Here is a 57,416-nt window from a genome sequence, read left to right as displayed (position 1 = left end):
AAAAAACCAGGCTACCGGGTACTCCCCGATCGCCTGGTTTTATTATTTATGCTTTTTCTGTCACAAGCTCTGGTTTCTGTTCTAATTCTGGATCTTCTTCCTGAGAAGTTCTTCCTCGCTTGATAAAGAAAGAAAGAACCAGCGCAATCGCTGCGAATACTGTTGATACCATAAAAGCATCGTTAATGCCTTGAACCTGCGCTAGATTAGTTGCATGAAGCATTTCTTGTTTATTCGTTGGGTCAAAACCGTTAGAAATAATAATATCTTTTATACTATCTTTTGCTTGATTTGTCATTACCGTCACAAGGAAAGCTGTACCAATGGCCCCAGCTACGGCTCTGACTGTATTGACCATAGCAGTACCATGCGGATGCAATCGTTGTGGCAACTGATTAAGTCCGGCAGTCATAATTGGCATCATAATCATGGACATCCCAAACATACGGATCGTGTAAATGATAACCAAATACATGTATCCAGTGGAATCTGTCAATTGTGTAAACAAATATGTCGTAACAACAGTGATTGCCAATCCAAAAATTGCTAAAGGCCGTGCACCAACTTTATCAAATATTTTACCTGTTATTGGTGACATAATTCCCATTACAATCGCCCCTGGCATAAGCATTAGGCCAGAATCCATCGGGCTGACGTCAAGAATGTTTTGTAAATAAATAGGAATAAGCAGCATTGGAGCAAACATAGCTACTGTTAACATAATATTAATAACCGTGGTTAACGAGAAAATTCCACTTTTAAATACACGAAAGTCTAACATAGGTGTTTCCACACGCAATTCGCGCAATACAAACAAGAGCAATCCGATAAAACCAATAATCAATCCGGTGATGACGGAGGCACTAGTCCATCCGTTCGTACCCGCCGTACTAAAGCCATACAAAATACCGCCAAATCCAAGTGTGGACAAAATAATTGCGACCACATCAATATCCGGAAATGTTTGCTTAGTAACGTTTTTCAAGAAAATACTTGCTAGAATAATCGTTAGTACAGCAATCGGGAAAATAATATAAAATAGTACTCTCCATGAATAATTTTGCACAACGAATCCTGATAATGTCGGTCCAACAGCTGGTGCGAATATAATAGCGATACCAATGACACCCATTGCTCCCCCACGTTTTTCAACAGGGAAAAGGGCCAATACCACTGTTGTTAGAAGTGGCATGATAATACCTGCACCAACAGCTTGAATAACTCTTCCTGCCATCAAGATAACAAACCCTGGAGCTATTCCACAAATCAGTGTACCTAAGGCAAAAAGGCTTATCGCGGTTAAAAATAATTGTCTTGTTGAGAATTTCTCCATTAAAAAAGCAGTGATCGGGATAAGTACACCATTAACCAGCATAAAGCCTGTAGTTATCCACTGGGCGGTACTTTCCTCTATTTTTAAATCCTCCATAATGGAGGGTAGGGCGACGTTCATTAATGTTTGATTAAGTAGCGATACAAATGCACCCAAAATGATAACAGCTAAAATCGGCCCTTTCTTTACATTCATTGTTGTTGACTCAGTCATTCTTTATTTCATCTCCTATATTTTTGGAAAAACTTGTAATTTACCTCGTTTAAGCGGGGGCTGAAGTTTATCCTATACTTCTAAAAAGTATTACACTTATTTAAATTACTCGCTGTGTTCTCCCTTTTACTGTGTTACGTTATCCTCAAAATTAGCTAGAAGTTTATTAGCAATGGTTTTAAACTGTACCAATTCCTCTTTAGATATATTATTGGTAAGCTTCTTAATGAACGCTTTTCTGGAGGCATACATCGATTCTAAAATTTCCTTGCCGCTACTGGTAATTGATAAATACACAACCCTACGATCCTTTTCATCTCGTTGCCTTACAATATAATCACCGTTGACAAGCTTATCAGTAATACCCGTCAATCCTCCTGTAGTAATGGAAAGAATATCAGCTAACTCAGAAGCTCGTTGCTGCCCGTCAGAATTTAGTTTATAAAGCAGAAGAACTTCATTTCTTGAAAACCCCAATTTCGTATGTTCCCGCCAAGCACCAGGAAACTTTTTCATGATTTTTCTAAAGGTATCTTCTAACTCAAGAAAATCATCTTCAAACATATTGCCTATCACTCCCTGTGAATAGTAAAGGAAAACTGATTAGTGGTTTTATGCTCAATAAACAGTTTCAAATAATCCATTCACTAAATATCTTATCACTAAGACTTTTAATAACAAGACGATATTATACCCTTGTGGTATACAACTGTCAATACTTTTTTAAGTGGATATTAACTAAAAACTAAAGGCTTTCCGGCTATATGTGATTAATTATTCTGTCTATTAACGCTATTTAGAGTTATAAATAACTTTTCAATTTGCTTATAATCTTGTATAATTATATTTGTCAAACAGGGAGGCAACAATATGACATCAAATAATCAAAATATTCAAGATGTTCCGCAAAAAGGGTTTTTTGGACATCCAAAAGGGTTATTTACACTCTTTTTCACAGAATTTTGGGAGCGCTTTTCTTACTACGGAATGCGTGCCATTCTATTATTTTATATGTACTATGAATTATCAAAAGGTGGACTAGGAATTGACCAGGGTACTGCCGCATCGATTATGGCTGTATACGGTTCGCTTGTTTACATGTCAGGTATCATCGGTGGGTGGATTTCTGACCGTTTACTAGGAAGTACACGTACTACCTTTTATGGCGGAATTTTAATCATGTTCGGTCACATTGTTCTATCCTTTCCAGGAAGCTTAACATTTTTATTCATTTCAATGGCGTTAATCGTTCTTGGAACTGGCTTGCTGAAACCGAATGTATCGAATATCGTCGGTGACTTGTATAGTAAAGAAGATAATCGCCGGGATTCTGGTTTTAGTATCTTCTATATGGGAATAAACTTGGGAGCACTTATTGCACCATTAATTGTCGGAACAATTGGACAAGAGTACAATTTCCACCTTGGATTCAGTTTAGCGGCGATCGGGATGTTTGTCGGTCTAATTATTTTCATCTTCACAAAAGGAAAATATCTTGGCCCAGCAGGTTCGACTGTTCCAAATCCACTTTCAGGGTCAGAGAAAAAAACCGTATTTAAACGGTTTGGTATTGGTGCAATCATCGTTATTCTATTGGGAGCAATCACTATCCCGACCGGTATCTTAACAATTAACGGTTTCACAATGATTGTAAGTTTACTAGGGATTGTAATTCCTACGTGCTATTTCATCGTTATGTATCGCAGCAAGAAAACAACAGAAGTGGAGCGATCTCGTTTACTTGCGTATATACCAATGTTTATCGCAGCTATTATGTTCTGGGCAATTCAAGAGCAAGGTTCAATTATTTTGGCACGTTTTGCTGACCAGCGAACCGATCTAAGTTTGGCAGGCTTTGAGCTTCAATCTTCTTGGTTTCAGTCATTGAATCCTTTATTTATTGTACTTTTAGCGCCTGTATTTGCTTGGCTTTGGATTCGCTTAGGAAAAAGCCAACCATCAACACCGAAGAAGTTTTCACTTGGGCTATTTTTCGCTGGACTATCTTTTCTCGTGATGATTGTACCAGCTATCATTAATGGAACAGACACACTTGTCAATCCGTTATGGTTAGTATTAAGTTTCTTCTTAGTTGTTATTGGGGAATTATGTTTATCACCAGTTGGTTTATCAGCAACTACGAAACTTGCACCAGCTGCATTTTCAGCGCAAACGATGAGTCTATGGTTCCTATCCAATGCCTCAGCACAGGCTATCAATGCACAAATTGTAAAACTATATTCGCCTGATACAGAAATTTTATATTTCGGCATCATTGGTGGAATATCCATCTTACTTGGTTTCATTCTATTTGCCGCATCAAAGAAAATTCACGTGTTTATGCGGGGAATTGATTAACTGAAAAAGGGCCGCTTCAAACTTTTGGTTTTGGAGCGGCCCTTCTTTCTTTAAGAATTGTTGAGAGAAAAATATTTGTTATAGACTGGTGACAAATGGAAAGACCTCTGTTAAGATAAGAATCAACAAGCAAATTATAATAGTTCAACTACTAGGGGTGCCCAAAATCGTGGGCTGAGAGGAAGGCCGAACTGCTTTCCGACTCTTATGGACCTGATCTGGTTAACACCAGCGGAGGGAAGTAGTGAGTGGCATTATGTCCATAAACTAATCCCACCAGCTAGGTCCCTTTATCAGGATCTAGCTTTTTTATTTTATTTGAAAGGGGGAATCAGATGAATCGAACGCGTTTACTAACAACAATGGCAGTTTTTGTAGCTATTGGAACGATTGGGGCACAAATTCTATGGTTTCCAGCAGGCGTTGCCAAAGCCTACCCTGTACAACATGCGGTCAATGTCATGGCAGCAATCATGCTCGGTCCAACTCCAGCTGTTATGGTCGCATTTATGATTGGGTTACTCCGTAATTTGCTTGGACTTGGTACGCTATTGGCATTTCCTGGCGGGATGATTGGTGCTTTTCTAGCAGGTTATCTCTACAAAAAATTTGGCAAAAAGTTATGGGCTACACTTGGAGAATTCATTGGCACCGGAATTATTGGTTCCTTGTTTGCCGTACCATTTGCCAACCTTTTAATGGGAAGTTCAGTTGGTGCATTGTTCTTCTTCCCATCATTTCTAGTGAGCAGCGGAACAGGCGCATTGATGGGCTGGATGATAGCTGTTCGCTTGAAGCAACAAGTACCACAAAATATTTAGTATAACGGAAAACTACTAGGGGCGCTGTAACGGCTGAGAATAGGAATATTCCTTAGTCCCTTGGAACCTGATCTGGTTAATACCAGCGGAGGGAAGTAGTCGAGCGAGAATAATATGTACTCTCCTCTATTTATCTACTTTTCTACTCCCCTAGTAGCTTCCTTAAAAATTCAAGGAGGCATGACAATGACTTTTTCACAAAATCTTAGAGAAGAAAATAAAGATATTTTTCAAGCAATCTTTAACCATCCATTTGTACAGGGAATTGGCAAAGAAAACGTCCCTAAAGAAGCATTAGCACATTATATTAAAGCAGACTTTGAATATTTAAATGCATTTATCAACATTTACGGAATCGCGATTTCCAAATCAAACAATCGTAAAGATATGTCCTTTTTTAATGAACAAATCCAGTTTGTACTGCATAGCGAAACCCATCCTCACCATAATTTTTGCGAGGTAATCGGGGTAGGGTATGACGAACTTCAGGGGCATCCATTACCACCTACTGCTGATCATTACATGAAGCATATGATGTATCATGCACAAATGGGCAGTTTGCCAGAAATAATCTGTGCATTACTTCCTTGCCCATGGACATATCTCGAAATCGGGAAGGAATTGATGAAAACATATAAACCGTCTAAAAATCATGCGTTTTATCCATGGATCAGCTTTTATGCTGAGGATAGCATGGAAAAAACCACAACGGAAATGCGAACCCGTTTAGATGAATTGGCAAATGAGTCTTCAAACAAAGACATCTCACGAATGAAAGAAGCATTCCGCAAAAGCTGTCAATTGGAATTAGCTTTTTGGGACATGGCATACACTTGTGAGGAATGGCCTGGAGAAAGATTGGTGACACAGCAATGACTCAAATACCTTGTGTACTTACCATTGCTGGTACCGATCCAAGTGGCGGCGCCGGCATTCAGGCTGATTTAAAAACATTCCAGGAATTTACATGCTACGGTATGTCTGTGATTACATCTGTTGTTGCGCAAAACACAACTGGCGTTCAGGAGGTTCACCATATCCCTATAAAAATGATTGAACAACAACTTGATTCTGTTATTTCGGATATCCCATTTCAAGCATTTAAAACGGGAATGATTGCGAATATCGACATAATGGATGCAATAGCCAAGAAAATTTCGCATTTATCCGTCCCTTTTGTCATGGACCCTGTAATGGTTGCTACCAGTGGTGATCCATTAATCACAGCAGATGCCCGAGACTATTTGCGTGACCAGCTTCTACCCATGACAACGTTAGTTACACCAAATGTTCCAGAAGCAGAATATATTATCGGAGAAACCATTAAAACGATCGATGATTTACAACAGGCTGCTGAACAAATCGTATTTAAACATGGTGCCGGAGCTGCCCTTGTTAAAGGGGGCCATTTAGATGGTGAAGCAATTGATTTTTTATATGACGGAAGAGAAATGTACCATTTTTCTTCTGAACGAATTGAAACGAAAAATACACATGGAACAGGTTGTACCTATTCTGCTGCAATAACGGCATTATTGAGCAAAGGCTTTTCTTTACCAGAATCCGTAAAAAGAGCAAAAGATTATGTAACTGCTGCAATCCGCCATTCATTTTCAATCGGACATGGCAGTGGGCCAACAAATCACTGGGCAACACCTTTAGAGGAGGTTAACAAGCCATGAACAGTAACAACATTAAAAATGTCAGGGAAAAACGTCCGCTTATTCACCATTTAACGAACCAGGTTGTCATGAACTTTACGGCTAATGGTTTATTATCCTTTGGTGCAACACCAGCTATGGCTAAAGCGGAAGAAGAAGCAGGCGACATGGCATCGATAGCGGATGGAGTACTGATTAACATTGGCACCATTACACCATCTGAGGTTTCCGCCATGATTCAAGCTGGAAAAGCTGCCAATGAAAAAGGAATACCAGTAGTATTTGATCCAGTTGGTGTCGCCTCAACGCCATTTCGAGATGATGCTGTAAAACGAATACTACGTGAAGTCAAGCCTACAGTTATTAAAGGTAATGCGGGTGAAATGGCCCATCTCGTCCAAATACCCTGGGAAACAAAAGGACCTGATTCCGTTGGTGAGGGAAATACTGCAGAAGTCGCTGCCAAAGTGACCGAAATTTATCAGACCGCAGCTGTTGTTACCGGAGAGACGGATATTATTTGTACGGGGAACCATTTAAAACAAAACCAGACTGGTCACCCATTTCTTACTAAGGTTACAGGAGCAGGATGTTTGCTCGGTTCCATTTTAGCGGCATGCCTTACAACAGATGACCCAATCGAACAACAAGCCTTAACTGCCGTAGAATTTTACGGATTAGCTGCTGAATATGCTGTCAATAGCCCTGAAGTTGCTGGACCCGGAACATTTCTACCTCATTTCATTGATGCTCTTTCACTTGAGAGCGATGAATTAGGGGGGCTAAAATAAATGAAACAAACATTTAGCCAAAGTTTGAGAAAGTATTTTATTATGGGTAGCCAAAATTGCGACAGTGATCCTGTGGAAGTACTTCAATCAGCAATTTCAGCTGGAATAACTGCCTTTCAATTTCGCGAAAAAGGTGAAGGGGCATTAAAAGGAAATGAAAAATTGACGTTAGGACATAAGCTTCGTGAAGTTTGCAGCAATTGCGACATCCCATTTATTGTTAATGATGATTTAGAGCTTGTAGAAACCCTTGAAGCAGACGGAGTTCATGTTGGGCAAGAAGACAAGTCAGTTGAGGAATTACGTCAATTTTTTCCTAATAAGATAATTGGACTTTCCGTATCAAATTTGCGTGAGGTTTCAAAGAGCCCCATTCAAATGGTTGACTATTTAGGTGCTGGACCGGTTTTTAATACTACTTCAAAGGCAGATGCCAAACTAGCTGTAGGCTTAGATTGGATTACAACATTAAGAGATCGCTTTCCCGACTTACCCATCTGTGGAATTGGTGGCATCACAACACAAAATTCCAAATCTGTTATCGATGCGGGTGCTAATGGTGTCGCTGTTATATCAGCTATAGCGAAAGCAAAAGATATAGAAGAAGCAGTGGAAAGTTTATAGACTCAATAGATTACTTTCCAGACAGGTAAAAAACACAGTGCCCCTCCCTAAAAGGCACTGTGTTTTTACGTCACTTTCTCAGTGAAAAGTTATTTCTTATTTCGATCTGCGTAAACTGCCATCGCATCACGCATAAACTCGGCTAGGCCTTCACCAAACTGATCAATGTTTTTTCTAAAACGATCATCATCAACATACATCTGACCAAGTCCTTTGAAAGCATCCAACGAATAGGTACCAACCTTATTCAAATAGTCAAACCATACCTTAATATTTTCTTGTGCTATATCTGACTCTGGTGGCTCATGTCGAATCTCGGCTAGCTTTTTATATAGTACATTAAAATCATCTTCTAAAGCTTTCTGTTCACCCTTAGACATGTTATCCACTTTTGCATTTGACTCATCCACAGCTTTATCTCCCCAGCGATCACGGGCCTCTTGCTCATATGGGTTATGGCTGAAATCAAAGCCTTCAAATTTTTCTTTAGCTGACATATTAATTTCTCCCTTCGAGTGTTGAATGGTTTTATCAATTGTCGAAATCATCTTGTCAAGGCGACTTCGTTTTTCGATTAGCATTTTACGATGTAACTCCAAAGCCTCTTTCCGATCAAATGATGGACTACTGATAATTCCTTTTATTTTTTTTAAAGGGAAGCCAATTTCCTTAAAAAACAAAATCTGTTGTAATGTTTCCAGATCGTTATCGGAGTACAGACGATAGCCAGATTCCGTTGTACTTGCTGGAGTTAGTAATCCAATTTCATCATAATGATGTAGTGTGCGCACACTAATTCCAACTAAATCCGCAACCTCTTTCACTTTCATTGTAACTGGTAACCTCCCTTTAATGATTACTATAAAGTATGACGTAACGTGAGAGTCAACACAAAAAGAGAAATTTTTAATTCCTTTAACTTTCCCTCACATAATACTAATTCAACATTCGCGACCAAAACTTCAATTATTTATTAGGATTAATAGCCAGATTATGTAAGTGCCCATGAAAAACTACAATCTTCATCGTTCAAAAAGTTCAATTGTCTTATAAGTGCCTATACCACCCTAGACGATTATCCATATTGTAAAGGGAGAGACTTTTATGATTTTGTCAAAAAGTCACCAAATGATAAGCAGCGAACGAACGATATTTCATTGGCAACTTTTTGAGCACACACTTTAAGGGAGGAAATGAATCATAATGAATTATTATCAGCAACCATATAATCAAGATGTTGAAAGGCAGCAATTTAATATTCCTGGACTTTTTGATTTTTTCACTGGAGGTGGAAATCAATCAGGTTTTCCTGGTGTAGGCCCAGGGGGAAGTCCAGGATTCCCAGGTGGAGGAAACTTTCCTGGAGGACAGCATGGTCCTGGTTTCCCTGGTGGCGGACAATCCGGAGCTCCTGGTTGGGGGCAACCTAGTTTTCCTGGAGGCCAAGGATTTCCTGGGGGTGGCCAATCCGCCAGTGCTCCTACCACTCCTCCACCATCTTTTACTCCAGAAAAGCCGCAATTCCAAACATTTGCAGTAGATCCAGGTGCGATCCGCGGGTGTCTTTACCGCTTCACATATATCTGGTTAAATCGGAGTTCTTTTTGGTTTTTCCCGATCTATGTAGGCAGAAATTCAGTTGCAGGTTTTAGATGGTATGGCAATAGATGGTCCTACTTCGGGGTGGATCTAGACAGAGTTCAGTCATTTCAATGCTTTTAACCTTGTAAACTAAACCAACCTCGGGGACTAGACAAACGGCCATCCAAACGTAATCCCTCTTTTCCACATAGTCTAAAGGGAAGGAGGGATTACCAATGTATCAATTAGCTTTACTGTATTTAGCTTGTGTTTTAGCCGGGTTCGGACTAGCTAACCTTCCAACTTCAGCTGTTATAACCCCTGAAATAGCTAATTTTTTCGAGGTGATTGGCGGAATATCCATGGCTGTATTTGCCATAGCCGTATTATATCTCGGAGTCAAAGCCTTATTTCGAAAATAAATCGGGTGATGAGGCCTATGATTACAGCCTCACTTCCCTTGCTTTATCGATGATTTTCCAAGTCTATTAATTCCCATGCAAGAAGCCGCTATTTTGATGAACAGCGGCTTCTCCTTATTCATTCTTTATTTCTTCAACAATCGTTTCTACTTCATTACGGGAAATTTTTTCTCTGCCACCTTGTAATGCCTTCACCGTTCTTTTCGCTAGTGCCAGCGGAATCCTACAAAACAATAAAATATTCCGAGTTGAAATATCCTCCATATACGCATCCGCATAAGCAAGGTTTTTTTCCGTATATTGGAATAAATCGGCTCTTGTCCAACCATCTGGAACAAAATGCACCCCGCGTTCACTATCTTCTTCCTGGTTCCGCAAGATATTAACGGCTTGCAAACCCCTTCCGTACCCAATAGCTAGTTCACGGTCTGTCGTTGTTCCGTCATACCATTCCCATATATCGGAAAGCATGACACCGACTAATCCTGCAACATAATAGGTATAGTTATCTAAATCTTCTTTATCCTTAATATACCAATCTTTTTCTGTCCAATCCGCCATTCCAGCTGCCATAACACTTGTTGATTCCTTTATTTTGCCAACTATTTCTGGCGGGCAAACCGTAATCCATTCGCCAAGTCTAATCGTTACTTCGGGTAAAAGTGATTTATATGGTTCTAGCAATTGACTATATGCGTCATTATCAAATTTACTTTTCAACAATTCACTTGTAGAGCGCAATAGATGTTGCTTTGTTTCAGAATCCAATTGTTCATGATCTTCAATTTCATCAACCGCTCGCATGCATAAATAAGCTGATGCAACCGTTTTCTTTAATGTTGGTTTCAAAAGACTAATTGGTATATAGAAGGTTCTACTTGTTAATTTCAGTACATGCATTGCTTCTTTTTGTAAATTTTTAACGCTTTGGCTCAAGCGGTTCATCCTCCTTTTGTAAACCATGAGGTATGTTTAGTATAACAAAAAATTCGCATGATTTATATACATATGGGTTGGGGATCTCCTTTTTATTCTGCACAAAAACGGGTACTTCTCCCCCAAACAAGAAAAGTACCCCGTTGTTTTTTAATCGTCTTCTTTTACAAGCAAAGGTTTTTTGCCTTCACGTTCCCACGCTATATTTTGCATAATCGCCATCTCTTTTACTATTTTTGGCGCTAACCAAAGCGGTGGCAACAACAGTAAAGAAACAGGTACAGCCGTAATGACGATCATATTCTGAATCGCCGTAATCGATCCTTCCCCAATTACGAGTAGCACCATAGAAAATAGGCCGAACAAAATCGCCCAAAATACGCGCAGCCAACGATATGGGTGGTCAGTTCCCGTAATAGAGACAGCAGTAGTATAAGACATCGTGTCAACTGTTGTTGCAACGAACACAATGGTTACAATTAAAAACCCAATTGCCATAATAAGGCCCATCGGCAGTTGATCCATGATTGCCATAACTGCAGCTGGCATGCCCGACTCATTTAATGCTGTTGAAACAGATCCAGGATTTTCTGATTCAAAGAACACACCCGTCCCGCCTACTACAGAAAACCAGAAGTTACTCACAATTGGTGCAACGATTGAAACAGCAAGCACCAATTCGCGTACCGTTCTTCCTGTTGAAATCCGACTTATGAAAATAGCCATCATCGGGCCATAGCCGAGAAACCATCCCCAGAAAAAAACAGTCCATGCACCAAGCCATGCTTCATCACCACGGTACAATGACATCGTGAAGAAATTTTGCAAATAAAAGCCTTCCCCGGAAACAAAAGCATCAATAATGAACATAGTTGGCCCAATAATAAGTACAACAGCGGCTAATAAAATAGTTAAACCTACATTGATGCGACTTAATAGTAATATCCCACGATCAACACCAGTTGCCGCAGAAATAGCAGCTATCATCGACAATACTAATACAATAATAATACTTGTCGTTAACACATTGGGTATACCGAATAAATCATGTAATCCATAACTTACCTGTAACCCCAGAAAGCCAATAGGTCCAAGTGTTCCTGCTGCTACTGCTATAATCGAGATGATATCAGCAAGCGAACCAAGAATACTTTTATGATAGACTTTTTCCCCGAAAATCGGATATAGGATTGCTCGGGGTTTTAGCGGTTGCCCTTTAACATAATGCACATACATCATCACAATTGTGGATAATGTCCCAAGTATGGCCCATGCCAAAAATCCCCAATCCATAAAGGCTTGCGCAAAAGCGGCCGGGATATTACCTGATCCTTCACCGAATAACGGTGGTGTAGTCATATAATGATACATTGGCTCAGCCGCCGCCCAAAAGACTCCCCCGCTCGCAAGTAATGTGCAAAGAATCATAGAAATCCATTTAAAATAATTGTATTTCGGTGCTGCTTGATTCCCTAAACGAACCCTTCCATACTTTGAAAAGACAAAATAGATCCCAATTACAAAGTTTGCCAACAATAGTACCTGCCAATAGGCTCCAAAATACTTCGCAGACCAATTAAATAATTTAACAATCGTATCGCCCACCATCGTGCTGTTGATGAAAGATAACACAATGAATAAAATTACAAATCCTCCACTTATTAAAAACACTGTCCAATCTGTTTTATTCTCTTTTTCGTACACGCTTTTCCTCCTAATTAATTAGGAGCAAGTGTCGATAAGTGCGTGTTCAAAAAGCCACCGCTTGTCATTTAGTAACTTTTGAACAACCTCTATAATATTTCCACACAGACCGATGGATGGAAGATAATAACCAAACTACAATTACGAAAAACCACAACTTGCCCTTTTTTAAATAACACATAGTTGTTCATTATAGGGATGTTGAATATATCCGTCAAATATAGAATATTCCTTTGTTTGTAAAAATAATCTGTTACGTTGTATTCAGCTAAGCGCTTATTCCTCCATTAATTCCAATTTAAAATCACCAACTGCACCATCTTGATAGAGATTTGTAATTGACGTCGAATAGGAGTAAATAGTTGCGTGAAATTCGAGATTTTTTTCTGGAACTTTCACATGAAAATCATTAGCATATAGCAAGGTTGTAATTTCGTGGTAGTCACTGCTGCTAACTTTAAAATCAAATCCTATTTTAAGTAATTTTTCGGCCTTAGATTTATTCACAACTGTATCTTCGTAAAAATTGTCGACATTAATTGTCCTATTGTTTATGATCACTTTTTGATTCATTATTTTTGCCACCCTTCTTGAACCTAACTAAATTCTAGCAGTTGAATTTAGTTATTTCTATTGTTATTGCTTCAGTGTTCTTTTAACCCTCGTTAACGAATAGGGCGACCAAAAGCGCAACGTCCTTTCGTAGTCCCTCCAATGAGTGAAATTCACTTATTGATTGCTTTAATACATACTTTTCTGGTATGATTACTTTAATTTAATACATTTCTTATTAAGAGTGGTGGAGGGAATGGCCCGATGAAACCCGGCAACCCACTGATAATGATCAGGAAGGTGCTAATTCCAGCAGCGTTTAACGGCTGCAAGATAAGATGGAAGCCATGTACAAAACTTCTTCTTATCGAAGAGGTTTTTTTATTTATGAAAAATGTGATCAAACATATTTCTGGCACTTCATCTTGTCATACAATTTATGGTGAAAAGGGAGAGGTTATTAATGAAATACGGTTTTTGGCTACCTATTTTTGGTGGATGGTTACGAAATGTAGATAATGAACACATGCCACCAACATTTGATTACGCAAAAGAAGTGATTCAGTCAGCAGAAAAATGGGGATATGATACAACATTAATTGCTGAATTGTATCTAAACGATATAAAAGGAATTGAACATGACTCATTGGAAGCTTGGTCAACAGCTGCAGCACTTGCAGCTGTTACAGAAAAAATCGAAATTATGGCGGCAATGCGTCCTGTATTCCATAACCCAGCTGTAACTGCAAAAATGGCCGCTAACATTGATCGTATCTCGGGCGGCCGCTTCACATTTAATGTAGTCTCAGGCTGGTGGGAAGAGGAAGCGCGTCAATACGGTGGGGATTTCACAGCACACGACGAACGATATAACCGTACCGAGGAGTTTTTACAAGTAATGAAAGGGCTCTGGACCGAAGAAACGTTCAGCCATAAAGGAAAATTTTATGAGGTCGCCAATACACATTTGGAACCGAAGCCAGTGCAACGGCCAAATCCTCTTCTTTACGCAGGCGGTGAGAGTGAACGGGGAAAAGAAGTCATTGTCAATAATTGTGATGCCTACGTGATGCATGGAGGAACATTAGAAGAAATTTCTGCAAAAGTTGAGGATATGAAAGCACGCCGAGAAGCAGCAGGAAAATCTACATTTAAATCATTCGGATTGGCTGCATACATCATTTGCCGTGACACGGAAGAAGAGGTAGTAGAAGAATGGAAACGGATCACCGATGTTAAAAATGCGGACGGCTATGCAGGATATCAAGATTTTGTCAGCAAATCACAGCTTGAGCAGCAAGTAAAACTAAATGATTATTCCGTTTCCAACCGGGGATTGCGTCCAAACTTAATCGGAACACCTGAGCAAATTGCTAATCGCATCATCGAATTTGAGGATGCTGGAGTTGACCTTTTACTCTTACAATTCTCTCCACAATTAGAGGAAATGAAGCGCTTTTCGGAAAAAGTAATGCCACTTGTCGAGGAGAAACGTAACTTAAAAATAAACCAATAGGAGGCATTGGAATGTCGGAAAAAATATATGTGCTTCATGAAAATAATGAATGGACCGAGCATTTGACAAAACGATTAACTGAATTGCAGTTACCATATGAAGAATGGCATCTAGATGAAGGAACAGTTGACCTATCGACTGTTCCTCCAGAAGGTGTTTTTTATAGCCGTATGAGTGCGTCTTCCCATACAAGAGAGCACCGCTTTGCAGCCGAATTAACTGAAGCTGTCTTGGCATGGCTCGAGCGCCACAGTCGCACTGTCATCAATGGAAGTCGTGCGTTAAGGCTTGAAGTTAGCAAAGTAAATCAATATATGGCCTTAAATGCTGCTGGGATTCGCACGCCGAAAACGTTGGCTGCCGTTGGAAAAGACCAAATCATTAAGGCTGCTAAGGATTCCGGGCTATCTTCTTTCATAACAAAGCATAATCGTGCGGGGAAAGGACTAGGTGTGCAGCTATTCCATTCCATTGAAGCATTGCAGGGATATGTAGAAGGACCCGCTTTTGAACCGTCCGTTGATGGCGTTACACTTATTCAGGAGTACATCGAATCACCTGAATCGTATATTACCCGATGCGAATTCGTTGGTGGAAAATTTGTCTATGCCGTTCAAGTTGATACGTCAGAAGGATTCGAATTGTGCCCTGCCGATGCCTGCACAATCGATGATCTTTTTTGCCCAGTAGGCGAAGAAAAGCCAGAGAAACCGAAATTCCAAATCATCGAAGATTTCAACGAGCCGATCATTGAAAAATATGAAGAATTTTTATGGCAAAATGATATTAAAGTTGCCGGAATCGAATTTATTCGCAACAAAGGCGGAGAAATTTTCACCTATGATATCAACACAAATACAAACTATAACTCCGATGCAGAAGCAGTAGCTGGCAAATATGGTATGCTTGAATTGGCAAAATACTTGGGTAGTCAATTAAATGTAAAATCAATAAACTACTGATAGACTCCCAACCTTGAATGATATAATACAATGAAACAAAAATCCCGTGAAGTTCGTATACTCATATTACGACACTACACGGGTTTTTCTTGTTATGGAATTTTTGAATCATTTCATCTATAATACGGTTAATAAGAAAGGAGAGCCACCATATGAAAACAGCAAGTCGATTTATAAAATTTATTGGTGGTCGTGACCTATTTTTTGGGTTGATTCTATTAATCCTTATTGGAATCACGATATATATTTATGACAAAGTATCATTTATTTTCAATCCTATCATCATTATTTTTTCAACAATCGTACCACCAATTATACTAGCTTTTGTTGTGTTTTATTTGTTAAACCCGATTGTAAATCTTTTAGAACGGCTACATATTAAACGAATCTGGGGTATTCTCATTATTATACTGGGTATTAGTGGACTACTGACGGGGATTACTCTCCTTTCCGCACCAGCAATCGAGTCACAGGTAAAGGATTTAGCGAACAATTTCCCAAACTACTTGCGACAAATGGGAGATGGAATAAAATCATGGATCCAACATTCCTTTTTAGGCCCCTATTATGAGGAAGGATATAACTGGATCACATCTTATTTAAGCGATTTGCCAAGTAAAATCGGCAATTACCTTGGTGGCGCAGTAGAAGGAATACGTAACGTTGCAAGTACACTAACAAATGTAGTAGTTGTCATTTTTACGTTTCCATTTATTTTATTTTTCCTATTAAAGGATGGTAAAAAGTTTAAAACGTATTGTTTAAAATTAATACCTCCTAAATATAGAGATGACGCAAATAAAATAATTCACAACATGGATGTTCAAGTTGGCTCTTATATTCAGGGGCAAATCATTGTTGCTACCTGTATTGGGGTTCTTTTATTTATTGGCTATTTAATTATTGGCCTAAAATATGCGATTACATTAGCCATTATTGCTGCGGTAACAAGCGTTGTACCTTACCTTGGGCCAATTATCGCCATATCGCCAGCAATTATTATCGCAATTGTCGAATCACCTTTTATGCTTTTGAAATTAGCGATTGTTTGGGCAGTGGTTCAATTTTTAGAAGGCCATTTTATTTCCCCAAACATCATGGGAAGAACAATGAAAATTCATCCGTTAACGATTATTTTTGTACTGTTATCAGCAGGAAATTTATTCGGGATTGTCGGGGTTATCCTCGGTATTCCGGGTTATGCTATCGTAAAAGTAATTGTAGTTTATTTATTCGGGAAGTTTAAATCGCGCTATAACCGTTATTATGGTGAGGAATACGGGGCATATCAAACTCAAAATGAAGAAGACTAAAAGACGGCTGCCCCGTTGCTTCGGGGCAGCCGTCTTTTATTTTCCAGCAATATCATGTTCACCTAGAAATCCAATTATTCCTTCCATGAAGCCATCTGCTAATGGGAGCGATGGATCGGAGTATGCGGCCATATTACCTTCCCTATCTGCTGGGGCTTCTTTTAATACATGATTCATTTTGTCGATCAAAAGAATTTTAGCATCTGGTTTTGCTTCAGCAAGCCTTTTCGCATCATCAACAGACACTTGTAAATCGTTCTTTCCATTTACAATTAATGTTGGAATATCAAGTTGTTTTATTTCTTCAGTTGGATTATATTTCATCCATGAAATTAAAAACGGTTGAACACTTGGTCTAAAAATACTCAATAATTCGTCGCTTACGCTATTGACAATTTTTTCGTCTTTCAACTGCTCCAAAATAGTCTGACTTTGTTTATACAAATTATCAGGTAACGTTTTTAACTGCTCTGTTAAAACTTGATCAATGGAACGACCTGCACCAGCAAGCGAAATAAATGCACTCACACCAGAATTCTCAGCTGCCATCATCCCAACAAGTGACCCTTGACTATGACCAATCACGATGACATCCGTAAATCGGTCATCTTTTTCTAGCTTTGCAATCCATTGTTTTGCATCGGTAACAAATTGATCAAATCGCATATCTTCTTCTGCTATTACGGCCTGTGTATTTTTCCCTGCGCCGCGTTTATCATAACGTAAACTAGCGATTCCGTTCTTAGCCAATCCTTCAGCAAGTAGCTTCAAACTATTATTTTTCCCGGGTAACCCTGGTGAATTTCCATTACGGTCGGTTGGTCCGGAACCTGGAATAATTAGAGCAGCAGGAAATTTCTCCCCTTTCTTTGGAACAAGGATGGATCCGTACAGCACACCACTATTTGTTTCAATTGATAGGAAATTCTCTTGTTCTGATTCCGCTTGTTTATTTGTTTCACCCTTTTCAACAGTAAATGGAAAGCTTTGGCCGTTTTGTGTGAATATTCCGCTTAACTTATCCGATTCCACTTTCCCTTCTAAATTTATTTTCTGACCTGGTAATGGCATCATAAATGAAACTTCATTACCCTTCAGCACAATATCAGATAAAGAAAAGTCTTCAACGTTTTGTATTGGAATACTAATTGTTCCATTTGGTTCTTCACCTTCAGAAAATTTCAAAATGATTTCTAGAGGTTGACTTGGTATTTCGATTTGGCCCTTCCATGTTCCGGCTAAATCGGCTGTCGTAACATTATCTTTCGTTTGATCCTCATCCTTCTTCATATTATCATCGCACCCCACTATCGTAAAAATTATTAGAGTCACAGCAATTCCTTTTAGAGGTTGTTCAAAAAGTCCGGTAAAAATGACACATCGAATTTCTTCGTTGGCTTGTTTCTCCGCTGCTCATGTATCTAAATGTATACATTCCGCTGCTCGAAACTACGCCGCCTCGAACTTCTCGGTCCTTTTTATCCTCCTTTTTGAACACGCTCTTTTAATAATTTTTTCATTGAACCCTTCCTTTATGAAGTCCTAGACCCCTAGTAATATAGGTAATCCAACTGCTATACCGATAATCGCGATAAGAATGAACCATGATAATGGATGGGCCCAATTATTGGTCCAACCTACTCCAAACCGTTTTTCTAAAAACAACGCTGGATCATTTTTATTAAAGTAGAATTGCCCAAGCTTCCAATACCGGTCATCATCGCGATCAATCATTGTTCCATCTTCACCTTTACCCATTTTCACTCTGCTTCCACCTTGGCCAGTTGTTACCGATAAAACGATAGCCCCTATCACAATGGCAAATGTTAGTACTAGCGGGACAATCATAAGCACTTGTTGATTAATCGGATAAATATAGGAAAGTTGTATCAAAGAAAACATGAGAATTAACGCGATTCCAGAAATAATCGTAAACGCTGACCATCTTCTTCTAAATGTAATATTTTGTCTCACTGACTTCTCTGGATTCTCCGCACTTACCTGTTGCTTGGCTTTACCGATAATGGTATTAATTAACAGAAAGAGCAATGTTAAATATACTTGCATGATCGGCGTAAAAAGAACGGAGCGATATGATTTATCCGCATAATTAGTCACTTCCCAAGAAAAGTTATATTGCATCGGGATCCTATCTGGAATCTGCTGATAATGATTTAGCGTCATAACCATCGTAACAATAGCAACTGTAAACGGTAGCAAAAACCAGAGATTAGAATACGTAATTTTTTGCTTGTGAAATCCTGTTTCAACAACAACAAGCTGTGATTTTTCCTTTGACCAGTTTTCTTGCCGTTTCCGCAATTTCATTTTGTTATGATATTGCAGATAAACAAAAAATCCAAGCACGATATACATTAAAATAAAACAACTAAACAAAATACTAAGTGCATTTTCGCTTGCTATAATAGTAGTTGACAGCAGTAAAAACACACCTAACACTACAACACTAAGCGTCCCCATAATAATCGTATATTGTCTACGCATCGCTTTGATCTCGGAATGATGATACACTTTTTCCGGGATGGAAACCCCAAAGCTTTCTGTTCTTCTGGTCCAATACGGGATAAACATTAACGATATGAACACTGGTATCATGATTGCAATCAATAAAAAGATCCCCATATTCATTCCTCACCCTCCCCCTTATGAAATTCCACAAATAATTGACTGCAATAATCCATAAATTCCTGTTCACTAATTCCCCGACAGACTGATTCAGCAATCAATGGATGTAATGTGGTCTTCAGCCTGTTCCGATAATCTCCATCTGCCTGTGGTACGCCATCCGGATTCACAACGACACCCTTTTGCCGATGAATCAAAATAAATCCTTCCTGTTTCAGTTGCTGATACGCCTTGTTTACTGTGTGAAGATTGATCCCGATATCAGCTGCCATGGCTCGAACAGATGGCAGACCCTCACCTGGTTTAAGCTCAGTTTTAGCAATACCTGCAATAATTTGATGCTTTAATTGCGTATAAATTGGTTCATTTGATTCGAAATCCAACTTTATATACACATCGAATCATACTCCTTTTGTGATATCTGTTATATATATAATATAACAGATGGTTTATAACGTCAATATAAATATAAAAAATAGTGCTTATTTCTCAAATGGAAAATAAGCACTAGTCTGCAATCAACTCTAAAATTATCCTGATTCATTATTACGTTTTGTTTCCTCCACTAATACCTTAACTTCAACAATACATTCCGAATATCAGCATCATTCATAACCGTATCGCGATACTTCCTTGTTATTTCAGTTAAGGCAATATCGTGGTAAAAAAACTCGGTAAAAAACTTCACCATCGGACGGGACCGGGTTCGTATCGCTTGCCACTGTGTTTCCTCCATGCCGGCAAACAACATTTCTGCTTCGTCTACGATTAGGATCCTGCTTCTTTCCAGTGTTCCGTGATCTGTATCTGGAATCAGTGTGGATACATTTTGGATTGATGTACTCAATTCCCCTACTACATGAATCGTCACCAATATTCCTTCATCGTACTTTTCTTCTAATATTGGAAGATAGCGCTTTAAATCATCCGCCCAGCCTGAAATAAAAATAGACTTGTTGGCTTGTTGTACTAATTCCTTAAGGATTGCTTGAATGGATTGGTCTTCCTTTAATGTCCAAACACGGTCATCAGCTGGCATTTCCCTAACTTTTGTTTTTCTCAGCTCTTGAACATTTGAATCGAAATCAGCTTTTAGTTTTTTGATCATCGCTTCCAGTGGGAGAGCGGTATAATAGCGCTTTTTTTCAATAGTAGATTCAAGAATGACCCCTTTTTCACTCATACGACGTAGGACTTCATACACTTTTGCACGAGGAACCCCTGATCGCTTAACGATTCCTGTCGCATCAAGAGGCTGATCCACCGTAATCAATGATTGATATACTTGGCTTTCATATTGTGTAAATCCAAATTGCTGCAGCATTTTGTTAACTCCTTGATTTGTCATTATCCTACTATCATCATAGCATATCCGTACCTTTATGTAGTCAATCTAAAATTCCTCTTGCCTTTCCTTTTTAATAAAGTTACTATTATAGTGGTAACTTTATAGGGAGGGTGTAATTATATGGATAAACGTGTTTACTTATTAACAATTGTCTCGTTTGTTGTTGGGATGGTTGAATTAATAATCGGTGGAATATTAGATTTAGTTGCAACAGATTTAAACGTTAGTATCGGACAAGCTGGACTCCTGATTACAGTTTTTTCTCTTGTGTATGCGATCGCAGCACCAATTTTACTGACCATCACTTCGAATGTTGAAAGGAAAAGGTTAACACTACTAGCTTTACTTGTGTTCTTTCTAGGAAATTTAATTGCAGTAATCAGCCCCTCATATAGTATTTTATTAATTGCTCGAATTATTGCTGCGGCGAGCGGATCCTTACTCGTTGTTTTGTGTGTAACACTAGCATCCAATATCGTTGAGAAGAAATATCGCGGTCGTGCAATTGGGATTGTTTTTATGGGTGTTAGTGGTTCACTTGTATTAGGTGTACCAATTGGACTCATGTTAGGAAATGCTTTTGGGTGGCGATCTCCTTTTATCCTAATAAGCGTATTAACAGTCTTATCGATGATCGGTGTTTATTTCTTTATGGGAAAAATTGAACCGAAACCAGCAATTCCGTTTATGAAGCAGTTACGTACGTTAAAAAACAGAAAAATACTATTTGCCCAATTGACTACATTTCTATTTCTAGCAGGGCATTTAACACTTTATGGATACTTAACCCCATTCCTAAAAACTACGATGGGGTTAGATGGAACTTGGGTAAGTATTGTCTACTTAATATTTGGCGTTGCAGCGGTAACTGGCGGTGGTGTTGGTGGTACGTTGGCTGACCGATTTGGTGCAAAGCCTACTATTCTATCGGTAACCATCGTGTTTGGATTATCGATCTTCACAATTCCCTACACGACATTTGCCTTACCAATCTTCTTAGTTGTAATGATTGTGTGGAGTATGATGAGCTGGGCCATTACACCAGCAATGCAGAGCTATCTAATTGAGGCTTCACCGGAAACGTCTGATATTCAACAAAGTCTGAATAACTCTGCACTTCATTTTGGGATCGCAACAGGATCTTTTGTTGGAAGTATTGTTATTGAACATGCATCCGTAGAACTAAACCCAACGATCGGTGGCTTATTTGTAATTATCGCTCTTGGTACAGCAATATTTTCAATGGTTAGAGTAAGAAGTACAGTGTTAGCTTCATCTAAGTAAAACGAAAAGACACGAGTGTAGGCTCGTGTCTTTCACTTAACTAACTCTTAAGTTTATGAATGATATCCTCCAGTTCTGACGTTAAATCATTCAATTCCTTGGATACATCAAATGTCGTTTCAGTTAGCTTATACTGCTGATCTGTCGATTGAATACCCTCTTTCGTTCCAGCGACAGATTGCTGTACAGATTGGGAAATGGTCTTCATTGCCTCGTTTACCTTTCCTGAGGAAGAAGTCAGATCTTCTGTCAATGATGAGACACCTTGAATTTGCGATGCTACTTCATTTGATGCCTCGGAAATATGAGAGAATACTTCGTTTGAACTTTGGGCTATTTTCAATCCTTCTGTAGTTGAATCTTTTACATTTTTCATTGATTGAACTGATTCATCTGATTCCTTTAACATTTGCTCAATAATTCCGGAAATATTTTTTGATGATTCCAATGACTGTTCGGCTAAGCTTCTCACTTCATTAGCTACAACTGCAAATCCTTTCCCATACTCACCAGCCCTAGCTGATTCAATGGAGGCATTTAGCGCTAATAGATTGGTCTGATCTGCTATATCAGAGATCACTCCAACAATTCCTTCAATAGATTGAGAACGATGGTGAAGTTCTTTAATCGTAGAATAAGAATCGTCAACATCTGTGCTAATTTCCTTCATCTGTTCCAACAGGTCTTCAATTAGGTTACTTCCATAATTAGCCTTCTCTGCAGATGAGTTTGAGTTTTGGGAAACTGTTTGCGCTGTATGATTAATATGTTGAATCCCATTATCTATTTCAGAAATTACATCCATATTATCCTGAATGATTTCCAGTTGTTGTTCGGTACCGCTCGCAACTTTCTCCATAGAACTGGCTAATTGCGCACTTGCATTATGTGATTGTTTTGCATTGCCTGAGAGTGTATCTGATACCTTTGAAATTTGACCGGAAGTCGTTGATAAGCGGCCAACAATTTCATCGATAATATTTTTTCGCTGTTCTTGTTGTTTTTGTTTGTAAAAATTTTCAATTCGTTTACCACTGTACACTTGCCAGCTAACTGCGCTAGATGTAAGAACTAAAAATACAACATGCCAGACAAACATTGAAAACATATAGTGCTCTACACCAAACACCAATTCTGGAAAAATAAGCAAACCGATTATATGTTGAATTGCAAATATTGTCGTCATCAATAGTATTAATTTAATGTCTTGAAAATAACCTAAAGCAGCAACTACCATAAATATACTAAAGTGAAATTCTACTCTACCACTTCCCCCAGAGATAATCGCGATACTTCCAAAAGTTAGCGCCAGCGTTAATAGGATGGGAATGTATTGATGCCCTTTACCTTTGACATAAAAAAATAGGCTTACTAGAAAAAATAGAATAGGAAGTAACAGTAAGATATTTTGCGTTATACCAAACTGAGCTTCGATTTCATGGGAACTAACAAAACTGCCGCCACCATGAGAATAGTTAAATAAATGAAAATACCGGCCTAATATATTTACTACAATTGCTAAAACGATAACCCCACAGGCTATATAGTGCATTAGTTTATTTCTTTCTCTTTTCAATTTAAACTACTCCTTCTTGTAAAACTTTAAACAATTACATATCTTCTATTTATTAAAAAATAGGTCTTTTTGCCTCTACGCAGTACTATTATCGACAAAAATTACCAAATGTTTAGACACTTGTTACTAAAAAATTGCAATCATGCTAGACGTAAGCAACTTATCATCTTCTTTCATGCTTGTTTTTCATTTCATTAAAAATTATTATTGTAATGGTACACAACAGAGAGGAAGCTTAAATATGGACAAACGTGTTTATTTTTTAATGATCATTTCCTTTATCATTGGGATGGTTGAATTAATTATCGGTGGAATATTGGATTTAATAGCAGCAGATTTAAATGTCAGTCTTGGACAAGCTGGCTTCCTAATCACCATATTTTCACTGATTTTCGCAATTGTTTCACCGATTCTATTAATCTTAACAGCAAAAATAGAACGGAAACGGCTAACATTAATTTCTTTAATCATATTTTTACTGGGGAATATCGTAACAGTTTTCAGCCCTACGTATAGCATATTATTTACCGGACGCATCATATCTGCAACAAGTGGAGGGTTGCTAATCATACTATGTTTGACAATGGCTCCAAGTATTGTTGATCCCAAATATCGTGGACGGGCAATCGGAATTGTTTCCATGGGTGTCAGCGCCTCGCTTGTATTAGGTATCCCAATTGGATTAGTGTTGGGCAACGCTTTTGGCTGGCGGGCGCCTTTTATACTTATTAGCGTGTTAACCGCTTTTTCAATTGTGGCTGTCTATTTCTTTATGGGTAGAGTTGAGCCAAAGCCATCGATCCCGATTGGGCAGCAATTAGCAACATTAAAAAACAGAAAAATATTTTTCGCACAAGCTACAACATTCCTTTTCTTAGCAGGACACACAATCTTGTATGCCTATTTAACCCCCTTTGTAAAAACAACTATGGGGCTTGAAGGATCATGGATAAGTATCATCTATCTAATTTTCGGCATAGCAGCAGTAAGTGGCGGAGGTTTTGGTGGTACCCTGGCAGATGTAATGGGTACAAAGCGAACGATCATCACAGCTATTATTGTGTTTGGGCTTGCAATTTTCACGATCCCATATACGACATTTTATTTACCAGTATTCCTGGCCGTCATGGTAGTTTGGGGTGCAATGAGCTGGGCGATTTCACCCGCAATGCAAAGCTATCTTATCGAAACATCCCCAGAAACATCTGACATACAGCAAAGTTTGAACAACTCAGCATTACATCTTGGTATCGCAATTGGATCATTAATCGGTGGGATGGTCATCGAACAAGCTTCAGTTGAACAAAATGCAACCGTTGGAGGATTACTTGTTATTGTTGCACTTGGCACAGCATTGTTTTCTATGTACGGAGGATTTTCTATATCCAAATACAAAAAGACACGAGCATAGCTCATGTCTTTTTGTATTTGATAAATTGTATAAGTGGTAAATAGGTTTTCATCAACTGCTCTCATTAACAAGTGAAACATCCAACAAACAGATTTCCTGTAAGCACTTTCACCAAACTTTTCAAATAATTATGCGAAAAACGCTTGCTATCTACCTATGTGATGTTTAAAATATCTAGTAATATCATGAATAGGTGTCTAAATATTTCGGATAATGGGGTGGGTATATGAGAAATAACGTATCTATTGGTTTATTAGGATTAGGAGTAGTCGGTTCCGGGGTAATTAAACTGATTGAGGATCATCAAGACGAGCTTGTACATCAACTTGGCTGTGGTGTAAATGTAAAAAGTGTGTTGGTTCGTAACTTAGAGAAAACACGTGATGTCCAAATCGATCAAAGATACCTCACAACTGATCCCAATGACGTATTGCACAATCCCGAAATCGATGTTGTTGTCGAAGTAATGGGTGGTATAGAAGAAGCACGGAGACATATTCTAGAAGCATTCGCAACCAAGAAACATGTCGTTACAGCAAATAAAGATTTAATTGCTTTGCATGGTCCAGAGTTACAAGACGCTGCTAGTAAGAATCAGTGCGATTTATTTTACGAAGCAAGTGTTGCTGGCGGTATACCGATCTTACGTGGTTTATCAGATGGCCTCGTTTCAGATCGTATTCAACAGGTTATGGGCATTGTAAACGGCACAACCAATTACATATTAACGAAAATGAATCAAGAAGGAGTCACCTATGAAAGTGCACTAAAAGAAGCACAGGAACTTGGTTTTGCAGAGGCCGATCCGACAGCTGACGTGGAAGGATTAGATGCTGCAAGAAAGATGGCTATACTGGCCCGACTTGCATTTTCAACAGATGTTGAGCTTGCCGATGTAGAAGTGAATGGGATTTCAAATCTAGCACTAGCAGATTTGCAATATGGTAAAAAACTAGGCTACACAATGAAATTAATTGGATATGCCCATTGCCAAAATCATAATGTGGAGGTTAGTGTTCAACCTACATTTCTTTCAAACCAACATCCATTGTCCTCTGTTAAAAATGAATACAATGCAGTTTATGTAAACGGAGAAGCTGTTGGTGAAACCATGTTTTATGGGGCTGGAGCTGGTAGTTTGCCGACCGCTACTGCTATCATGTCTGATGTTGTAACAGTCATTACTAATATGCGGTTAGATGTCAACGGGAGACGATTTGTTTCGCCACGTTTCAGGAAAGAATTAACCCCTTCTGAGCAACGTTTTGGGCAACATTATATACGGATGCATGTTAAGGATGAGGTTGGCGCTTTCGCCGCAATTTCCGATCTCTTTAACCAAATGGATATCAGTTTTGAGCGCATCTTACAAACACCGCGTACGAAAAATGAATCAGCCGAAGTAGTCCTTGTAACACACAGAACTGCCTTATCAAATTTTAAGGAATCCATGGATAAACTGAACAACCTAGATGTCGTGGAAAGTGTTGAAAGCACGTTTCGCGTTGAAGGAGATGCTGAATAATGAATTGGCCAGGATTACTAAAACATTATGCGGAATTTTTACCTATAACAGAAGCAACACCTGCCCTTACGCTGAAAGAGGGTAATACCCCACTTATTCACTTTCCACATCTGTCAAAACAATTAGGTGTGGAACTACATGGAAAGGTCGAGGGAGCAAATCCAACCGGCTCGTTTAAAGATAGAGGAATGGTTATGGCCGTTGCGAAGGCACAAGAAGAAGGGAGTACATCGGTAATCTGTGCATCTACTGGGAATACATCGGCTTCAGCTGCGGCATATGCAGCAAGGGCTGGCATGCGCGCAATCATTGTTATTCCTAAGGGTAAAGTAGCCTTAGGAAAACTTGCTCAAGCCATGATGTATGGTGCTGAGATTGTTGAAATTGATGGAAACTTTGATGACGCATTAAAAATGGTACGGAAGGTTAGTGAAAATACTCCGGTTACGCTTGTCAATTCCGTAAATCCCTACCGATTAGAAGGGCAAAAAACAGCAGCACTCGAAATTTGTGATCAACTTGGATGGGCACCGGATATTCTCGCTATTCCAGTAGGTAACGCGGGTAATATTAGTGCCTATTGGAAGGGATTTAAAGAATACCATGAGGAGAAACAAACAGGTCTGCCAAAAATGTTTGGATTTGAAGCTGAAGGAGCAGCGGCAATCGTGCAAAACAAAGTTATCCCTCAACCAGAGACCGTCGCCACAGCCATTCGCATTGGAAATCCTGCAAGTTGGAATCTTGCTGTCAATGCTCGTGATGAATCCAATGGTAAAATTGGATCCGTTTCCGATGAAGAAATCATCAATGCGTTTACGCTTTTGGCACAAAGAGAGGGTGTTTTTGCGGAACCTGGATCTTGTGCTTCAATTGCAGGGCTGATGCAGCAATGTGAAAATGGAACGATTGAGAGAGGCAGCAAAGTCGTAGCCGTCCTTACAGGAAATGGGTTAAAAGATCCACAGACAGCAATTGAACAACTACATGTTGACCCTGTCTCACTACCAAATGATGAAGATGCTGTCACTGCTTATATAACAGATGTGGTGAAACTATGAGCATGTTCCACCTTTCTCTACCAGCTAGCTCAGCAAATATCGGACCATGCTTTGATTCGGCAGGTATAGCCTTAAACCGTTATTTGACAATAGAAGTTGTTGAACATGACAAATGGGAGTTTGAACACCGCTCTCCCTTGCTTCCTACCTTCACCAATTATGAAGATCATTTTATTTATCAAATTGCTAATCGAATCGCGGAACACCACAACCGCTCACTACCAACGTGTAAGGTGAAAATAGATAGTGAGATTCCATTGGCTCGTGGACTTGGGAGCAGTGCTTCAGCAGTAATTGCTGGTATTGAACTTGCTAATCAGTTATGTAATCTTTCTTTAACACCAAAAGAAAAGCTGCATTATGGAACTGACATCGAGGGTCACCCCGATAATGTCGCGGCTGTTTTATTTGGGGGATTCGTTATTACCGTTAAAACATCTGATATGGGGGTTGAATATGTTCCATTACCTAATCCGAATATAGATGTAGTTGTGTATATTCCGAACGCGGAACTAGAAACAGCAACAGCCAGAAAAGTACTTCCGGAAAGTTTTACAAGGAAAGACGCTGCCAATGCGAGTGGTATTAGCAATCTGATGATAGCATCCCTTTTATCAGGGGATTATAAATTAGCCGGAAAAATGATGGAGCAGGATCTCTTCCATGAACCTTATCGGGCGGAACTTATTCCCCACTATCAAGACATTAAACACGGGGCAGGGCAATGTGGAGCTTATGGAACTGTTATAAGCGGAGCCGGTCCTACAATGATTTCCTTTGTACCAAAAGGAGATGGAGAAACCGTATCGAAACAAATGAAAACAATGCTACCTAATTATCAAGTAGAGGCCTTAAAGCTTGACCATAATGGACTTCAGGTTAAACCAAACAATAATTAGTGCAAAAGGCTGCGGAATAATCCGCAGCCTTTTTCAACTAAAGTCTAAACACTCCTTGTAGATCCTCAAATCTAATATTCATTTGGTCTTTTGTACAATCAACACTTTTAAATAATTACCTTCAGGGAAATTTTGATTTGTAGCGAAGTCATCAGGCAATGTATATTCTTCAAGAATCTTAAACTTCACGTCCATTTCTCTAAACGCCTTATCAACAAATCCCTTAAACTTTTTCATTCCGAAAGTCGCGTTATTTGTGGAAGCAACGATAACACCATCTTTCTCGGTGATAGCAATCGTATCTTTAATTAGCGCTGGATAATCCTTAGCCGTACTGAATGTATGCTTTTTCGAGCGTGCAAAACTTGGAGGATCTAAGACAACCAAATCAAACTTTAATTTTTTTCGCTTTGCATATTTGAAATAATCGAATACATCCATTACAATGATATCCTGTTGCTCAAAGTCAATTCCGTTCACACTAAATTGCTCAATTGTCTTGCTTTTACTACGCTTAGCAAGGTCAACACTTGTTGTTTTTAGAGCACCACCAACTGCTGCAGCTATCGAAAATGCACCTGTATATGAAAACGTATTTAACATGTTTTTCCCGTTTGCATACTTATCCCGGATCACCCTTCTGACTTCACGCTGGTCAAGGAAAATCCCAACCATGGCACCATCATTTAAGTAAACGGCATAATTCATCCCGTTTTCTTGTACAATAATCGGAAATTCGCCGCGCTCACCTTTCACAAAATCGTCGTCATCAATATACTGGCCTTTCGTATTGAATCGCCGTTTTTGATAAATGGCCTTGTAATCTCCCAGCTCGTCCAATGCGCGTATGATCACTTCTTTGAATGTATAGATCCCTTCACTATACCAATTGATCAAATAATAACCGTCGAAATAATCAATGGTTAATCCGCCAATGCCGTCCCCTTCTCCATTAAAAATACGAAAGGCATTTGTGTTCAGATCCATGAAAAACTTTTTCCTTTTTTCCATGGCCTTTTCTATTTTCGTTTTAAAGAATACAAAGTCAATTTTTTCATTTTGTTTGTGTGATAGTATCCAACCAAGTCCTTTGTTCTGTTTCCCATAGTAGCCTTTAGCAATAAATTGGTTGTTTTGATCTCTTAAGTTAAAAATACTACCTTCTTTTTTTAGGTCTTCTGAATTCGTTACCATTTCATTATGAATTAACGGATATCCTTTTTTATATTTTGCTGTCTGTTGCTGTTTCACATATAGGTCAATTGTTGTCGTCATATTTTCATCCCATCAATTGTTTTCTTCATTATCGCATGCCTAAACAAAAAGTGAAAGCATGCTTAGCCAAAGCAGTCCCTCCCATATTATTTCATTGTACACGGGAATAATCCCTTTGTTTATCGCTGCGTATTTCATTATAATGATAGTGAGGTGAAAACATGGCTCGCGAACGAAAATTTTCAAAAGAAGAACTATTTCAATCGACTAAAGATATCCTACTCAGCCACGGCTATGAAGGGTTTACCTTCAGCATATTAGCGGATCGTTTGCAGGTATCAAGAGGCACCATTTATAAATACTACGAGAATAAAGTTGAATTAATAACAGATTATACATTTTTTGAAATGAATCAATTTCTAACAGACCTAAAACAGATAAAACATTATCATAACTTTGATACCCAGTTTGAATATCTCCTGACTATTATGTTTACGCATAGTAAAATCCGCCGCATTCTGATAACGGCAAACCGGATTTTAGGAACGGTTAATGAATCAGTAAAAATAAAAAAAGAACAACTAAGGGATCTTCATCTAGAAATATATGAGCATTTAAAGTCCTTTATTAGGCGTGGAAGAGAAGAAAATGTATTAAAAGAACATATCCCAGATGAATTAATCTTAAGCTTTATCTTCCATTCAATCGAAATACCAAATCAACTTTCTCTAGCACAGGAGGAGTGGGTTCAATCTGTAAAAGAGCTCCTTAGTCACGGAATGTTTATAAAAAATTAATTGACACATCCAAAAAATATAATGATAATAATAGTGACAGATGTGTCATTTTATTTTTCATCAAAGTGACGTTGGTGTCACTTTCAAAAAATGAAGGGAGTTAGAAAATGAAATCTGCTATTCATTTTATTACGGACCATGTTGCAACAAGAAAGGGTATGTGGATTACCCTGGCAATATGGCTTGTTTTGACAATACTGCTTGGGGGACTCGCACCGAGCTCTAATGATTATAAGGTCTCCGGCATCCAATCCCTGCCAGATGATGCACAATCCGTTATCGCTCAAAAAAAGGATAATCATTATTTCGCTGATAACGATGGGATCCCAGCATTATTAGTTTTTCAGTCCGATAAAGGCGAAGTAAAGGTAAACGATCTTACAAAACTTTTAAACACTGTCAAAAAGGAAAAAATTAATGGAGTAAAAGATGTTATTCCTCTAGAAAAGTTACCACCAGAAGCAACGGAAAGCTTTTTTTCAAAGGATCATACGACAGCATTAATCCCATTAACGTTTGATTCTTCTTTGGAAACAGAGGAAATTGGAAGCTCCCTTGAACAGGTTTATAAATTGACAGAGCAACATACAGACTTAACCTTGTATATAACCGGTCCTGCAGGGATTGCCACAGATACATTAGATCTATTTTCCCGGGCCGACGTTGTTCTTATCTTATCAACTGTTGGTATAATTCTGGTTTTACTTGTTATCATTTATCGATCTCCTTTACTAGCATTAATTCCATTACTCGCGGCAGGGTTCGTGTATGAAGTTACAAATCAGGCACTCGGCTTAATGGGCAAAGCTGGATTAACATTGGATAGTCAATCCTTATCCATCATGTCGATTTTATTATTCGCATCCGTTACAGATTATTCCCTATTCGTCCTATCTCGTTTTAGGGAAGAACTAAAAAATCATGAGAGCAAATATGATGCGATGAAATGGGCCATGCGTGGGTCTGGTATACCGGTATTTTTCTCAGGTGGAACAGTATTAGCTGCTATGCTTGTCTTGTTTTTTGCACAGTTCGGTGATTATCGGAACTTTGCACCCATTTTTGGAACAGCAATGGTTGTAGTTATTTTCTCATCCATTACACTAGTTCCCGCCTTGTTCACATTGTTTGGCAGAAAATCGTTTTGGCCTAAAGTACCACATGTTGGTGATAGTCATGTGAAAACAAGTTCTTTATGGAGCAAAGTCGGACGTTTTGTAACCCGTAAACCAATTGTATCTGTTGCTATCATTGGAATTATTCTGCTCGTCTCAGCAAGCAACGTGTTAAATTTGGATTATGAATTCGATACAATGAAGTCTTTCCCTGAAGATATGCCATCCAGAGAAGGTTATGAAATTTTAGAGGAAAATTTTGAACCTGGAGATTTGGCACCTACAACTGTTTTATTTGAGTCAGATGAAACGGTGACGCAAGAAAAACAAAAGAAACTGGCCAGTACATTAACGGAACAGCCGCTAGTCGATAATGTTCGCATTAGCGAGGTAACAGATGATGAAAAAGTAATCTCCTATAGCCTAACATTCGCAAAAAATCCATACGCTGTTGAAACAATGGACGCTTTGGAAGGAATTAGGGATGATGCAGACGAACTTGTTGATCAAAATAATTTGAATGGAGAACTCTATTTTGCTGGAGAAACCGCAGCATCTGTTGACGACCGTTCTGTAAACAACCGCGATTTAATCGTTATTGTCTCAATTGAAACGATATTAATTTTTTTAATGTTGATTCTTTTGACGCGGTCATTTAAAATGCCAATTTATATGATGGGAACTATTCTTGTGTCATTTATTGCGGCATTAGGTCTAGGAACATTCTTAACACAGCTATTCTTTGACATTGATACAATAAGCAATCGTGTTCCGCTGTACTCATTTGTATTTCTAGTTGCGCTCGGTGTCGATTACAACATTATATTAATATCCAGGTTTATGGAGGAACGAAAGAAACACACTGTAAAAGAAGCAGTCGAGATTGCAGTTGCCAATACAGGCGGTGTCATTTCATCGGCCGGAATTATTCTTGCCGCTACCTTTGCTGTTCTGATGACACAGCCGATTGAATTGCTGTTTGTTTTCGGCTTTATTGTAGCAGTAGGAATTATACTGGATACGTTCTTGATTAGAGGGGTATTGTTACCAGGATTACTCGTTTTATTTGAAAAGGATAAAAAATAGCTTAAAGAAAGAAAAAGGATCTGTTTCTGTCTGATACTCTTACGACCAGAAACAGGTCCATCATTTTATTTCCTTTTCATGTTTTTGTTTTTATCGCGGATTTTCCGATGGTTCCATCTACTTAATTTCCTTAGTACCCCATAAGAAATATGAATCTTTGTCCTTTCCTTTTCCAACGATAAGCCCGGTTCCAGGTGCATCCAGATCGACTTGGAATAGGCAACAAGTTGATCTGGATATACACTACGATGTCCAATGATAATATATGCCGTTATGCATGCACCGACAACATATACTCCAATAACACTTCCGAACAATTCAAATCCCATAAATATGGCAGCTATCGGTGTATTAGAGGCAGCAACAACAGCTACCATGCCAACTGCAGCTCCAAGTGCAGCATCAACTCTCAACATGTTAGCAAAAACGTTTCCAGATACTGCACCAATAACAAACTGTGGTGTAACAATTCCACCATAAAAACCAGATCCTAATGTGATTGCAACAAGTAGCGCCTTCCAGAAAAAACCGAAGTAAGGAATGACATCACCACTTAAGACCCGATCCATTAATGGCAAACTAAGACCTAGATATTCTAACGATAACCATAATAAATAATAAGTCCATTAAGTAGGCCTCCAACAGGTAAAATGATCATTTGAATCCACAAAGGAATATTTGCGGTCTTACCCATTGAGAAAAATAAACCCTGTAAAAATATACTTGTTCCAGTTCCAACAATGGCACCTGTTAATGTAGCCAAAAGAAATCGCCTTACCAAGGTAGCAAGCATGACAAGTGGTTCAATATAACGTATGTGAAACAAAGCTCCCACCTCTTTTCCAAAACCAATTCTTAATAATAATTATTAGCTCATCCCTCATTAATTATAGTCCTATTACTAAAAAAATGTAAAAAAGAGGTTGTTCAAAAAGCAAACTGGATCATAAGACAAAGCCGTTAAATGGATAAGCTGATATAACTCTGCTAAAATCAGCAGTAGTATATTATACGAGGGTGATACTTATGAAAATTGTCTCAATCGAACCAACGCCAAGTCCACATTCTATGAAAATCAATGTCGATGAGCGATTAGTCGATGGCCAAACAGAAGATTATAAGTTAAATGACGATATTGACAATGCCCCTGATTACGTTAAAGACTTATTTAAAATTAATGGTGTAAAAGGGCTATATCGTGTGATTGACTTTATCGCACTTGAACGAAATCCGCGTGTAGCATGGGAAGAAATCCTTCCAGCAGTGCGTGAAGTGCTAGGATCCACTGAAGAAGAGACAGACCAACTTATCGCAAATGAATCCGTTGCCGATGATCACTTTGGTGAAATAAAGGTTTTCATTCAATTGTTTCGCAATTTGCCCGTGCAAGTAAAATTGCAAGACGGAGAAAATGAGCAGCGTTTCGGACTCCCTGAACGGTTTATGGAAGCAACAATGGAAGCCTCCGTTGCATCCGAAAATATGTTAATGGAAAGAAAATGGGTGGAGCAAAGCCCTCGCTATGGGGAGATGGATACCATTGGTCATGATGTCGTTGAGGAAATAATAGCTAGCTATGGTGAAGAAAGACTTCATCAATTGGTTCAGGCTGCGTTATCAGATACATATTCGGAAAATTACAACAAGCCGATGAAAAAGGTCACACTTACCATGCTTGACAATTCGAATTGGAAAGAACGCTATGCTGCACTCGACCAAATGGCTGATCCAACCGTTGAAGATTTACCTATTCTCAATAAGGCATTAGATGATGAGAAAGGATCCATTCGCAGACTTGCCACCGCATATCTTGGTATGATCGAGGAACGTGAAGTATTACCATATTTATATAAAGCATTAAAGGATAAAGCGGTAAATGTCAGACGTACCGCTGGAGACTGTCTATCAGATCTTGGTTTTACAGATGCGATTCCAGAAATGATAACTGCATTAGCAGATCCAAATCGCCTTGTCCGTTGGCGTGCTGCTATGTACCTTTACGAAGTTGGAGATGAAACCGCAATACCTGCCCTTCAACATGCATTGGATGATCCGGAGTTCGAAGTTCGGATGCAGGTGAAAATGGCCTTAGCACGAATCGAAGGCGGCGAAAAGGCAGAAGGATCAATCTGGCACCAAATGACGCAAGCTACGAAGAAGTAAACGAAAAAACAAAACAACCATCCTGTTTAAAAGTTGGATGGTTGTTTTGTTTTTTTGTTTCAGGTGATTAAAGCGATTAACTTCTTATCCCTATCCTCCCTTTCCGTTTTAGGGGCTAGATCATACTTTTTTAGAAGGTGGAATAATTCGTTTAGTGTTGCCTGAGAGTTTTCATTATCTGAAAAACGACTTACTTTTTCATACACATCTTCAGGCAAAAACTGTTTCTGGCTTTCCAACTTCTTCACAACGTCCTGATGAGAATGATCAATGTTGCATGATCCCACTTAATCACTCCCTCTCCTTTATCTATTTTTGATTGTATCACTTCCGCACTTTCCTTACGGGATGCCTCGTTCATTCTTGTCATCTCGATTTTTGTGTTCTATCTAACTTTTATTATCAATCCAAAACCGCCGCATTACCGTTCCATCGGTATCAACAAAGCGTTCATCCTCAAATCCATCATTCTTTATGATTACCTTTGCAGAACCGATATTGTCCTCTTCACACGTTACTAATACACGAGTAATACCTAAATTCTTACATTTTTTCAACGACTCGGACAGAATCAATGTCGCATAACCCTTTTTTCGTTCGGTTGGCCGCGTACTATACCCGATGTGGCCGCCAACATTTCGTAAAAACTCATTTAGATCATGACGAATATCAACCATTGCAACAATCCGTTCGTTATCATCGATCAAAAAGTAATTCGTGCTTGGTAGCCATCGGTCTGTTCCGCCTTCTCTTATAGCTAATGCCTGTAAATATTCCTCATATGTCTCATGTTCCGATAAATCAAAGCTGCTTGGCACCATACGTGAAGGTCCCCATTCCTTCACATAGCTTTCGTGTTCCTTCTTCCATTTTAACGCCGGTCTTTCCAATCTCATCATAATCCCACCCTTAATTTAATAAAAACACGCTATTGATTAGATTCATTTTAATCAATAGCGTGCACTTTTTAAACAGTTTTTCACCTTAATTCTTATGGCTGTTTTATAAGAGAAAGATTGTTGCTTGTTGGAATAAGACGGAAATAGAAACTCTGAGCAACAAACAATGCGAAAAAACAACCTTATGAAAACACTCATTCTTAAATACTTTAAAAAATAGTTGCTAACGTTTTCATTTGTCTGACATTATATCGTTGATTTAATCAACAATATAGGCTATGTTTATACGTCAGTAGTTGGGCTTGTTACTGCAATTGTAACAACGTACCGGGACTTATATAGCCAAAAAGCAAAGAATCCTTCTCCGAGCCAACCGGAAAAGGATTCAAAAGATAACACCTGAGGTTGAGGGGAAGCCCCTCTCCTCACCACTATTTTATTACCCTCACTATTCTAGAATTGTCAAGGAGTTGGTCTAATGCAAACTGCCACTTTTATTATTTCCATTGTATCCTAATAAGTTGTGCAACACTAACCATTATTTTTAAGACAAAAAGAAGAGGTAACTAAATAGCGCCAAAAAATTACGTAATAGGGTGAAGTTTTATGATATCTAAAAAACCCGAACAATACTTTTGGTCTAATTCTCCAATTCTGCTAAAGATGAAGTTAAGAGAAGCATGCAAACCCACAATGTCTAGAGCTTTCAAGCGATTTCTGCTATCATTATCACTATCAAACAAAACAGGAGAGAGAACAATGAAAGTTTACGTTGATGCTGACGCTTGTCCAGTAAAGGATATCATCATTTCCATTGCAAAAATCAATCAAATTCCTGTCATTCTTGTAAAAAGCTTTGCCCACTACTCCAACAACCAAGAGCCACAGGGGGTCGAAACGATCTATGTCGACACTGGGGCTGACTCTGCTGATTATCGGATTATGAAATTGGCACAAAAAGATGACATTATTATCACACAAGATTATGGTCTTGCTTCTTTAAGTTTAGCAAAGGGATGTGTCGTTCTACATCATAAAGGATTCGCCTACTCAAATGAGAATATCGATCAACTCCTGCAAACACGTTACGAAAGTGCCATGGCTAGAAAAAGCGGCAAACGTACAAAAGGACCCAAAGCTTTTACAGCTGAAGATGAAAAAAAATTTAGCGATCTATTTAAAAAAGTAATTGAACAAAGTTAGTTAGCACCCAAAGCTCGGCGTCCCTTTTTATCATCGTATATTTGCTCGCTTTTCCCGATTCTCCTTTCGTGATGGTGCTGTATGATATAACCTTTTCTCTTCCTCGGTTTCCGGAAAAACGTTCGGAACCGGAACCGGCTTCCCCTGTTCGTTAACAGCTACCATGGTAAGAAAAGATTCTGTTGTCAGTCTTTCTTCATTTTTAATCAAATCATTTGCGGTAACTTTCACATACACTTCCATTGAACTTGTCCCTGTATACGTCACAAATGCTTCTAATGTTAACGAATCCCCAACTTTTGCCGAAGAAAGGAAATCAACAGAATCAATCGATGCTGTAACAACTGCGCTTTTTGCATGCTTCATCGCAGTTAATGCAGCAATTTCATCAATATAAGCTAGAACCTTACCACCAAATATTGTATCTAAATGGTTTGTATCTGGTGGTAATACTAAACGAGTTTGAACGGTTTTAGAATCCTGTATAGCTATTTTTTCCATAGTAATATCCTCCCAAAAATTAAAAAACACCTTCCATAATAGAAGATGTTAAAAATGCGCACTAAAATTTAATTACATTAAATATGTATAAACGCAAAACGCAACACCCTCCTATTTCCCGTAGGATTGAAATGTCCTTCCCTATGGCAGGTCTCCTGGCTTCGAATCATCGAATCACTTTCCTTCCCGTTTCCTATTCAAAACAGTGGTTATCAAAGGATTCTCCTCGTTACAGTGGCGGGACCGCGTTGGAATTTCACCAACTTCCCTTTTCAACTTTTTATACAAGTCACCATAAGGCAAATGTATTCAATTGTATTTAGTATACCATTTTTTATTATAATGTGGGTGTTTCATCACTTTGACTATTGTAATATATATCTAATTAGATTACAATCTAATTAGATATATATTAGGGGGTACACATATGCAACTTGAACGTATCGTTAATTTTCATAAAACAATCGGAGACAAAACAAGAATTCAAATCATTGCTTTGCTAAAAGATGGCCCACTCCACGGGCAGGCAATTGCAGGGAAGCTTGGGCTGACCCCGCCTACTATCTCCTATCATATTAATAAATTAAAAGAGATCGATATCATTTACCAGCGGAGGGAGAAAAATACGATCTATTTTCACTTAAATGAGAAAAAGCTGGCATTTATGGCACAGGCAATTCTTAGGATTGGGGGAGAAAAAGAAATGGAGCAATTTCAGGTTAATAACGAAGAAAAATATAAGGTAATACAAAATTTCTTCCAAGACGGAAAACTAAAGAATATCCCTGCACAACGTAAAAAGAAACTTATTATTCTGGAATATCTTGTAAAGGGACTAGAAATAGGCAGAACATACAGCGAAAAAGAAATCAATGAACACATTAAACAATTTTATGGGGACTTTGCGACTATTAGGCGTGAATTCATCATGTGCCAATTTATGTCGAGGCAAAATGGTGAATATGAATTAAACCCCGAAGAATTGTGGCTGATCTAGTCAGCCTATTTTTTTAATCATCTAATTAGATATATATTAAATTAGATGGAATTATAATTAGGTGGTGATATAAATGAAAAATTGGATGGTTTGGAAACAAGAGAAAAATTATCAAAAGCTTTTCTGGTCTGGAACTATTAATGGAATAGGAAATCGCTTTACCCAAGTAGCTATTCTCACGTTGCTATACCAAGTTACCGAATCTGGTATTGCCATTGGACTTCTGTTTGCTATACGAATGGCCCCTTTTTTACTTTTAGCCCCAATCGGTGGAATGCTAGCAGACCGATTTTCCAAGAAAAAAATACTGATTACAATTGATCTATTGCGCATTCCATTTGCGATATCACCAATCCTTGTGCAAGGGTCAGGGGATTTATGGATTGTGTACATAAGTGCATTTTGTCTAGCAACTGGGGAAGCTATCTATTCCCCAACAAGAATGTCAACCATTCCAACACTTGTAAAACAGGATAGATTATTATATATTAACGCGATTGAACAAATCATGGTTGGCTTTGTACTCGTTGTCGGTTCAAGTACTGGGGGAGTCATTTCCTATTTATTCGGTTTACACCTCCCTTTTATACTAGATGGGTTATCATACCTTATCTCAGCATTATTTATCTTGAAAATGACAATTCCAACAGTCACGAAAGAGAAAAAATATAATCCCATTCACCATGCTCAATCAACATGGAAGTTAATTACTGGGTCGTCCATACTGCTTATCTTTATTTTTATTGAAATTACCATGCCTTTAGCCAATGGGGTTGATAATGTTCTCATGAGCGTATATGCACTTGATGTTTTTCACAAGGGAGACCTTGGAGTTGGATTGATTTACACAGCGCTTGGATTAGGTTTCATTATAAGTTCTTTCTTTTCATCTAAATTAAAGCGAAAACTAGTAGTGTTAGTCGTGATATTTATCGGTCTTGAAGGTAGTGGCCATCTTCTCTTAAGTGTTGTTCCGACTTTTTCGTTTGCTCTACTAACTGTTTTATTTATCACATTCGCTGGAGGAATCAGTAACATTTGTTCAAGCACACTTATCATGAAAATCGTACCAAAAGCAAGGCAAGGGGCATTTTTTGGATTGACACAAATGATATCGAATACAGCATTAGGCCTTTCGATGGGTGTAGCTGGATTTTTATTGGAAGTATTCAATCCAAGAACATTAAGTCTTCTTGTAGGCATCACCTATATTTTCTTCACCATTTTGTATGCCATATTGCTTGCAAACGTAAACCTTGTGAAAGAGAAAAGGAAATTACGGCCATAAAAAAGAGTGAATCTATATGCGGCATTAAGAAACACCTCTGCACACTAATTTGACAGAGGTGTTTTATATTCTTATGAACGCTACAACTTTCGAACTTTAAAGTTATCTGTTAGAACCGCCCAGTTTTGCGGAAATGGATTACCTAGCACCCAGTAGGCTGCTCCTCTGAGACCATACTCTTTAATGGTGTTATATTTCGCTTGCACACTTCTGGCATCTTCAAACCATACTTCATGTTCTTGCCCATTTTCGCTTACATAACGAAAGAATGGAGACTGGTAGGTTTGATCGTACTGGATGGCGACACCATGATCCTTCGCTAGTTGGACCGCTTCTTTCGGACTAATAGTTTGCGCTATCGTTCCTTCCTGCCAAGGAATTTTCCAATCACGTCCGTATAACGGCATCCCCATCATAATTTTATTACGTGGAATAACAGTAACGGCATAATCTAGCACATCACGCACTTTATTAATTGGTGCAATGGCCCATGGTCTGCCACCAGCCCATCCCCACTCATACGTCATAAGTATTACAAAATCGACGATATTTCCTTGGGTAGCATAGTCGTGCGCTTCATATAATAACCCCTCTTGCTCGGCACTTTCTTTAGGGGCAAGAGCTGTTGTAACAATCAACCCTTCAGGATGAAATCTGGCCACAACTCGGCGCAAAAATGTATTATAATTTTCCCGGTCTTCTGGATAAACATATTCAAAATCAAAGTTTACACCCGCATAACCTTTAGCCCGTATTTTTTCTAACAGATTTGTTATTAGATTTTGTTGTCGATCAGGATTCCTTAAAATAGAAGCTGCTAGGTCGGAATCAAAACTACCTTCCGTAAAATTAGTTAAAACGAGTAGTGGGGATACATTATTGGCTCTAGCTGCCTCTAAAATTGGCATCTCTTGCATTTCTGTAATTGTTCCGTCTGTTTGCATACTGTACATAAATGGTGCTAGATAAGTGAAGTTTCTACCTAGAGTCAATACCTCCTCCCGTCCCTGTTCATTTAGTTCAGTTATATAGGCGTTTGTTTCTATTACTGGCCTATTTCCCATCGGTATTCGCAGCAATTGCCCTGGATATAGCATTGTCGGATTTGTAATATTGTTCGTTTGGATTATTTGGTTTAGCGTTACACCATACTTTTGAGCAATCGTCCAAGGCGTCTCTCCCGGTTGTATAATATGGGAAAAGTAAGGGATTACAAGCATTTGCCCAACATAAAGCTGTGAAGGATTTGTAATATTGTTTGCTGAAGCAAGTTCCTGGAGCGTTACACCATATCGTTGTGCTATTGCCCATAAATTGTCACCAGGTTGAACGACATATTCGCGATAAGGAATCGGGATTACCAGTGCCTCGCCAACCACAAGAACGTTCGGATTATCTAATTGATTAACTAATACAATTTGATTCAAATCGGCACCATAGCTACGCGCTATAGTCCATAACATTTCCCCCTGTTGTACCACATGAATTTGCATATTTGATTTCCTCCAATTGTAATGTCTATTATCTATGCTATTCATGTGACATCTGTCCTGTTACGCGAACAAAAGCGCAAGCGCCCGTTTAGCGACGTACGGACTGGACTGAGCCGTAGGAGATAAAGGAAACATGCCCCTTCATAGGGGGATGCCGACGTTGGACGCAAAGTCCGCTTTTAGTCGGCCTTCCTTTAAAACCGATGTTGACTTATCGTACGGAGGTGAGGGAAGTCTCGCTAGTCGCTGGGCGCTGGAGCTGGATGTGGCTCTTCCTACTGAAAGCAATTTAGAGCCAAATTTTATACTTTCCTTTTGAAAAAAACAGAGCCTTTTCCCTAGATAAAGGAAAAGGCTCCATTTTATTGATCACCAGTCTTAAAGCTAATAAATTTTTGCTCCATCATTTCTTCCATCGCGTATTTAACACCTTCTCTACCGACACCACTGTCTTTCCAACCGCCATAAGGCATGTTGTCAATCCGATATGTTGGAATATCATTCACGATAACACCACCTGTTTCCAAACGCTCCGCTGCATAAAAGGCGCGTTCAAGACTTGGTGTCATGACGCCTGAATTCAATCCATATCTCGAATCATTTGCCTCATTAATCGCGTCATCCAATGTATCAAATGGGAAAATACAAACGATTGGCCCAAAAACCTCAAGACGGGATACTTTCGAATCACGATTTACATTTGTCAGAACGGTTGGTTTCATCACATTTCCTTTTACTTTTCCACCACATTCAATTTTCGCGCCTTCCTCAACCGCTTCATCTAACCAACTTTGCAAACGTTCTAATGATTTTTTTGAAATAACCGCTGTTATATTTGATTTTTCATCCAATGGAGAACCAACTACAAGTTGCTTCGTCCGAGTGACAAACCGTTCCAGAAATTCTTCGTATAGTGATTGATGGACATAAATGCGCTGAACAGATATACACACTTGCCCATTGTATGAAAATGCACCCATTACACTACGCTCAATAACTTTGTCAATATCTACTCCTTCATCAATAATAAAAGGAGAATTCGATCCAAGCTCAAGGGTTAGTTTGCGGAAGCCAGCTTGCTGCTGAATAATGTGACCAACTTCTACACTTCCTGTAAATGTCACCTTTTTCACATAGGGATGAGTAGTTAACGCTTCACTCAATACATCTCCCTTCCCCGGAATAATGTTCAGCACACCATCTGGAAGGCCGGCCTCTTTAAAAACCTCCGCAAGAAACAATGAACTTAATGGTGTCTGTTCAGCAGGCTTTAGCACGATTGAATTTCCCGCTGCAATTGCAGGTCCTACCTTATGTGCAACAAGATTAAATGGAAAGTTAAACGGAGTAATAGCAGTCACCACACCAATTGGGGTTCGTATTGTGAAGCCAAAGCGATTCTCTCCCCCTTCTGCTGCATCCATTGGAATCCGTTCACCATAATTACTCTTCGCCTCCTCTGCCGCAAAGCGATATGTTTGTACAGTACGACTTATCTCTTCACGTGCATTCCGGATTGACTTTGCACCTTCCATTGCAATGATCTTCGCACATTCATCAGCGCGCTCTTCCATGATCGTCGCAACTTTGGCTAAAATTTTGGCACGTGCATGTGCCGGATACGATCTAAATTTCTGAAAAGCTGCATGTGCTTCCACGATAGCCTCTACAGCGTCTTCTGGCTCTGCCTGTCCAATTTGAGCAAGTTCCTCTTCGGTATGTGGATTCTTTAATGGCTCATACGATTTTGCTTCTCGCCATTTGCCACCAATCCATAATTGCCATTCCTTCGTCATCTTTAGTTTCCTCCTTTTAGTGCCTGTCACTTCCCGGATTTTGTCGAATGATGTATCCGGTTCGTTAGTTATTAGTAGAATTGGATATTCCGCTATAGTTTACAAATGTAATCACCAAGTGTTTTTGATAGCTCTACGTTTTCCGAATAATCTACATCAACATCAACAATGACAATGTTGTCACTGGTCAATGCCTCTTCTAACGCTGGTAGTAAGTCATCTGAATGCTTCACCCTGATTCCCTTACATCCAAAGCTTTCGGCAAATGTTAAAAAATTGGGATCTGTAAATTCAATCGCATTTGCGCGATCATACTTGTTCAGCTGCTTCCACTCAATCAACCCATATTTGGCATCATGGAAAATAACAATTACAAAGGCCAGTCCAAGTCGTTTTGCGGTTGCTAATTCAACACCATTCATAAGAAAACCACCATCACCAGTAACAGCAACAACCGGCTTATCCGGATTTGCCAGTTTTGCCGCTATTGCTCCAGGGACTGCAATTCCCATTGATGCCCATCCATTTGAAATAATAGTATGGTTTGGTTTTTCCGGCTGATACATACGAGCAACCCACATTTTATGCGCACCAACATCAGAAATAATAATTGCCTCACCTTCCTCAGCCTTTTTTATGTCCGCAATAATTCGCTGAGGTTTAACAGGGCTTCCCGAAATCTCATCAGAAGCATGAAGCTTTTCAACAAGTTGAGACTTTAGCTGTTTCACTTCCGGCCATAATTCTTTTTCCTCTACGTAAGAATCTAAAGCTTTCAATGCCTCCTTTACATCGCCGACCAATTCACTTTCTACTGGATAATAGGCATCGACTTCAGCAGGTAATGTATCCAGATGAACGATTGGATTCATAGCCTCATCATTCCAATACTTTGGCAAATACTCGACAAAATCATACCCCACGGTGATAATGACATCCGCACGGTCAAACCCGCACAACACATAGTCTTTTGCCTGCATTCCTACCGTGTACAGTGTTAATGGATGGTCAGAAGGTAAGACACCTTTAGCCATAAATGTATTTACAACCGGAATATTTTTAGCCTCAGCAAATTCTCTTAGTGCTTCCGTTGCACCATCTCGAATAACACCGTTTCCTGCTAGAATAATTGGCTTTTTAGCTTTGTTTATAATTTCTGCCGCCTTTTTGACCTCATCTTCAGCTGGCCGGGATATTGGGATTGGTGTGACCGGTAATGCCTCACCCTCTGTATCCGTCATAGCAATATCCTCCGGTAGTTCTATATGGGTTGCACCAGGTTTATCGAGAACCGCTTGCTTAAATGCTTTGCGAATAATTTCAGGTATTGTATGAGGAACACGGATTTGCTGATTCCATTTTGTAATCTCTTCAAAAACACCAATAATATCAACAGCTTGATGTGATTCTTTATGAATTCGTTCAAGCCCTGCCTGCCCTGTGATTGCCACAACAGGAGCATAATCAAGATAAGCATCCCCAATTCCCGTTAACAAATTTGTCGCGCCAGGACCAAGCGTTGCCAAACAAACACCAGGCTTTCCTGTTAGGCGACCATACACATCTGCCATGAAAGCAGCCGCCTGTTCATGATGGACAACAATAAACTCAATATTAGTGCCAATCAACGAATCAACGAGATCTGTATTTTCCTCCCCGGGGATACCGAAAATGTAATCAACATTTTCCTGCTCCAAACAGCGCACAAACAAATCTGAAGCTTTCATTTGTATGATGCCTCCTTTAATTTTCGTTTTGTATAGTATTCCATGACACAAGGAAATTATGTTTTAAGCGAGGTATTGCCCAAATCTTTGTCGAAAATAACTCCTTGACAGATGCCAAACTCTACAGACAAAATATAGACGAGGATTATTTTCCCAAAATTTTAAATTGTGTTTTGTTTATCATGTTTTTGTATAAACTAGATAAAGGAGGTGATAAGAATGGCAGAAGCAAATATCAAGGTAAACGATAATGGCCCCTATGTTGTTACTGGCTCTTTTGAAGTAGCAGATGCGGAAGGAAACACTTTCCAAACAAAAAAGGCGGTTTCATTGTGTCGTTGTGGACATTCCTCGAACAAACCATTTTGTGATGGAACCCATAAAAAAGTTGACTTTGAAAGTACACCACGAGCAAAATAAAAGGAACACGACAATAAAGGGATTTTGCTTGCAGAATTCAAATGGAATGTTATGTTAAAAATGTTATCCTATGTTATCCTTTCCCACTTTAAAATCGCTAACATCTGAGCTATTCGTCTATTTCCAAAGATAGGTTAGCATTGACAGATTACTCGTAACATGGTTTAATAAAAGTAGATTTTCAAAGGGGAGTAGCTTTAACTGTAAAGTCGTCATTACAGAGTATTACACTCTCGGCTTTACTGGCAACTTACGGCGTTGTTAGCAAGACCTTTGCCAATGTGGTAAAGGTCTTGTATTTTTCTAGAGGCTTTTACCACATTAACTGGTAAAAGCCTCTATTTTTTATTTACAGAAGGGAGAAGTCGATGTGGAATCACTTTGGCTTGAGTATGGATGGACATTATTAGTATTAATCGGATTAGAGGGGATACTGTCTGCTGATAACGCACTCGTTCTGGCAGTAATAGCTAAACACTTACCGGACGAGGAAAAAAAACGTGCTATAAACTATGGTATTATCGGTGCGTTTATTTTCAGATTCGCGGCGCTATTCACGATATCCTTTCTAGTAAATGTATGGCAGGTTCAAGCAATCGGCGCTGCATACCTTATTTACTTGGGCGCAAAGAATGTAATCGGAAAATATTTTGGTTCAGAAAAGGAGAAAAAGGTCCCTGTTGGTAATAGCTTCTGGTCCACCGTAGCTAAAATTGGTGTTGCTGATCTAGCCTTTGCGGTTGATTCTATTCTGGCAGCTGTTGCACTAGCTATGGCACTTCCTGAAACACCAATACCACAGTTTGGTGGAATGGACGGAGGGAAATTTGCAATTGTAGTCATCGCAGGAATAGCTGGTTTAATATTAATTAAATTCGCTGCAACCTGGTTTGTTACATTGCTTGACAAGCGACCAGGCTTAGAAACAACCGCATACCTGATCGTTGCATGGGTAGGGGTAAAACTTGCTGTTATTACCTTAGCACACCCGGCAGTCAGCTTATTACCTGAAGACTTTTCCCATAGTACTGGGTGGAAGTTTACTTTCTGGGGAATCCTACTTGCTATTGCTATAATCGGCTGGTTCCTTTCAGGTAAAGGCAGTACACAGAAAAAAGGAGCAATCAAACACGGCTCCTCTTCATAAAAAAGGTCCATACTCATCATTTAACATTACGGGATGTAAAGCATTTTGGCCATTCCTTCCTATGGTTGAGCCAAAAGCTGAAAAACCCTGCTGCTTGTTGCAACAGGGTTTTCTTATTTCTGATAAGTCATTAGCTCTTGTTTCAACTTGTTTAAAGCATCATTTAAGTCATCCATCATTATTTCCAATGCCTCTTTTTTAGGTAACTCTTTTGATAAATATATTGGCTCACCGTAAATGATACGAGGTTTTTTGCGCTTAAATAAATCACTGAAATTATTAGGCCCAACATATGCAACTGGAATAATAGGGGCCTTAGAATGAGCGGCGATGGTTACAGCTCCTCTTTTTAACGGAACTTCCTCGCTTGTTCTAGTTCCACTTGGAAATATACCAACGACCTCGCCTTTTGACAGCAATTTACGTGGAATTTTAATCGAACTTGGTCCTGGGTTTTCACGATCAACTGGAAATGCGTTTAGTTTGTTCATCAACCATTTTAATGGGCCGTTTTGAAACAGCTCTTTTTTGGCCATGTAATGTATTTTTGTCGGTAACACAGAAATGCCAAGCCATAATATATCTACCCAGCCTGTGTGTGTACAGGCTATAACATAACCACCCTTTTGTGGCAGATTTTCTTTTTTATATATCTTTATGCTTCCAAATAGACTTAATATTATTTTTAAAAGATACGCAGCGAAATAATACATGTATCTTCACCTCTCCCATCTATCTTAAGGTCTGCTACTTATACAATCATTTTAACATAAGATATTAACACCTGGTACTATATAAATGAAAATGTAATTATTTTTATAAGCTCTTCCCTATTGATTTTACTCGATAAAGTTTTATAATGAAATAGTTGCTTTTCAGACACGTGGTTCGAAACCATCCCACGTTAAAAAACTAAGGAGAGAATAAAATATGAAAGTAAATACGCTAGTCACAAACGGCTTGCTGGCTGCAGTATATATAGCAGTGTCGTTACTAATCCAACCTTTTGGATTTACTAATATCCAATTCCGTGTCCCAGAAGTGCTGAATCACCTTGTAGTTTTTAACAAAAAGTACATTTTCGGAATTGTATTAGGCGTTTTTTTATCTAATTTCTTTTTTTCACCATTAGGTATGTACGATCTCGTTTTTGGGGTATCGCAATCCATTATTTCACTATTGATTACGATTATAATTGCGCGTTACATTAAAAACAAATGGCTTTTAATGATTATCAACACACTTGTCTTCACATTTACCATGTTTATTATTGCCTGGGAACTAAGCCTAGCTTTCGGAGCACCATTTTTATTTACATGGTTGACAACAGCTATCGGCGAATTTGTTGTAATGGCAGTAGGGATGCCAATCATGTATGCCCTTAATAAGCGTGTGAAGTTTGATAAATTAATTTAACTGAACGGACGTAAAAGAGAGTTCACTAGGGGGGTGAATTCTCTTTTTATTTCATAACAATGGCACTAAAAAAAGCTTTTTTTCATCCGAATACAAAAATAGAGGATATACGTACACAAAAACATCCCAAGACAAACAAGTCAAAAAATCTTGGGATGTTTTTGTGTTAAATCTTTTCCTTTAAACATTCAATTTTAGCTCTATCAAGCCGTGTAACTTTCGCTATAAACTCAATTGAAGCCCCTTCTTTGAGCATTCCAATAGCAATTTCCTCTTTTGCAGCCTCTTTCCCTTCTTTTTTCCCTTCTTTTTTCCCTTCTTTTCTCCCTTCTTCTCTACCCTTTTCCTCCCAGGAAATTGGTAATTTCATAATTTCCTCCGATTCATCCATTTGCTTAATCTCTTCCATTACCTTTCCCTCCTCATTTTTATTCAATTTTAAATATTCCTCAAAAAATCCAATAATAAGCCTACTTTTAGCTGGATTTAATTCCATCTTAGTCATCATTCGCAAAAATTCAATTTTAACTTGAACTTTTTCCTCCTCGGAGTAACCCATTTTACTTAGCAAAGCTGCTGCGATCGGGTTATTTAATTCAATATAATCCCGCCAATTCTCTTTGTTTAGCTCTAACATCAAAAAATTAAATGTCAAAACATGAAAGAATGGAAATTCAATCGTAAATTCATCTTTTTCATTTCGTTTTTCATCGTAACTGAAAACGGCTATGGGTAAAATTGGATTTCTGTATTTATTATATAAAAGATTGAAATAATGATACATCCGTTCATGGAAATTTGGTTGCCCGTAGCTCTGTGGTTCCACATGAATAATAATTAGTGTGTCTTCTCCCTTAAGCTTTGTTTCAATCACAATATCTGCTCTCTTGCTGTTTCCCTTGAACAGGTCAGTAAATACTTCCTCTGATAACGGCTTAATAGCAGAAAAATCAACATGTCGATGAACTTCTGGATAAAATAATTCTAAGAATTCTGCAAAAAATGTGTGGATTAATTCTTTAAATAAGTGATCATGATAGGTATACTGGGAGGAATCTTCGCGCACTAGTGTCGTTAGTGCCATTATAACACTTCCTTTGGAGATTTTTTTAGAGGAATGACCGAGGTGTTTTTCTACTTCTAATATACTACATTATTCTAATTAAAAACAAGTGTTCTCATTACTTTTTTAGAAGCAGCCTTGCAACGCAAACTGCTGAGGCTACTTCCTTTACTGTTTTCAATTTTGGTCTAACCCAAAATAACTACACACAACTTGTCCAACCGATTTCGCCGCAACAAGGATGGCATCTTCATCAATATCAAATTTTGGATGATGATTAAAATATGGTTCTTCCACTCCTTTTGGTGTACAACCAATGTAAAAATAACAGCCAGGGATTTTTTCCAAATAGTAAGCAAAATCATCTGACGGTGCCATCTTTGGAAATTCCTTTACTTCCGTTATATCTTTATCATCCAGACGTTGTAAACTTTGTGCAACCATTTCAGTTATTTCAGGGTCATTGTATAATGGCGGATAATCAGCGGTATACGTGAGGTCACATTTTACACCAAATTCTTCTTCAACCCCTCTTACAATCCGTTGAAATTCATCGGCAATGACCTTTTGAATTTCTTCATCCGCGTACCGTATATCACCTTCAAGTTCCACGCTATCTTTAATAACGTTGAATGTTCCTTTTCCATCGAACGAACCAACCGTGACAACTCCTGCGTCAAATGGATTTAATCGACGGCTAACAATGGTTTGAACGGCTGTAACAAAATGTGCACCTGCTACAATGGAATCATTCGCTAGGTGAGGAGAAGAACCATGGCCGCCAACACCTTGAATTTTTAATTTAAAATAGGTCCTTCCGTTAAAAGAATAGCCGCTATGATAGCCAACAATACCCGCTTTTCCCATTGGTAGCACGTGGATACCAAAAATGTTATCAACATCATCCAGACGGCCAGATTCAACAATACTTTTTGCTCCACCGGGCGGAACCTCTTCTGCATGCTGGTGAATGACCTTAATTGTCCCCGGAATCTCATCTTTTAACTGGATTAGACAATCAGCAAGAATTAATAGATAAGCTGTATGTGCATCATGACCGCATGCATGCATGACACCTTCATTTTTTGATTTAAACGCTACATCCGTTTCCTCGGTAATTGGCAGTGCATCGAAATCTGCCCGGAGTCCAATTGTTTTACCAGATTTTTCGCCATTTATCGTGACAATAATGCCATAACCATTCCCAACATTTCGCTCTATTTCTACATCTTTTCCTTGATAGAAATCGGCAATATATTGGGCCGTTTTTTCTTCCTTAAAGGATAATTCAGGATGTTCATGTAGATACCGGCGAATTTCAATCATTTCATTTTTACGTGCATCTAGCATTTCCATTAATCTGCTTTTCAAAAAAATACCTCCCTATTTACGCTTGCCAATAGACCCATATACAATCCATAAACCAATCAATTAAAGTCCTTACACGCTTACCCTAGGATTTCAATTCACTATTAAATTATACACTTATGTTACTAATATACACAGGAATACCGCCCTCCATTTGTTTACCTTCACTTGAATAAATCAGGTGTATTTCCAATTAAAATAAAAGGAAGGAACCTGTTCTAGTTTAGCAGGCTCCTTATTTGGGGTACGACTTTCCACTCTCATCCGGCGACTTTTCGCTCTTATCCGGCGACTTCCCGCTCTCATCCGGCGACTTTTCGCTCTTATCCGGCGACTTTCCGCTTTCATCCGGCGACTTTTCGCTCTTATCCGGCAACTTTTCGCTCTCATCCGGCGACTTTCCGCTTTCATCCGGCGACTTCCCGCTTTCAGTCCACCCACAACCGAATAACATTCCCAGATGGATCCTCAGCCACATAATAATCTTGCTCATTTGTTATAGGGATACCAACTTGTCGCAATCGCTCAACGGCACGTGTTCTAGATTCCTCATCAGGAAAAACAAGTGTAAAATAGTTTAGCCCAACACTATTTTTTGCTGGAATTGGCGCTCCAACTCCATTCCATACGTTTAAACCGATATGATGATGATATCCTCCTGTTGATATAAATAATGCCCCTGGAAATGTTGTTACAACGTTAAATCCCAGGCCATTTATATAGAATTCCCTTGTTTTTTGTAAATCATTTACATGAAGATGGATATGACCCATTACTGTTTGTTCCGGCAACCCGTCCCATTCCTGATCACTTTCAGCAAGAATACTATCTCCATCAAGTTGTTCGGTCGCCATGGAAACCTTACCATTCGACCAGCTCCATTCAGATGATGGACGATCATGATACACTTCAATACCATTCCCATCTGGGTCGGAAAAGTATATTGCTTCACTAACTAAATGATCTGCTGCTCCTAACTGAACGCCTGCCCGAATAATATGTCGCAAAAACGCCGATAAATCTGCACGCGTTGGTAACAGAATCGCAAAATGATAGAGTCCAGCCGTTCTCCCAGCTTTTGGCTCAACATCATCAGGCTGTTCCAATGTTAATAATGATGTTTCTCCGTTCACTGTTAATACTGCCCTTTGTTCTGTTTGTTCAAGCACCTTGAACCCAACAATAGATTTATAGAATGTTAAAGAACGTTCCAAATCGGTTACATTAATTGAAACTTCCCCGACATAAGTTGCTGGCTTTTTGAAAAATTGTTTTTCCATTGTTTGACGTCCCTTCCGTACTAATTATCTTTAATTACATTTTGTTATTAAATTACTTTATGTAAGTAATTATACTTCTCCCACTGAATCATGTCAATTCATTTGATATAGCTCAATACTATAAGAGAAGGCCATATTTCTGTATACTAAAATCAAACTACAGTTGAAAGGATGATCTCCATGATTGTACGTGAACGTGCCGAGAATTTTGTTATGATCGAACAAGACAACCATGCACAAATTTCTGGTGAACTTATCGCTAAATGGAAAGAAGCTTCATTTCCTGGTGCAACATATAGAAAATCTGTAGAATATGCAATTTACCATCATGACTGTGCATGGAAGCCAATCGATAAACAACCTTTTTGGAACGATCAAAAGCAGGCACCCTATACATTTATTGACTTTCCCACTCCTGCTAAGCTTGCCTTTTACAAACTTGGCATTGATCAAATCGAACAACAGGATACGTATGCCGCACTATTATGCAGTGAACATTACAAACGCTTTCTCGTAAACGATACTTCTAAAGATGGACGATCATTTGTAACACAGGAAGAGAAACGGCAAGAGCGGATAATTGCGGATCTTCCCACTTTTGATAAACAGCTTTTTGCTATCCATTATGATCTATTGCAGCTATGTGATAACGTGTCCTTATACATATGTCTAAATGAACCCGGTAGCAATAAGGAAAATGAACACCCCTTTTTCCATGATGGGATCCCGGTTTCTAAGAGATTGAATTTCTCTGATCATTCCAAGCTAACTCCTAAATGGAAAGACCCGAGTACAATCATAATACATGGCCTTCCTTTTGAAGATCCCACAAACATCGTGTTAAAGCAAAAACTAATTGAAAAAGGGGCCATTTATAAAAATGGATTAATACCAAGTTATGAACAAGCAACATTCCAGGAAATTAAAATAGATCTTATTTTAGATGAAAAATAGAGGCGAGATCTCAAACATGACAAAAAATTTTACCATCCAAAAGCCAAAAGTCGCGCCTGAATTACCAACAGAAGCTTTTCGTATTACAGAGGATGCCTATTTCAGTAACTGTATGATAAAGGACTGTTCCATAACCGGGGAGGAAATTAGCCGCCTTGTTTTCGTTCAAGTGATTTTCAAGAATGTACTTTTTGAAGACGTGGCCTTCCACGCTATTGAATTAACCGATTGTATTTTTGACCATTGTGACCTTTCCAATGCTGATTTTAGTGGTGGAATCATTCATCGGGTGACATTCAAGGAATCAAAAATGCTTGGCATCGATCTATCCGAGGCCACTTTAGGAAACATCTCCTTTGAGACATGCCGGGCAAACTTAAGCTCATTTCGCTTTGCCAGACTGAAACAGGTTGAATTTAAATCATGCTCCCTCGAGTCAGGTGATTTTTATGAAAGTCAGTTCAAGAAAATCCATTTTGACGATTGTGAATTAAGTGAAGCAACATTTGCCAACACACCGCTGAATGGAATTGATTTAAGCACAAGTAGATTTGAACGGCTTAATATTACGTTAAAAGACTTGGAAGGGTGTATGATATCATCTGACCAAGCAATCGGATTTGCCAAAGCTTTGGGGGTGAAAATTAAGGAGTAGAAAAAACAGCAACCACCTCGTTAACACAAGTGGTTGCTGTACATTAATGATGCATTCCCATCGAAGAATTCGTAATAACCATTTCCTCTTCTGGCACATAAAAATATTGAATCCAGATACCATCTAAATATTCATTGCCCTTTTCTAGGATGATATCAATATCTTTGTCTGTCTTTACAACTTCATCGTTTTCTGTCGGAGTATCCAGTCCAATGTCGTAATGTGCATGGTCACCATGAAGATGTGTCACATATACACGAATCATTTTCCCTTCTGCTTCCTCACTTTCCAACATTCTTTTTAAGACCTTGGCTGCATTGCGATTTATTTTACATTTCATTTCCATATCTCCTATCAAAATTATTCATTATCCATTTTTTCAGTTCTTCATCTGAAATACAACTCAAAAGCAACCGGAAATTAGAAGTCTGCTGGCGGAATCCTCAGCAAACGCATTCGATATACATTCATCGCCGTCTCCCCAAGATGATCAAGGAGATTGTAGTTGGCATACGCACCAACTATCGCACCAAGTCCTGGAACTAATTGCAGCATTTTAACAAGGTCGATATAATCCCGATATTCTTGCTGGAACACTCGCCAATCCATATCGATGAGTTCCTCTTTTTCTGTATCCCAATTTTCAAGTATATGAAACGTCTCTTTTCGCTTTTCATCATTTGAAAAAGCAAGCTGAAAAACATGAAGAATGAACAAGCGCTCCTCATATTTGGTTGCATCAAACCCATATACATTAGCCGCTTCATACAAAAACTTCATTTTAATCGATAGCAACAACGGGAAATCAGCAAGCCCAAGAAAGATACCCCCCGCACCCGTTCCAGCTCCTTCTACAACCGCAGTTTTCCGATACGATGATAGTTTTTCCCGAAGTAATTCATCCCGATCATAGAGACTCTTACCTTCAGATAGCCTTTTATTTTGAACAAGGTTTGAACCAAACAGTGTTGCCTTTACCATGTTTTTTATGCTTTCTGTTATCACACGATGAACCTTTTCCGGTATCATTCCATTTATTTTCGTTTGCGCCTTTTTTGACACCCGGTTAAATAGATTCGACTGTTTCAAAATTTTCCTTTGCCACGCATGAATCTCTTCATATACCTTTACTTCATATTCGGGCATTTTTATATCATCCTCCTGTACTAATATTTAATTTCGGGCAATGTCAATTTGCTTTATCATTTGATAATTCTCCTTTCAAATATCCTAAAACATTATTATTTCGTTACAGTGATTGTTCCGTTTTTCGCCGTTAATTTAATCAAGTGTTTTCCATCGCCAATGACAGTGTCCCAATTCGTTTTTCCGAGGATGTCGGCTTTACCGTTGTCTAATTTCACATCAAGGATGACATTTGTTGGCTCTTTTTCCGTTTGAATTTTGACCTTCCCATTATCCGTTTCAAAATCTATGGGGCGATCTAGGTTCTGTGTTATGAGCGAAATACTTCCATTGTTTGTTTTACCAGAAAGCTTACCGTCTACTTGGTCTAAAATAATTTTACCATTATCCACTTCCGTCATGACAGTATCGGCTACCACACTATTAAGGTCGATTGTTCCGTTGTCAGCTTCAGCAGTGACCTTTGAACTCTCTAAATCGTTCAGTTTAATGCTTCCGTTGTCTGTCTTTGCGTGTATTTGTTTTGCCTGTAGACGATCTACTTTAACACGCTCATTATCACTTTCTATTTGAATGGAATCATAAACCTTTTTAGGAACATACACTTTTAACGATAAAAGTGACGAGGTAAAATCAAAGTTAAATAGCTTTTTCTGTTTATACCCTACATCCACTTTGAGTGTAGACTCTTCTACACCGCTTGCTAAACGATAGTTAGAACTTTTACCTGATAACTCAACTCTAGCTTCCGTATCACTTGTCGGCAATACCTCTACCTTCGCTTCATCTGTTATAATTTTTATTTGTTTGAAGTCACCATCAATCACCTTTTCTTCAGTGACGTCTTCAGATTTGTTTATCGATTGAAACGTGAAGACACTGCCAACAATGCCAACCAACAAAAGTATTAACGCAACAATAGCTGTTTTTTTAATCATGTTTTAAACCACCTTTTACAAGTTTTACATTAAATTGTAAATAACGGATAAATCCATCGATTAATTTGCGGGTTGCGACAAACATTCCAATCGCAATAAATAACCCAAGACCAGAAAGCATCAATGAAAAGAATAAATCAAAAAGTGCAAATGTCTCTGGATATATTATTGCATTAATCAATACTAAAAGAGGCGACACAATAAACGCAATTCCTGATGCCCATCCTGCAAAAGCCACTGCAGCTAATGCAATAAAGGGCCCAAGCACGATCACTAAGTTAAAAAAGCCTAATCCGACAACAGCCCATACGGCTCGGATAATATTACCGGTCGTTGCAGTTGCTTCTACTTTTTCAAGATGATAGGAGGCAGGTAATTCTTTTGCAATTTGGTTAGGTGAGCCAAGGGTAGCTGAAATTTCCTCTTCCGTTTTTCCTTCCTCCAATCCAAAAACAAAATGCTCTTCAAAATCCTGTATAATATCCCGACGCTCATCTGAAGGGAGCTTTTTTAAGGATTTATCTAAAACCTTTAAAAATTGTTCTTTATTCACTGCTGACACCTTCCTTAATTAATTGATTGACTGCATTTGAAAATTCCTTCCACTCTCGCATCTGTTCATGAAGGTAATCCCTGCCTTGGTCTGTTAGTTTATAATATTTACGAGAAGGGCCTTCTGAAGATTCCTGTAAGTAGGTTGTAAAGTATCCATCTTTCGTTAACCGTCTTAGGAGTGGATACATAGACCCCTCCGATATTTCAATTTTATCTGAGATTTTTTGAACCAATTCATAGCCATAACGATCTTGCTTATCCAATAATACAAGGACGCAAATTTCCAAGATGCCCTTTTTAAATTGCACATTCACTATTGTCACCTCATTCTTTTATTCTTGCTACCTTGCAATGAACAGTACCTGTTAAAACTAATTTATCACACAGTACTGTTCATTGCAAGGTAGCTTTAAAAATATATTTTTCTGCTGCAATAAAAATGAGCTGGACATATAATCCAACTCATTTTCAAAGTATCGGTCTAAAGGCCTTCTACTCGCTACAAAAACCGCATGTGAAAAAATCCTCTCCTCACACAAGGTCTTCAATCTTTAAAATCAAGCATTTTGAGAAGGAACAGGCGCAGGATTCAATCCTATCGAACACCTCAATCGTTCCAAAATAAAGCGATTTGCACGTTCGTTTTTCTTTACGGCCTCTCTTGTTCGTTTATTGTATTCATTTGTTGGACTAATTGGGTATTCACCACAAATATCAATACCGCTAATATCCTTGTCGTAGATGATCTTTTCAACAATTTCCATAAGCTGATTTAAATTCATTGTTCCATGATCCCATGCTGTAACAGCCTCTTTAAGATCCAATACATCTTTATCAATACTTATATAAACTGTGTCTGTAGCTATTTCTTTCATAATGGATTTAATTGTGTTGGAATAATCTGTGTGAAGAGATTGTTTCGAGTATACTGCTATTTTTTCTTCAGCGAACGAAGGTATTTGCTGCTTCCAATCTTCGTTTACACCGATTATAATTACTTTCTTAAGCATGGGTAATATTTCCAGTGATTCCCGAACCCATGAACCACAGGCAATCAACGAATCACTTGGACTGGGAAACATATCAGTATGATGGTCAAATAACACTAATGAAAAGGGCTTTTGTATCTCTGACAATAATAAATAGGAAACATAATGATAATTGCCACTCCCCAAAAATGTTATCTGACTTGTCATTCGTTGTCTAAGCCTTTGATCAATTTGGAATAAGGACTCTTTTTCACAAAACAAATTGGTACTCGGCATCTGTTCAAAATCTAGTGATTCACAATTCTCAGTTTGTAGAAAGGATTGTTTATGATACGTTTGGTCAAAGTTTAGTACAGTAACATTACTATCCATTTTCCTTAAACCCCCATCTGATTACGAATAGAAAGCAACCTAATGTTCTACTATAAATTATAGCACTTCTATATTCTAAATTGTTAGATTTCTGTTCGACATTTAAATGAAAAAATAGATCAAGACAAAATAAGACGCCTGTACAATGTACAGGCGTCTTCACGAAATTTGCGGCAAAAGATCATGTGTTCACATTCACATGTATTGCATTATCCTTTGACTTACGCAAATCAGCTCATCGCAAAAGTAAGTATAGCATTTCCTCAAAAATATGTCACTACTAAAAAGACTTCCAC

59 protein-coding genes and 5 riboswitches (1 of these 64 running past the window's edge) are annotated in these 57,416 nt (G+C 38.6%); of the genes, 28 read left to right on the top strand and 31 right to left on the bottom strand.

The window, feature by feature from the left end:
• A protein-coding gene (locus ACW2QC_RS11850; RefSeq protein WP_457544188.1) for a hypothetical protein crosses the window boundary here: on the top strand, positions 1–123 show its 3' portion. Its footprint begins 318 nt before the window's first position; the window shows 123 of its 441 coding nt (coding positions 319–441); its start codon lies off the left edge, out of view; it ends in the stop codon at positions 121–123.
• Here the strand turns inward: ACW2QC_RS11850 and ACW2QC_RS11845 are convergent.
• Positions 47–1,546, bottom strand: coding sequence for a DHA2 family efflux MFS transporter permease subunit (locus ACW2QC_RS11845; RefSeq protein WP_457544187.1), 1,500 nt, complete (start codon positions 1,544–1,546; stop codon positions 47–49). The genes ACW2QC_RS11850 and ACW2QC_RS11845 overlap by 77 nt on opposite strands.
• Before the next feature lie 126 nt (positions 1,547–1,672).
• Positions 1,673–2,110 (bottom strand): MarR family winged helix-turn-helix transcriptional regulator, encoded by a 438-nt coding sequence (locus ACW2QC_RS11840; RefSeq protein WP_457544186.1) that lies wholly within the window; start codon positions 2,108–2,110, stop codon positions 1,673–1,675.
• 306 nt (positions 2,111–2,416) lie between these two features.
• On the opposite strand from ACW2QC_RS11840, the gene ACW2QC_RS11835 reads away from it, so the two are divergent.
• The 6 genes from ACW2QC_RS11835 (at position 2,417) to thiE (ending at position 7,801) form a co-directional block, all read left to right on the top strand.
• Positions 2,417–3,904 (top strand): peptide MFS transporter, encoded by a 1,488-nt coding sequence (locus ACW2QC_RS11835; RefSeq protein WP_457544185.1) that lies wholly within the window; start codon positions 2,417–2,419, stop codon positions 3,902–3,904.
• Between the two features lie 143 nt (positions 3,905–4,047).
• Positions 4,048–4,161, top strand: a riboswitch (TPP riboswitch).
• Between the two features lie 78 nt (positions 4,162–4,239).
• Entirely contained in the window at positions 4,240–4,725 is a 486-nt protein-coding gene (thiW, locus tag ACW2QC_RS11830) for an energy coupling factor transporter S component ThiW (RefSeq protein WP_457544184.1), read from the top strand.
• Positions 4,726–4,732: 7 nt separating this feature from the next.
• Positions 4,733–4,836: riboswitch (TPP riboswitch) on the top strand.
• 75 nt (positions 4,837–4,911) lie between these two features.
• Positions 4,912–5,601, top strand: a complete 690-nt coding sequence (tenA, locus tag ACW2QC_RS11825; RefSeq protein ID WP_457544183.1) for a thiaminase II — start codon at positions 4,912–4,914, stop codon at positions 5,599–5,601.
• Entirely contained in the window at positions 5,598–6,407 is an 810-nt protein-coding gene (gene thiD, locus ACW2QC_RS11820) for a bifunctional hydroxymethylpyrimidine kinase/phosphomethylpyrimidine kinase (protein ID WP_457544182.1), read from the top strand. Before tenA ends, thiD begins: the two co-directional genes overlap by 4 nt.
• Complete coding sequence (gene thiM, locus ACW2QC_RS11815; RefSeq protein WP_457544181.1) at positions 6,404–7,177, top strand: hydroxyethylthiazole kinase; 774 nt, start codon at positions 6,404–6,406, stop codon at positions 7,175–7,177. Before thiD ends, thiM begins: the two co-directional genes overlap by 4 nt.
• On the top strand, positions 7,178–7,801 hold the full coding sequence (gene thiE / locus ACW2QC_RS11810; RefSeq protein ID WP_457544180.1) for a thiamine phosphate synthase: 624 nt from the start codon (positions 7,178–7,180) through the stop codon (positions 7,799–7,801).
• An 89-nt stretch (positions 7,802–7,890) separates the two neighbouring features.
• Here thiE and ACW2QC_RS11805 read toward each other — a convergent pair whose 3' ends face one another.
• Positions 7,891–8,631 (bottom strand): MerR family transcriptional regulator, encoded by a 741-nt coding sequence (locus ACW2QC_RS11805; RefSeq protein WP_457544179.1) that lies wholly within the window; start codon positions 8,629–8,631, stop codon positions 7,891–7,893.
• A 373-nt stretch (positions 8,632–9,004) separates the two neighbouring features.
• Here ACW2QC_RS11805 and ACW2QC_RS11800 point away from each other — a divergent pair, with 373 nt between their 5' ends.
• Both ACW2QC_RS11800 and ACW2QC_RS11795 read left to right on the top strand, forming a co-directional pair.
• Positions 9,005–9,523 (top strand): hypothetical protein, encoded by a 519-nt coding sequence (locus ACW2QC_RS11800; RefSeq protein ID WP_457544178.1) that lies wholly within the window; start codon positions 9,005–9,007, stop codon positions 9,521–9,523.
• A 95-nt stretch (positions 9,524–9,618) separates the two neighbouring features.
• Positions 9,619–9,804 (top strand): hypothetical protein, encoded by a 186-nt coding sequence (locus tag ACW2QC_RS11795; RefSeq protein WP_457544177.1) that lies wholly within the window; start codon positions 9,619–9,621, stop codon positions 9,802–9,804.
• Positions 9,805–9,918: 114 nt separating this feature from the next.
• On the opposite strand, the gene ACW2QC_RS11790 is transcribed toward ACW2QC_RS11795, so the two are convergent.
• The 3 genes from ACW2QC_RS11790 to ACW2QC_RS11780 all read right to left on the bottom strand — a co-directional run bounded on the left by ACW2QC_RS11790 (position 9,919) and on the right by ACW2QC_RS11780 (position 13,017).
• The gene (locus ACW2QC_RS11790) at positions 9,919–10,704 is read right to left on the bottom strand and encodes a squalene/phytoene synthase family protein (RefSeq protein WP_457544222.1); all 786 of its coding nucleotides are present in this window, start codon (positions 10,702–10,704) and stop codon (positions 9,919–9,921) included.
• 186 nt (positions 10,705–10,890) lie between these two features.
• On the bottom strand, positions 10,891–12,444 hold the full coding sequence (locus ACW2QC_RS11785) for a BCCT family transporter (protein WP_457544176.1): 1,554 nt from the start codon (positions 12,442–12,444) through the stop codon (positions 10,891–10,893).
• 276 nt (positions 12,445–12,720) lie between these two features.
• On the bottom strand, positions 12,721–13,017 hold the full coding sequence (locus tag ACW2QC_RS11780) for a DUF3219 family protein (RefSeq protein ID WP_457544175.1): 297 nt from the start codon (positions 13,015–13,017) through the stop codon (positions 12,721–12,723).
• Positions 13,018–13,228: 211 nt separating this feature from the next.
• Positions 13,229–13,336: riboswitch (SAM riboswitch) on the top strand.
• 123 nt (positions 13,337–13,459) lie between these two features.
• On the opposite strand from ACW2QC_RS11780, the gene ACW2QC_RS11775 reads away from it, so the two are divergent.
• From ACW2QC_RS11775 to ACW2QC_RS11765, 3 genes are all read left to right on the top strand, one after another.
• Positions 13,460–14,512 carry an LLM class flavin-dependent oxidoreductase gene (locus ACW2QC_RS11775; RefSeq protein ID WP_457544174.1) on the top strand — a complete coding sequence of 351 codons (1,053 nt, stop codon included), beginning with the start codon at positions 13,460–13,462 and terminating at the stop codon, positions 14,510–14,512.
• A gap of 11 nt (positions 14,513–14,523) precedes the next feature.
• The gene (locus ACW2QC_RS11770) at positions 14,524–15,474 is read left to right on the top strand and encodes an ATP-grasp domain-containing protein (protein WP_457544173.1); all 951 of its coding nucleotides are present in this window, start codon (positions 14,524–14,526) and stop codon (positions 15,472–15,474) included.
• A 152-nt stretch (positions 15,475–15,626) separates the two neighbouring features.
• Positions 15,627–16,787 carry an AI-2E family transporter gene (locus ACW2QC_RS11765; protein WP_457544172.1) on the top strand — a complete coding sequence of 387 codons (1,161 nt, stop codon included), beginning with the start codon at positions 15,627–15,629 and terminating at the stop codon, positions 16,785–16,787.
• Between the two features lie 36 nt (positions 16,788–16,823).
• Here the strand turns inward: ACW2QC_RS11765 and ACW2QC_RS11760 are convergent, their stop codons facing one another.
• The 4 genes from ACW2QC_RS11760 to ACW2QC_RS11745 all read right to left on the bottom strand — a co-directional run bounded on the left by ACW2QC_RS11760 (position 16,824) and on the right by ACW2QC_RS11745 (position 20,757).
• Entirely contained in the window at positions 16,824–18,077 is a 1,254-nt protein-coding gene (locus ACW2QC_RS11760) for an alpha/beta hydrolase (protein ID WP_457544171.1), read from the bottom strand.
• A 252-nt stretch (positions 18,078–18,329) separates the two neighbouring features.
• Positions 18,330–19,436 carry a DUF1648 domain-containing protein gene (locus ACW2QC_RS11755; protein ID WP_457544170.1) on the bottom strand — a complete coding sequence of 369 codons (1,107 nt, stop codon included), beginning with the start codon at positions 19,434–19,436 and terminating at the stop codon, positions 18,330–18,332.
• Positions 19,433–19,828 carry a GntR family transcriptional regulator gene (locus tag ACW2QC_RS11750; RefSeq protein ID WP_457544169.1) on the bottom strand — a complete coding sequence of 132 codons (396 nt, stop codon included), beginning with the start codon at positions 19,826–19,828 and terminating at the stop codon, positions 19,433–19,435. Before ACW2QC_RS11750 ends, ACW2QC_RS11755 begins: the two co-directional genes overlap by 4 nt.
• A 170-nt stretch (positions 19,829–19,998) precedes the next feature.
• On the bottom strand, positions 19,999–20,757 hold the full coding sequence (locus ACW2QC_RS11745) for a TrmB family transcriptional regulator (RefSeq protein ID WP_457544168.1): 759 nt from the start codon (positions 20,755–20,757) through the stop codon (positions 19,999–20,001).
• 144 nt (positions 20,758–20,901) lie between these two features.
• Between ACW2QC_RS11745 and ACW2QC_RS11740 the strand changes: the two genes are divergently transcribed.
• A complete protein-coding gene (locus ACW2QC_RS11740) occupies positions 20,902–22,065 on the top strand; it encodes an MFS transporter (RefSeq protein ID WP_457544167.1) in 1,164 nt (387 codons plus the stop codon).
• 40 nt (positions 22,066–22,105) lie between these two features.
• Here the strand turns inward: ACW2QC_RS11740 and ACW2QC_RS11735 are convergent, their stop codons facing one another.
• Positions 22,106–23,641 (bottom strand): methyl-accepting chemotaxis protein, encoded by a 1,536-nt coding sequence (locus tag ACW2QC_RS11735; protein ID WP_457544166.1) that lies wholly within the window; start codon positions 23,639–23,641, stop codon positions 22,106–22,108.
• Positions 23,642–23,882: 241 nt separating this feature from the next.
• Here ACW2QC_RS11735 and ACW2QC_RS11730 point away from each other — a divergent pair, with 241 nt between their 5' ends.
• The 4 genes from ACW2QC_RS11730 to thrB all read left to right on the top strand — a co-directional run bounded on the left by ACW2QC_RS11730 (position 23,883) and on the right by thrB (position 28,537).
• On the top strand, positions 23,883–25,052 hold the full coding sequence (locus ACW2QC_RS11730) for an MFS transporter (protein WP_457544165.1): 1,170 nt from the start codon (positions 23,883–23,885) through the stop codon (positions 25,050–25,052).
• A 226-nt stretch (positions 25,053–25,278) separates the two neighbouring features.
• Positions 25,279–26,577 (top strand): homoserine dehydrogenase, encoded by a 1,299-nt coding sequence (locus ACW2QC_RS11725; RefSeq protein ID WP_457544164.1) that lies wholly within the window; start codon positions 25,279–25,281, stop codon positions 26,575–26,577.
• Positions 26,577–27,638 carry a threonine synthase gene (gene thrC / locus ACW2QC_RS11720; RefSeq protein WP_457544163.1) on the top strand — a complete coding sequence of 354 codons (1,062 nt, stop codon included), beginning with the start codon at positions 26,577–26,579 and terminating at the stop codon, positions 27,636–27,638. The genes ACW2QC_RS11725 and thrC overlap by 1 nt, the downstream gene beginning before the upstream one ends.
• Positions 27,635–28,537, top strand: a complete 903-nt coding sequence (gene thrB / locus ACW2QC_RS11715) for a homoserine kinase (RefSeq protein WP_457544162.1) — start codon at positions 27,635–27,637, stop codon at positions 28,535–28,537. Before thrC ends, thrB begins: the two co-directional genes overlap by 4 nt.
• Before the next feature lie 78 nt (positions 28,538–28,615).
• On the opposite strand, the gene ACW2QC_RS11710 is transcribed toward thrB, so the two are convergent.
• The gene (locus ACW2QC_RS11710; protein ID WP_457544161.1) at positions 28,616–29,812 is read right to left on the bottom strand and encodes a class I SAM-dependent rRNA methyltransferase; all 1,197 of its coding nucleotides are present in this window, start codon (positions 29,810–29,812) and stop codon (positions 28,616–28,618) included.
• A gap of 161 nt (positions 29,813–29,973) precedes the next feature.
• On the opposite strand from ACW2QC_RS11710, the gene ACW2QC_RS11705 reads away from it, so the two are divergent.
• Together ACW2QC_RS11705 and ACW2QC_RS11700 are read left to right on the top strand one after the other, a co-directional pair.
• Complete coding sequence (locus tag ACW2QC_RS11705; protein ID WP_457544160.1) at positions 29,974–30,549, top strand: TetR/AcrR family transcriptional regulator; 576 nt, start codon at positions 29,974–29,976, stop codon at positions 30,547–30,549.
• Positions 30,550–30,656: 107 nt separating this feature from the next.
• Positions 30,657–32,750: an MMPL family transporter gene (locus ACW2QC_RS11700; protein WP_457544159.1), complete on the top strand. Its 2,094-nt coding sequence runs from the start codon at positions 30,657–30,659 to the stop codon at positions 32,748–32,750.
• Between the two features lie 65 nt (positions 32,751–32,815).
• Here ACW2QC_RS11700 and ACW2QC_RS11695 read toward each other — a convergent pair whose 3' ends face one another.
• Positions 32,816–33,319, bottom strand: a complete 504-nt coding sequence (locus ACW2QC_RS11695; protein WP_457544158.1) for a chloride channel protein — start codon at positions 33,317–33,319, stop codon at positions 32,816–32,818.
• Positions 33,320–33,345: 26 nt separating this feature from the next.
• Entirely contained in the window at positions 33,346–33,576 is a 231-nt protein-coding gene (locus tag ACW2QC_RS11690; RefSeq protein WP_457544157.1) for a hypothetical protein, read from the bottom strand.
• Positions 33,577–33,776: 200 nt separating this feature from the next.
• Here ACW2QC_RS11690 and ACW2QC_RS11685 point away from each other — a divergent pair, with 200 nt between their 5' ends.
• Positions 33,777–34,913 (top strand): conserved virulence factor C family protein, encoded by a 1,137-nt coding sequence (locus ACW2QC_RS11685; protein WP_457544156.1) that lies wholly within the window; start codon positions 33,777–33,779, stop codon positions 34,911–34,913.
• Between the two features lie 59 nt (positions 34,914–34,972).
• On the opposite strand, the gene ACW2QC_RS11680 is transcribed toward ACW2QC_RS11685, so the two are convergent.
• The gene (locus ACW2QC_RS11680) at positions 34,973–35,200 is read right to left on the bottom strand and encodes a hypothetical protein (protein WP_457544155.1); all 228 of its coding nucleotides are present in this window, start codon (positions 35,198–35,200) and stop codon (positions 34,973–34,975) included.
• Positions 35,201–35,302: 102 nt separating this feature from the next.
• Positions 35,303–35,812, bottom strand: coding sequence for a GNAT family N-acetyltransferase (locus tag ACW2QC_RS11675; RefSeq protein WP_457544154.1), 510 nt, complete (start codon positions 35,810–35,812; stop codon positions 35,303–35,305).
• 759 nt (positions 35,813–36,571) lie between these two features.
• Here ACW2QC_RS11675 and ACW2QC_RS11670 point away from each other — a divergent pair.
• Entirely contained in the window at positions 36,572–37,015 is a 444-nt protein-coding gene (locus tag ACW2QC_RS11670) for a YaiI/YqxD family protein (protein ID WP_457544153.1), read from the top strand.
• A 30-nt stretch (positions 37,016–37,045) separates the two neighbouring features.
• Here the strand turns inward: ACW2QC_RS11670 and ACW2QC_RS11665 are convergent, their stop codons facing one another.
• Positions 37,046–37,516, bottom strand: a complete 471-nt coding sequence (locus tag ACW2QC_RS11665) for an acyl-CoA thioesterase (RefSeq protein ID WP_457544152.1) — start codon at positions 37,514–37,516, stop codon at positions 37,046–37,048.
• 128 nt (positions 37,517–37,644) lie between these two features.
• A riboswitch (cobalamin riboswitch) is annotated at positions 37,645–37,828 on the bottom strand.
• 115 nt (positions 37,829–37,943) lie between these two features.
• Here ACW2QC_RS11665 and ACW2QC_RS11660 point away from each other — a divergent pair.
• Positions 37,944–38,513, top strand: a complete 570-nt coding sequence (locus ACW2QC_RS11660; protein ID WP_457544151.1) for a DUF2087 domain-containing protein — start codon at positions 37,944–37,946, stop codon at positions 38,511–38,513.
• A 73-nt stretch (positions 38,514–38,586) separates the two neighbouring features.
• A complete protein-coding gene (locus ACW2QC_RS11655; RefSeq protein WP_457544150.1) occupies positions 38,587–39,801 on the top strand; it encodes an MFS transporter in 1,215 nt (404 codons plus the stop codon).
• A gap of 80 nt (positions 39,802–39,881) precedes the next feature.
• On the opposite strand, the gene ACW2QC_RS11650 is transcribed toward ACW2QC_RS11655, so the two are convergent.
• From ACW2QC_RS11650 to ACW2QC_RS11640, 3 genes are all read right to left on the bottom strand, one after another.
• Positions 39,882–41,294: a LysM peptidoglycan-binding domain-containing protein gene (locus ACW2QC_RS11650; protein ID WP_457544149.1), complete on the bottom strand. Its 1,413-nt coding sequence runs from the start codon at positions 41,292–41,294 to the stop codon at positions 39,882–39,884.
• Between the two features lie 362 nt (positions 41,295–41,656).
• On the bottom strand, positions 41,657–43,090 hold the full coding sequence (locus tag ACW2QC_RS11645; RefSeq protein ID WP_457544148.1) for an aldehyde dehydrogenase family protein: 1,434 nt from the start codon (positions 43,088–43,090) through the stop codon (positions 41,657–41,659).
• Positions 43,091–43,182: 92 nt separating this feature from the next.
• Positions 43,183–44,817 carry an acetolactate synthase large subunit gene (locus ACW2QC_RS11640; RefSeq protein ID WP_457544147.1) on the bottom strand — a complete coding sequence of 545 codons (1,635 nt, stop codon included), beginning with the start codon at positions 44,815–44,817 and terminating at the stop codon, positions 43,183–43,185.
• Between the two features lie 219 nt (positions 44,818–45,036).
• On the opposite strand from ACW2QC_RS11640, the gene ACW2QC_RS11635 reads away from it, so the two are divergent.
• Complete coding sequence (locus ACW2QC_RS11635) at positions 45,037–45,237, top strand: CDGSH iron-sulfur domain-containing protein (RefSeq protein WP_457544146.1); 201 nt, start codon at positions 45,037–45,039, stop codon at positions 45,235–45,237.
• A 370-nt stretch (positions 45,238–45,607) separates the two neighbouring features.
• Complete coding sequence (locus ACW2QC_RS11630; RefSeq protein WP_457544145.1) at positions 45,608–46,384, top strand: TerC family protein; 777 nt, start codon at positions 45,608–45,610, stop codon at positions 46,382–46,384.
• A gap of 113 nt (positions 46,385–46,497) precedes the next feature.
• Here ACW2QC_RS11630 and ACW2QC_RS11625 read toward each other — a convergent pair whose 3' ends face one another.
• Positions 46,498–47,097 carry a lysophospholipid acyltransferase family protein gene (locus tag ACW2QC_RS11625; RefSeq protein ID WP_457544144.1) on the bottom strand — a complete coding sequence of 200 codons (600 nt, stop codon included), beginning with the start codon at positions 47,095–47,097 and terminating at the stop codon, positions 46,498–46,500.
• Between the two features lie 164 nt (positions 47,098–47,261).
• Positions 47,262–47,306, top strand: a riboswitch (PreQ1 riboswitch).
• An 8-nt stretch (positions 47,307–47,314) separates the two neighbouring features.
• Between ACW2QC_RS11625 and ACW2QC_RS11620 the strand changes: the two genes are divergently transcribed.
• Positions 47,315–47,800, top strand: a complete 486-nt coding sequence (locus tag ACW2QC_RS11620; protein WP_106495295.1) for a QueT transporter family protein — start codon at positions 47,315–47,317, stop codon at positions 47,798–47,800.
• A gap of 166 nt (positions 47,801–47,966) precedes the next feature.
• Here ACW2QC_RS11620 and ACW2QC_RS11615 read toward each other — a convergent pair whose 3' ends face one another.
• From ACW2QC_RS11615 to ACW2QC_RS11600, 4 genes are all read right to left on the bottom strand, one after another.
• Positions 47,967–48,884, bottom strand: coding sequence for an Rpn family recombination-promoting nuclease/putative transposase (locus ACW2QC_RS11615; RefSeq protein WP_457544143.1), 918 nt, complete (start codon positions 48,882–48,884; stop codon positions 47,967–47,969).
• 156 nt (positions 48,885–49,040) lie between these two features.
• Positions 49,041–50,234 carry an amidohydrolase gene (locus tag ACW2QC_RS11610; RefSeq protein WP_457544142.1) on the bottom strand — a complete coding sequence of 398 codons (1,194 nt, stop codon included), beginning with the start codon at positions 50,232–50,234 and terminating at the stop codon, positions 49,041–49,043.
• A 174-nt stretch (positions 50,235–50,408) separates the two neighbouring features.
• Positions 50,409–50,642: a hypothetical protein gene (locus tag ACW2QC_RS11605; RefSeq protein WP_457544141.1), complete on the bottom strand. Its 234-nt coding sequence runs from the start codon at positions 50,640–50,642 to the stop codon at positions 50,409–50,411.
• Positions 50,643–50,659: 17 nt separating this feature from the next.
• Positions 50,660–51,511 (bottom strand): VOC family protein, encoded by an 852-nt coding sequence (locus ACW2QC_RS11600; protein WP_457544140.1) that lies wholly within the window; start codon positions 51,509–51,511, stop codon positions 50,660–50,662.
• A gap of 180 nt (positions 51,512–51,691) precedes the next feature.
• On the opposite strand from ACW2QC_RS11600, the gene ACW2QC_RS11595 reads away from it, so the two are divergent.
• The gene (locus ACW2QC_RS11595) at positions 51,692–52,465 is read left to right on the top strand and encodes a DUF3891 family protein (RefSeq protein ID WP_457544139.1); all 774 of its coding nucleotides are present in this window, start codon (positions 51,692–51,694) and stop codon (positions 52,463–52,465) included.
• Positions 52,466–52,481: 16 nt separating this feature from the next.
• Positions 52,482–53,120, top strand: a complete 639-nt coding sequence (locus ACW2QC_RS11590) for a pentapeptide repeat-containing protein (protein ID WP_457544138.1) — start codon at positions 52,482–52,484, stop codon at positions 53,118–53,120.
• A 43-nt stretch (positions 53,121–53,163) separates the two neighbouring features.
• Here the strand turns inward: ACW2QC_RS11590 and ACW2QC_RS11585 are convergent, their stop codons facing one another.
• From ACW2QC_RS11585 to ACW2QC_RS11560, 6 genes are all read right to left on the bottom strand, one after another.
• Entirely contained in the window at positions 53,164–53,460 is a 297-nt protein-coding gene (locus ACW2QC_RS11585; RefSeq protein ID WP_457544137.1) for an iron-sulfur cluster assembly accessory protein, read from the bottom strand.
• 80 nt (positions 53,461–53,540) lie between these two features.
• Complete coding sequence (locus ACW2QC_RS11580; protein ID WP_457544136.1) at positions 53,541–54,266, bottom strand: EcsC family protein; 726 nt, start codon at positions 54,264–54,266, stop codon at positions 53,541–53,543.
• Positions 54,267–54,361: 95 nt separating this feature from the next.
• On the bottom strand, positions 54,362–55,204 hold the full coding sequence (locus tag ACW2QC_RS11575; RefSeq protein ID WP_457544135.1) for a DUF4097 family beta strand repeat-containing protein: 843 nt from the start codon (positions 55,202–55,204) through the stop codon (positions 54,362–54,364).
• Positions 55,197–55,757 carry an HAAS signaling domain-containing protein gene (locus tag ACW2QC_RS11570; protein ID WP_457544134.1) on the bottom strand — a complete coding sequence of 187 codons (561 nt, stop codon included), beginning with the start codon at positions 55,755–55,757 and terminating at the stop codon, positions 55,197–55,199. The genes ACW2QC_RS11575 and ACW2QC_RS11570 overlap by 8 nt, the downstream gene beginning before the upstream one ends.
• On the bottom strand, positions 55,750–56,073 hold the full coding sequence (locus ACW2QC_RS11565; protein WP_457544133.1) for a PadR family transcriptional regulator: 324 nt from the start codon (positions 56,071–56,073) through the stop codon (positions 55,750–55,752). The genes ACW2QC_RS11570 and ACW2QC_RS11565 overlap by 8 nt, the downstream gene beginning before the upstream one ends.
• A gap of 243 nt (positions 56,074–56,316) precedes the next feature.
• Positions 56,317–57,120 carry an arginase family protein gene (locus ACW2QC_RS11560; RefSeq protein WP_457544132.1) on the bottom strand — a complete coding sequence of 268 codons (804 nt, stop codon included), beginning with the start codon at positions 57,118–57,120 and terminating at the stop codon, positions 56,317–56,319.
• Between the last annotated feature and the right edge of the window lie 296 nt (positions 57,121–57,416).

The organism is Virgibacillus sp. FSP13, assembly GCF_054048505.1.
The sequence above is the reverse complement of the archived record's forward strand: the minus strand, read 5'-3'. Positions and strand labels throughout refer to the sequence as shown.

What these genes read in the sequence shown, in the direction of transcription:
- ACW2QC_RS11845 (WP_457544187.1), bottom strand. Translation starts at nt 1,546, where the DNA reads ATGACTGAGTCAACAACAATGAATGTAAAGAAAGGGCCGATTTTAGCT.
- ACW2QC_RS11840 (WP_457544186.1), bottom strand. Translation starts at nt 2,110, where the DNA reads ATGTTTGAAGATGATTTTCTTGAGTTAGAAGATACCTTTAGAAAAATC.
- ACW2QC_RS11835 (WP_457544185.1), top strand. Translation starts at nt 2,417, where the DNA reads ATGACATCAAATAATCAAAATATTCAAGATGTTCCGCAAAAAGGGTTT.
- thiW (WP_457544184.1), top strand. Translation starts at nt 4,240, where the DNA reads ATGAATCGAACGCGTTTACTAACAACAATGGCAGTTTTTGTAGCTATT.
- tenA (WP_457544183.1), top strand. Translation starts at nt 4,912, where the DNA reads ATGACTTTTTCACAAAATCTTAGAGAAGAAAATAAAGATATTTTTCAA.
- thiD (WP_457544182.1), top strand. Translation starts at nt 5,598, where the DNA reads ATGACTCAAATACCTTGTGTACTTACCATTGCTGGTACCGATCCAAGT.
- thiM (WP_457544181.1), top strand. Translation starts at nt 6,404, where the DNA reads ATGAACAGTAACAACATTAAAAATGTCAGGGAAAAACGTCCGCTTATT.
- thiE (WP_457544180.1), top strand. Translation starts at nt 7,178, where the DNA reads ATGAAACAAACATTTAGCCAAAGTTTGAGAAAGTATTTTATTATGGGT.
- ACW2QC_RS11805 (WP_457544179.1), bottom strand. Translation starts at nt 8,631, where the DNA reads ATGAAAGTGAAAGAGGTTGCGGATTTAGTTGGAATTAGTGTGCGCACA.
- ACW2QC_RS11800 (WP_457544178.1), top strand. Translation starts at nt 9,005, where the DNA reads ATGAATTATTATCAGCAACCATATAATCAAGATGTTGAAAGGCAGCAA.
- ACW2QC_RS11795 (WP_457544177.1), top strand. Translation starts at nt 9,619, where the DNA reads ATGTATCAATTAGCTTTACTGTATTTAGCTTGTGTTTTAGCCGGGTTC.
- ACW2QC_RS11790 (WP_457544222.1), bottom strand. Translation starts at nt 10,704, where the DNA reads ATGCATGTACTGAAATTAACAAGTAGAACCTTCTATATACCAATTAGT.
- ACW2QC_RS11780 (WP_457544175.1), bottom strand. Translation starts at nt 13,017, where the DNA reads ATGAATCAAAAAGTGATCATAAACAATAGGACAATTAATGTCGACAAT.
- ACW2QC_RS11775 (WP_457544174.1), top strand. Translation starts at nt 13,460, where the DNA reads ATGAAATACGGTTTTTGGCTACCTATTTTTGGTGGATGGTTACGAAAT.
- ACW2QC_RS11770 (WP_457544173.1), top strand. Translation starts at nt 14,524, where the DNA reads ATGTCGGAAAAAATATATGTGCTTCATGAAAATAATGAATGGACCGAG.
- ACW2QC_RS11765 (WP_457544172.1), top strand. Translation starts at nt 15,627, where the DNA reads ATGAAAACAGCAAGTCGATTTATAAAATTTATTGGTGGTCGTGACCTA.
- ACW2QC_RS11760 (WP_457544171.1), bottom strand. Translation starts at nt 18,077, where the DNA reads ATGAAGAAGGATGAGGATCAAACGAAAGATAATGTTACGACAGCCGAT.
- ACW2QC_RS11755 (WP_457544170.1), bottom strand. Translation starts at nt 19,436, where the DNA reads ATGAATATGGGGATCTTTTTATTGATTGCAATCATGATACCAGTGTTC.
- ACW2QC_RS11745 (WP_457544168.1), bottom strand. Translation starts at nt 20,757, where the DNA reads ATGCTGCAGCAATTTGGATTTACACAATATGAAAGCCAAGTATATCAA.
- ACW2QC_RS11740 (WP_457544167.1), top strand. Translation starts at nt 20,902, where the DNA reads ATGGATAAACGTGTTTACTTATTAACAATTGTCTCGTTTGTTGTTGGG.
- ACW2QC_RS11730 (WP_457544165.1), top strand. Translation starts at nt 23,883, where the DNA reads ATGGACAAACGTGTTTATTTTTTAATGATCATTTCCTTTATCATTGGG.
- ACW2QC_RS11725 (WP_457544164.1), top strand. Translation starts at nt 25,279, where the DNA reads ATGAGAAATAACGTATCTATTGGTTTATTAGGATTAGGAGTAGTCGGT.
- thrC (WP_457544163.1), top strand. Translation starts at nt 26,577, where the DNA reads ATGAATTGGCCAGGATTACTAAAACATTATGCGGAATTTTTACCTATA.
- thrB (WP_457544162.1), top strand. Translation starts at nt 27,635, where the DNA reads ATGAGCATGTTCCACCTTTCTCTACCAGCTAGCTCAGCAAATATCGGA.
- ACW2QC_RS11710 (WP_457544161.1), bottom strand. Translation starts at nt 29,812, where the DNA reads ATGACGACAACAATTGACCTATATGTGAAACAGCAACAGACAGCAAAA.
- ACW2QC_RS11705 (WP_457544160.1), top strand. Translation starts at nt 29,974, where the DNA reads ATGGCTCGCGAACGAAAATTTTCAAAAGAAGAACTATTTCAATCGACT.
- ACW2QC_RS11700 (WP_457544159.1), top strand. Translation starts at nt 30,657, where the DNA reads ATGAAATCTGCTATTCATTTTATTACGGACCATGTTGCAACAAGAAAG.
- ACW2QC_RS11695 (WP_457544158.1), bottom strand. Translation starts at nt 33,319, where the DNA reads ATGGATCGGGTCTTAAGTGGTGATGTCATTCCTTACTTCGGTTTTTTC.
- ACW2QC_RS11685 (WP_457544156.1), top strand. Translation starts at nt 33,777, where the DNA reads ATGAAAATTGTCTCAATCGAACCAACGCCAAGTCCACATTCTATGAAA.
- ACW2QC_RS11675 (WP_457544154.1), bottom strand. Translation starts at nt 35,812, where the DNA reads ATGATGAGATTGGAAAGACCGGCGTTAAAATGGAAGAAGGAACACGAA.
- ACW2QC_RS11670 (WP_457544153.1), top strand. Translation starts at nt 36,572, where the DNA reads ATGAAAGTTTACGTTGATGCTGACGCTTGTCCAGTAAAGGATATCATC.
- ACW2QC_RS11665 (WP_457544152.1), bottom strand. Translation starts at nt 37,516, where the DNA reads ATGGAAAAAATAGCTATACAGGATTCTAAAACCGTTCAAACTCGTTTA.
- ACW2QC_RS11660 (WP_457544151.1), top strand. Translation starts at nt 37,944, where the DNA reads ATGCAACTTGAACGTATCGTTAATTTTCATAAAACAATCGGAGACAAA.
- ACW2QC_RS11655 (WP_457544150.1), top strand. Translation starts at nt 38,587, where the DNA reads ATGAAAAATTGGATGGTTTGGAAACAAGAGAAAAATTATCAAAAGCTT.
- ACW2QC_RS11650 (WP_457544149.1), bottom strand. Translation starts at nt 41,294, where the DNA reads ATGCAAATTCATGTGGTACAACAGGGGGAAATGTTATGGACTATAGCG.
- ACW2QC_RS11645 (WP_457544148.1), bottom strand. Translation starts at nt 43,090, where the DNA reads ATGACGAAGGAATGGCAATTATGGATTGGTGGCAAATGGCGAGAAGCA.
- ACW2QC_RS11640 (WP_457544147.1), bottom strand. Translation starts at nt 44,817, where the DNA reads ATGAAAGCTTCAGATTTGTTTGTGCGCTGTTTGGAGCAGGAAAATGTT.
- ACW2QC_RS11635 (WP_457544146.1), top strand. Translation starts at nt 45,037, where the DNA reads ATGGCAGAAGCAAATATCAAGGTAAACGATAATGGCCCCTATGTTGTT.
- ACW2QC_RS11625 (WP_457544144.1), bottom strand. Translation starts at nt 47,097, where the DNA reads ATGTATTATTTCGCTGCGTATCTTTTAAAAATAATATTAAGTCTATTT.
- ACW2QC_RS11620 (WP_106495295.1), top strand. Translation starts at nt 47,315, where the DNA reads ATGAAAGTAAATACGCTAGTCACAAACGGCTTGCTGGCTGCAGTATAT.
- ACW2QC_RS11615 (WP_457544143.1), bottom strand. Translation starts at nt 48,884, where the DNA reads ATGGCACTAACGACACTAGTGCGCGAAGATTCCTCCCAGTATACCTAT.
- ACW2QC_RS11605 (WP_457544141.1), bottom strand. Translation starts at nt 50,642, where the DNA reads ATGAAAGCGGAAAGTCGCCGGATGAGAGCGAAAAGTTGCCGGATAAGA.
- ACW2QC_RS11600 (WP_457544140.1), bottom strand. Translation starts at nt 51,511, where the DNA reads ATGGAAAAACAATTTTTCAAAAAGCCAGCAACTTATGTCGGGGAAGTT.
- ACW2QC_RS11595 (WP_457544139.1), top strand. Translation starts at nt 51,692, where the DNA reads ATGATTGTACGTGAACGTGCCGAGAATTTTGTTATGATCGAACAAGAC.
- ACW2QC_RS11590 (WP_457544138.1), top strand. Translation starts at nt 52,482, where the DNA reads ATGACAAAAAATTTTACCATCCAAAAGCCAAAAGTCGCGCCTGAATTA.
- ACW2QC_RS11585 (WP_457544137.1), bottom strand. Translation starts at nt 53,460, where the DNA reads ATGAAATGTAAAATAAATCGCAATGCAGCCAAGGTCTTAAAAAGAATG.
- ACW2QC_RS11580 (WP_457544136.1), bottom strand. Translation starts at nt 54,266, where the DNA reads ATGCCCGAATATGAAGTAAAGGTATATGAAGAGATTCATGCGTGGCAA.
- ACW2QC_RS11575 (WP_457544135.1), bottom strand. Translation starts at nt 55,204, where the DNA reads ATGATTAAAAAAACAGCTATTGTTGCGTTAATACTTTTGTTGGTTGGC.
- ACW2QC_RS11560 (WP_457544132.1), bottom strand. Translation starts at nt 57,120, where the DNA reads ATGGATAGTAATGTTACTGTACTAAACTTTGACCAAACGTATCATAAA.